Origin of the sequence: Agromyces chromiiresistens, assembly GCF_029167465.1 — a bacterium.
In the GTDB taxonomy this organism is placed as follows: domain Bacteria; phylum Actinomycetota; class Actinomycetes; order Actinomycetales; family Microbacteriaceae; genus Agromyces; species Agromyces chromiiresistens.
This window is the reverse complement of sequence record NZ_JARFNL010000003.1, coordinates 56,539-111,801: the sequence shown is the minus strand read 5'-3', so window position 1 is coordinate 111,801 and position 55,263 is coordinate 56,539. Positions and strand designations below refer to the sequence as shown.

Below are 55,263 nucleotides of genomic sequence, written 5' to 3'. Positions count from 1 at the left end.
CCTGGGCGACGGTGCCGGCGCTGAGCGCCGCGTACGCACCGCCGGTGAAGACGAGGCCCAGGGCGAGGAGCGCGACGGTGGCGAGCGGATGCCGGCGGCCGGCGCGTCGCTTCTGGCGGGTCATGTGGTTCTTCCTGTTCACGGGCTTGCTGGACTGACGCATCGGGCGGGCCTACTTCAGGACGTAGATCACGAGGAACAGGCCGATCCAGACCACGTCGACGAAGTGCCAGTAGTACGAGACGACGATCGCGCTGGTGGCCTCACGGTGACCGAAGTTCTTGACGGCGAACACCCGGCCGATGACGAGCAGGAACGCGAGGAGGCCGCCGGTGACGTGCAGGCCGTGGAAGCCGGTCGTCAGGTAGAAGGCCGAGCCGTACGAGTTCGAGTCGATCGAGATGCCCTCGGAGACCAGCGTCGCGTACTCCCAGATCTGACCCGAGACGAAGATCGCACCCATGGCGTAGGTGAGGAAGAACCACTCGACCATGCCCCACTTGGCCGGGTTCCACCACGGACCCGTGCGGTACGGCTGGAGGCGCTCGGCCGCGAACACGCCGAACTGGCAGGTGAACGACGAGAGCACGAGGATGATCGTGTTCGTCAGCGAGAACGGGAAGTTCAGCCGATCGGCCTCGAACGCCCAGAGGTCGGGTGAGGTCGACCGCAGCGTGAAGTAGATCGCGAAGAGTCCCGCGAAGAACATGACCTCGCTGCCCAGCCAGACGATCGTGCCCACCGCGACGGTGTTCGGTCGATTGATCACGGGCGCGCTCGCCTGATAAGTGATTGAGGTGCTCGTCACGCTCCCCATTATGGCCGAAATCGCGCCGGAGTTTTCGTCATCATCCGGGGCCGTGTCGTAGCGGCGGAGGTTAGGGAACCCTAAGTCGCACTGAGCAACGCCCGAGAATCCGCCGTGAATCGGGCGGATAGGATCGGCAGCATGCCTTCGCACCAGAATTGGCCAGAGATCCTGAACTCCCTCCTGCAGGGTGAAGACCTGAGCGTTTCCGACGCCGCCTGGTGCATGGAGCAGGTCATGACGGGGGAGGCCACCGAGGCGCAGCTCGCCGCGTTCCTCGTCGCGCTGCGCATCAAGGGCGAGACGGTCGACGAGATCGTCGGCTTCCGCGATGCCGTCCTCGATCACGCGGTCCCATTGCCCGCCGATCCGATGGCGCTCGACATCGTGGGCACCGGCGGCGACCGGTTCGGCACGGTGAACGTGTCCACGATGGCGTCGATCGTTGCGGCTGCGGCGGGTGTTCCCGTCATCAAGCACGGCAATCGCGCCGCGAGCAGCGCGTCCGGTTCGTCCGACGTGCTCGCGGCGCTCGGCCTCGATCTCGCGCTCGCCCCCGAGCGGGTCGCCTCCGTCCTCGAGGACGCCGGCATCACGTTCGCCTACGCGGCCGCCTTCCATCCCGGCTTCCGGCACGCCGGCGCGGTGCGGGCGCAGCTCGGAATCGCGACGGTGTTCAACTTCCTCGGCCCGCTGTGCAACCCCGCCCGGCCCGAGGCCTCGGCCGTCGGCGTCGCCCACCTCGATCGGGTGCCACTCATCGTCGGCGTCTTCCAGACGCGCGGCGCCACGGCGCTCGTGTTCCGGGGTGACGACGGACTCGACGAATTGACGACGACCGGCCACTCGCACGTCTGGGAGGTCTCGGGCGGCACCGTGAAGGAGCACGACCTCGACCCCCGCGACCTCGGCATCGCCCGGGCGACGATCGACCAGCTCATGGGCGGCGACGCCGCGCACAACGCCGCGCTCGTGCACGAGGTGCTCGCGGGCGCGCGCGGGCCGATCCGCGACATCGTGGTGCTGAACGCCGCCGCGGGCCTCGTCTCGTTCGACCTCGCGAAAGATCCGAATCAGTTCCAGCGGCCGATCCTCGATCGCTTCCGCGACAAGATGGCGGTCGCCGAAGAGGCGATCGACGGCGGTGCCGCGGCGGCGAAGCTCGAGGAATGGATCGCCGCGACCAGGCGGTGACCCCCGGCTCGACGCACGACGCGGGCCCCGTGGCATCCACGGGGCCCGCGATCGTCGTCGGTCACTCGACGTCGTCGTCGACCCAGTCGAAGGTCTTCGTCACCGCCTTCTTCCAGAGCCGCAGGCGGCGATCGCGCTCTTCGGCCCCCATGGTCGGCTCCCAACGCGAGTCCTCCTGCCAATTGGCGCGGAGCTCGTCGAGGCTCGACCAGAAGCCGACCGCGAGACCGGCCGCGTAGGCCGCGCCGAGGGCGGTCGTCTCGGCGACGACCGGACGCACCACGGGCACGCCCAGGATGTCGGCCTGGAACTGCATGAGCGTGTTGTTCGCGATCATGCCGCCGTCGACCTTGAGCTCGGTCAACTCGACGCCCGAGTCGGCGTTGACGGCGTCGAGGACCTCGCGCGTCTGGAATGCCGTGGCCTCGAGCGCCGCACGAGCGATGTGGCCCTTGTTGACGAACCTGGTGAGGCCGACGAGTGCACCGCGCGCGTCGGGTCGCCAGTACGGGGCGAACAGGCCCGAGAACGCGGGCACGAAGTAGGCGCCGCCGTTGTCCTCGACCGACTTCGCGAGTTCTTCGACCTCGGCGGCCGACGAGATGAGGCCGAGGTTGTCGCGCAGCCACTGGATCAGCGAACCGGTCACCGCGATGGAACCCTCGAGGGCGTAGTGCGGGGCGTCCGATCCGAGTTGGTACCCGAGGGTGGTGAGCAGTCCGTTCTTCGAGTGGACGATCTCGGTTCCGGTGTTGAAGATCAGGAAGTTGCCCGTGCCGTAGGTGTTCTTCGACTCTCCCGGGTCGAAGGCGGCCTGGCCGAAGGTCGCGGCCTGCTGGTCGCCGAGAATGCCGGCGACCGGCACCTCCCGAAGCAGGCTCGACGGCTCGACCGTTCCATAGACCTCGGACGAGCTCTTGATCTCGGGCAGCATCGAGCGCGGTACGTCGAAGGCGGCGAGGATCTCGTCGTCCCACTGCAGCGTCTCGAGGTCCATGAACATCGTGCGGCTCGCGTTCGTGACATCCGTCGCGTGCACGCCGCCCTCGTGGCCGCCGGTGAGGTTCCAGAGCACCCAGCAGTCGGTCGTTCCGAACAGCAGGTCGCCGGCTTCCGCGCGCTCCCGGGCGCCCGGGACGTTCTCGAGGATCCAGACGACCTTCGTGCCCGAGAAGTAGGTCGCGAGCGGCAGGCCGACCTTGTGCTTGAAGCGCTCGACGCCGCCGTCGGCGGCGAGCCGGTCGACGATGGGCTGCGTCCGGGTGTCCTGCCAGACGATCGCGTTGTAGACGGGTTCGCCGGTGTGGCGATCCCACACCACAGCGGTCTCGCGCTGATTGGTGATGCCGACCGCGGCGATGTCGTGCCGGGTCAGGTCGGCCTTGCCGAGCGCCTGACCGATCACCTCGCGCGTGTTGCGCCAGATCTCGGCCGGGTCGTGCTCGACCCAGCCGGCCTTCGGGAAGATCTGCTCGTGCTCGAGCTGCCCCGTGGCGACGATCGATCCGGCCTTGTCGAAGATGATCGCCCGCGAGCTCGTCGTGCCCTGGTCGATCGCGAGGACGTAGTCAGCCATGAGTTCCTCTCATTCGTGCACGCCGAGCGACGTCGTGCGCACATGATTCGGTTGGGGTCGGTGCGGATGGAGTTGCCCGGCGAGCCGTCACGAGAGCACCGGCAGCAGGACGAGTGCCGCCCACCCGGCGATGAGGCCGCCGATGACGGGGCCGACGACCGGCACCCACGAGTACGACCAGTCGGAGCTGCCCTTGCCCTTGATCGGCAGCACCGCGTGCGCGATGCGCGGACCGAGGTCGCGGGCCGGGTTGATCGCGTAGCCGGTCGGTCCACCGAGCGACGCGCCGATCGCGATCACGAGGAACGCGACGGGGATGGCGCCGAGTTCGGCCGGCGTGCGCCCGTAGCTGAACCCGAGGATGACGAACACCAGCACGAACGTGCCGATGATCTCGGTGATGAGGTTCCACCCGTAGGAACGGATCGCGGGGCCGGTGGAGAAGACCCCGAGCTTGTTCGCGGCCTCGGGCTCGGCGTCGAAGTGCTGCTTGTATGCGAGCCAGCAGAACACGGCGCCGATGAAGGCGCCGACCATCTGCGCGCCGATGTAGGTCGCGATGGATGCCGCGTCGATCGGGATGCCTGGAACGAAGTCGGGCTCACCCTTCGCGAGGCGGTTGACGGCGAGGCCGAGCGTGACCGCGGGATTGAGGTTGGCACCCGAGGCGTACGAGACGATGACGCCGGCGAAGACCGCGAGGCCCCAGCCGATGTTCACCATGAGGAACCCGCCGTTGTGGCCCTTGTTGCGGATGAGCGCGACGTTCGCGACGACGCCGCAACCGAGGAGCACCAGCATTGCGGTGCCGACGAGTTCCGACAGGAAGATGATGCCGAGATTCATGTGCAGCCCCCTTCGATGCGGCGCTTCATCGCGGCCGCTCTGGTGTCACGATAGCCCCGTGACCCCTTCGGGGGGAACGATTGCGTCCGAGTTCGCGACGTATCGGCCTTACGGTCGAGGCCTCACGGGGCGTAGGTTTGCGAGGGAGCGCCGCGCAGGGGGCGGCCGCGCCGCGACAGGCCCCGCACGGTCACGGAAGGGGTGCCGGATGAAGAAGATCATCAATGACCCGAAGCGCGTCGTCGACGAATCGGTCGCCGGGTTCGCGCTCGCGCACGCCGATCTGGTGCGCGTCGATGTCGATCCGATCCGCGTCGTGCGGGCGGATGCGCCGATCGCGGGCAAGGTCGGGCTCGTCAGCGGGGGCGGCAGCGGCCACGAGCCGTTGCACGCGGGCTTCGTCGGCTTCGGCATGCTCGACGCCGCGGTGCCGGGTGCGGTGTTCACCTCGCCGACCCCCGATCCGATCCTCGAGGCGACGAAGGCGGTCGACGGCGGCGCCGGCGTCCTGCATATCGTGAAGAACTACACGGGCGACGTGCTCAACTTCGAGACCGCCGCCGATCTCGCTGCCGCCGAGGGCATCGAGGTGCGGGCGGTCGTGACGAACGACGACGTCGCGGTGCGCGATTCCCTGTACACGGCGGGCCGTCGCGGCGTCGCGGGCACCGTGCTCGTCGAGAAGATCGCCGGCGCTGCCGCCGAGCGGGGCGACTCGCTCGAAGAGGTCGCCTCGGTCGCCGAGCGGGTGAACGCCGCCGCCAGGTCGATGGGGCTCGCGCTCACGCCGTGCGTCGTGCCGCACGCGGGCGAGCCGAGCTTCACGCTCGCGGAGGACGAGATCGAGATCGGCATCGGCATCCACGGCGAACCGGGACGAGAGCGAGTGGGCCTCGAGCCCGCCGACCGACTGGTCGACCGCCTCCTCGAACCGATCCTCGACGACCTCCCGTACGAGGCCGGCGAACGGGCCCTCCTGTTCGTGAACGGCATGGGGGGAACCCCGCAGATCGAGCTCTACATCGCGTATCGCCGAGCCGCCGAGGTGCTCACGGAACGTGGCATCCATGTCGCCCGCTCGCTGGTCGGCAGTTACATCACGTCGCTCGAGATGCAGGGGATGTCGATCACGCTGCTGAAGCTCGACGACGAGATGATCGAGCTCTGGGATGCCCCGGTGCAGACGGCTGCACTCCGCTGGGGCCGGTGACTGGCGAAGGAGGACCAGTGGGGCTCGACATCACGTGGGCGGTCGATTGGACCCGGCGGAGCGCTGAGTGCATCAGCGAGCACCGGGTGGACCTGATCACGCTCGATCGCGAGATCGGCGACGGCGATCACGGCGAGAACATGGACCGCGGGTTCGAGGCCGTCTCGGCGAAGCTCGACGACCTCGCGGCCGGATCCGTCCCGAGCGACGTGCTGAAGCTCGTCGCGACCACCCTGATCTCGACGGTCGGCGGGGCGGCGGGGCCGTTGTACGGCACGGCCTACCTGAAGGCGGCCTCGGCGGTCGCCGGTGAGGCGTCGCTCGACGGCCGCGCGATCGCCGCCCTGCTGACGGCGGGCCGCGACGGCATCGTGCTACGGGGAAAGGCCGAGGCCGGCGACAAGACGATGGTCGACGCGTGGACGCCTGCGGCCGATGCGGCCGCCGCCGCCGCGGAAGCCGGCGCAGACGCGGCGGCGGTGCTCGATGCCGCGGCATCGGCCGCGGAGGCTGGGGCCGAAGCGACGGAGCCGCTCATCGCACGCAAGGGACGGGCGAGCTACCTCGGCGAGCGCTCCGCCGGGCATCGCGATCCTGGGGCGGAGTCGAGTGCGCTGCTGCTCCGCGCCGCCGCCGATGCCGCCCGAGCGGCGACCGGGGCATGACGATGCCCGGAACGGTGGGCCTCGTCTTCGTCTCGCATTCGGCCGAGATCGCTTCGGGCCTCGTCGCGCTCGCCCGGCAGATGGCCCCGACGGTCGCGCTGATCCCGGCCGGCGGTACCGATGACGGCCGCATCGGCACCAGCTTCGATCTCGTGAACGCGGCGATCGCCGAAGCCGACTCCGGCTCGGGCGTCGTCGTGCTCTGCGACCTCGGGTCGGCGATCCTCACGGCGGAGACCGTGCTCGACTTCGTCGACGACGAGCTGCGGGAGCGCACGAGGATCGCCGACGCGCCGCTCATCGAGGGGGGCGTCGCTGCGGCCGTGGCCGCGGAGTCCGGCGACCCGCTCGAGGTGGTCCTGAATGCTGCGGAGTCCGCGGCGGGTGGCGGACCGAGGGCCCCGGGCCGCGCCGAGGCCGGATCCGACGACCGGCCGACGCGTGGCCACGGGGCATCCGGGTACTCGCGGACCGTGACCCTCGTGAACGCCGACGGCCTGCACGCCCGGCCGGCCGCCGAACTCGTGAAGCTCGCAGCCCGCTACCCGCAGCGGATCACGGTCAACGGGGCCGACGCGAAGAGCCTGCTCGGCATCATGTCGCTCGGGCTGACGAAAGGCGCGAGCCTCGAGATCGCGAGCGACGATCCGGGTGCGTCGGCCGCCGTCGACGCGCTCGCAGAACTGACGGCGACCGGGTTCGGCGAAGCCTGAACCGGGGTTCTGCGGGTTCGATCGACCCTCAGTTGCCGCCCGCCACGCGGATATCGGCGCCGGAGGTGTAGCTCGCGTCGTCGGAGAGCAGGTAGGCGACCGCGCCGGCGATCTCGTGCGGTTCGCCGGGGCGTCGCATCGGGATTCCGGGCGCGCGCTCGTCGGGCGCGTCGGGCCGGCCGGCTGCGGCGTGGATCTCGGTGCGGGTCGTGCCGGGAGAGACGGTGTTGACACGCACGCCGACCGGTCCGAACTCCTTCGAGGCGCCCGTCGTGAGCGCGTTGAGCGCCGCCTTGCTCATCGCATAGGGGATGTACGTGTTCGGGGCACCGGACTTCGCCGCGCCAGAGGAGATGTTGACGATCGAGCCTCCGACGCCGCCACGGTCGGTCGCCATGTGCTCGATCGCAGCCCGGGTGATGATGAGCGGGGCGAGCACGTTGATGCGGAACACCGCTTCGGCTTCTTCGAGCGGCACGTCGAGGAACGGGCCGATCCGGCCGGTGATGCCGGCGTTGTTGACGAGCCCGGTGACGCGGCCGAACGCGTCGACGGCCGACGGCACCACGGTCGCGGCGGCGTCGAGGTCGGCGAGGTCGACCTGCAGCACGAGCACCCGCGCACCGGAATCGGTGCAGCGGCGGGCGACGGCGTCGGCGTCGGCGGCACGGTCGCGGTAGGTGATCACGAGGTCGTGCCCGTCGGCGGCGAGGCGTTCGGCGATCGCTGCGCCGATGCCGCGGCTGGCGCCGGTGATGATCGTGACCGGGCGGGGGAGCGAGGCATCCGTCATCTTCCCAGCCTAAGCAGGGCCGCGAGCCTGTGGCGCGCCTCTGGTGATGAGGATGCCTCGGGGCGTACGATCTCGGTTATGGCACGCGACGCAGCGAGCCGCCCAGACGACGGCAACGCTTTCACGAGGTTCTTCGATCGAGTCGACAACGCACTCGAGCCGATCTTCGGCGCACCGCCCATCACCGAGGGCACCGACCAGGCCGATCCGCGGGAACTGCAGGAGCGACCCTGCCCTGTCTGCGGACACGCGATTTTCGAACATACGTTCGATGATGCGAACGGCAACATCGTCATGACCTGCCCGACCGACGAACGGCTGCCAGAGCGATCCATGAACGGACCGCTCAACGAGCTCGGAATGCCGGCGACGGGTCGGCGTCTCGAGCGCTACGAGGAGCGAGAAGCGACGAACTGAGCCGGGGGAACCGGGGAAACGGGGGAGTGCGCCGCTCGGGGGAGCGGCGCACGACACTGACGGTCCACCCCGCGCATCGTCGCCGCGCCGTGCCAGCATGGCTGGATGACGACAGTGACGGTGCGTCCGATGACCCGGACCGAGTTCGACGAATGGCAGCTCGCGATCGCGGGGGAGTACGCCGAGGAGCAGGTCGAGGCGGGCCGCTGGCCCCGCGAAGGTGCGGTGCAGCGGGCCATCGAGGAGAATGCCCGGCTGCTTCCCGACGGTCTCGAGACCGCGCGCATGCTCATCCTTCGCGGCATCGACGACCATGACGAACCCGTCGGTCGCGCCTGGGTCGGCCTCGACCACCCGCGAGGCGCGCCGGGCGTCGCATTCCTCTACGACATCGAGATCCTGGAAACCCGCCGGGGGACCGGACTCGGGCGAGCCCTCCTCGAAGCCGTCGAACACGCAACGAGAGCCGCCGGCGCGGAGGCCCTGGAGTTGAACGTGTTCGGGCGCAACACGGCGGCGATCTCGCTGTACGCCTCGGCCGGCTACGACGTGGTGACGCAGCAGATGCGCAAGACGTGGTGAGTGGCGGTCGGCCGCCCGTCGTCCCCGTCGGGTGCTAGCTCGACGGGTCGTACTGGAACGCACGCACCTCCTGGGCGCATCGGCATGCCGTCGCGATCTTCGCAGCCCATTCCAGCGCCGACTCGTAGGAGGGGAGCTCGAGCACCGAGTACCCGCCCTCGAGCTGCGTCGTCTGCGGATAGGTGCCCTCGGTCACCGTTCCGTCGGCCGCGACCATCACCGGCGGCAGACTCTCGTCGATGCCGCCCCCGAAGACCCAGACTCCGGCGTCCTTCGCCTCCTGCACGACCGCGTGCGCGGCATCCCCGACGGCTTGCAGCTCGCCCTCCTCGAGCACCATTGCGGCGCTGGGGAATGAGATCAGGTACTTCGTCATCGGTTCGACTCCTCTCATCGCCTGACGGAGCTCGAGACACTCCGGATCGACGAATGCTCTTCGAACGAGGCGGTCTGCAGGCCGCCGAGCAGCCCGAGCGTGGATGCGGTCTCCACCGCCTCAGCCCTGCTCGATGCATCGAGCTTGCGGAAGATCGCGGACACGTGGCTGCTGACGGTGTTCCTCGAGACATAGAGGCGCTTCGCGATCTCCGCCTGGGTGAGGTAGGTCTGGAGATAGGGGAGGACGCGCTGCTCGGCGACCGTGAGTGCGGTCGACGGAGCATGTCGGCCGAGACGCTCCCGCTCGTCGACGGCGCGCGCGGCCGCCGCCACGCGCGCATCCAGGGCCTCGCGGCCATCACGCGGCGGCAGGATCTCATCGATCTCACGCGACAGCATCCGCGCGGCCTCGATGTCGCCCACCTGCAGGTTCGCGTGAATCAGGAAGAGCCTCGTGGGGATGCTGATCAGGGGGACCGCGCCCATGCAACGGCCGCGCTCGGACATCGCCAGCGAGAGGAACTTCTCACCGGCGCTCCGGCGACCAGCGTGCAGTGCGGTGTAGGCCGCAGCGGCATGCGCGTATGCGCACATGATGTACCCGTCGATGTTGCCCGTCTGGATCGCGTCGAGCGCCCGCTGCACGTGCGCGTCGGCCGCCGCCCAGTCGCCGCCGTCGATGGCGAGCTGAGCGAGTTCGACCTCGCACATCACGATCGTCGCGGGGTTGCCATGGGCCTCGGCCGTGTGGATGGCCTCCATCAGCACCTCGCGGGCACGGCCCTCGTGCCCGGTGTGGAGCAGGGTGCTCCCCAGGATCTGGAGCGCGGGATCGCGCCACGGGCTCTCGACGGGTTCGGCCCGGACTGCGAACTCCGCGTCCTCGAGGGCCGCGCGCATTCCGTGCTTCATCGTGATGGCCCGGACCATGGCTTTCGCCGACACGAGATCGATGCCATCGACCCGCGGGGCATCGTCGGGCATGCTGCCGAGCAGCGACGCCCACTTCTGGGCGGCGGCGTCGGTGCCGGAGAGCAGCGAGTACCACGTGACGACCACCACGGCGAAGGGGTTCGCGAGGAGGTTGGCATCGCCGATCTGGCTGATCCACCGGCCGAGGGTCGTGGTTTCGCCTGCGGTGTAGGTGTTCAGGGCTGCGAGCGCCACGAGCGAGGACGCCGTCGCGAAGTCGCCTCCCGCGATCGCGTGGTTGATCGCTTCCGGAAGCAGGCCCTGCTCGTGGCACCAGGCAGCCGCCCTCATGTGCAGGCCGCGAACGGTCGGCCCGGCGTCGAGATGGAGCTCAGCCTGCAGGTACTCGGCGAACAGCGGATGCAACCGATAGGAGCGACGCTGGGGATCCGCAGTGATGAACAGCTGACGCGCTTCGAGATCTCGGAGAATGCTCGCGGAGTCGGAGCGCTCGAGCACCGCGTCGCACATCGCGGGAACGAGCGGTCGCAGGATCGAGACGGAGACGAGGAACCGGCGGATGTCGTCGGGCAGTTCCCGCATGCATTCGCGGTAGAGGTAGTCGGCGAGCAGATCCTGGCCGCCGATCGAGTCCAGCGGCCGGCTCCGCGACAGGAGCGCGCACATGTGCAGGCCCGCCGCCCACCCGCCGCTCTGCTCGACCCAGCTCGTGAGCGTCTCGGGGGAGACCTCTGCACCGGCGACCTCGGCGATCCTGGCTGCTCCCGAGAGGTCGATCCGGAGGTCCTCGGCGGTGACGTGAGCCGCGGACGACGCCACACGTCCGCGCGCGAATGCGGCGGGGCGGTGGCGGCTCGCCAGCACGACCTGCGACCCCGCCGGTACGCCCGTCAGCACGACGTTGAGCGCGTCGATCGCGTCGAGGGAGGTGAGTGCGTGGGTGTCGTCGAGGAACAGCACGAACGGCTGATCGCATCGGGAGAGGGCGCGCGCGAGCACCGGTGCGATCCGGCCCAGCACGCCACGATCGGCCGTCGAGACCTGCTCCTCGAGCGATGCCGCGACCGGGGTGAAGGACGAGCAGGCATAGGTCAGGAGCCGGATGAGCGCGGCGGGATCGTCGTCGCCGTCGCTCAACGTGAGCCAACCGGTGGCTCGGTCCTCGAGCTGGAGCCATTCGGCGAGGAACGAGGTCTTCCCGTAGCCTGCGGGCGCCGTGACGGTGACCAGCCTGGCGGGCCCGGAGCGCACGTTGCCGATGAGGTTCTCGCGGCGCACGAAGCTCGGGTCGAAGTCAGGACCAGTGGTCTTGACCTCGAGGATCAGTTCCTTGAGTTCGCGCTCAGCGGCCGCCATCTCTCGTCTCCCCATCGACCAACGTCAGCAGTGAACTCGCGCCCGAGGCGCTGCGTCGGATTCAGATACTACCGATCCACGGGGCGGTGCCGCGCCACGCGTGCGCCACACGGACGGGGTCGTCGTGGGGCATTCGGCTGCCTGCTACAGAGCGGACCCGATGGGCGACCAGTATCGGAGGGAGACGAGCAGGCGTGAATTCGTCCAGTCCGACGCGGGCCCCAATTCGGACGCAACGCACACCGAAAGCAGGTTGAGGGTCGGCGAGAGCGTGCACCGTTCGGACTCGATCCCCATGTCCTCCGCGAGCTGTCGTGCCGACTGGCCCTCGGGTGGATCGATGTTGAGTTCCGTCCAGCACCCTCCGGACGCGCAGTTCTTCTCACTGGTGAGAAGCGTCGCGCCCTCTGGGATCGCCGGGCCGAACGATGCGGGTGGCGCACTTCCCTCCGTGACGAACAGATGGCTCACCGCGACATGCATCAACCAGAACGCGATGAGGACGGCAGCGGCGACGCCGAGCACGACCGAGATGGTGATACGTCGCGCGGTGACCGCCGGTTCCGATGTCTTCATCTGACTCCCAGTGCTCATCGACGGTGTCCAGGGCTCCAAGCGGAGCGGATTCGGCAATCCTGTCATCGAAGCGCCCCAGCGTGCTCGAACCCGTCGAGCTATCCGGCAGTGAGCGCGGTGCTGATGATCGCTCGAACCTCGGCGTCGTCCTGCATGCCGTCGGTCGCGTACGGTTCCCACCGGTCCAACTGGGACAGCACCCATTCCCAATGCGCGAGTCGCAGTGTGATGACCAGCAGATGCTCGCGAGGCGGCCATCCGTACGAGTCACGCTGAGCCTCAGAGGCGGCCGACGCGCGCCATCCCGCGTCGCGGATGCAGGAACCAGCGATCACGGTCTCCGTGATCCCGTCGACCGCGTCGACGGCCATCGAGTTGTCGACGCACCCGTCAACGCGTTGCCACAACCGCACCGGAATCTCGATCGTCAGATAGCGCACGCGGTAATCCTCGCAGACGTGCCAATCGCGGCTTCCGGATTGTCGGACACGCCTGGCTGGTGTCGAGCGGATGTCACGGTGACCGCCGGCGGTCGTGTCGGTGCGCTGGTTCAGCGTGATCTCATGCCCACCCTCACGGTCCGCGACTTCGTCACGGTTGACGGACAGTACGACGACGATGAGCACGGGCGCATGAGCGAACTCGACGGGGGAGTCGTGCGCCCGGCAGGCCATGGGGGAGTAGATGGGGAGGACCGACCGCGCGAGGGAAGAAGGCCTCAGCGGATCGCGTTGGATCTCGATGACGTCGCGCGGAACCGATGCTCATGAGAATGCCTCACTCAGCGAGAGGTCCAAAGGCGACAGTTCGCTAGGAACACAAACCACCCAGGTGGGGAAGTGGCGCAGCATCCGAATCGTGCATCTGCTGCACTGGGGCTTCCTCTGATGGTGAAGTCACTCAACCGCTTTCCACAAAGCTCGCACCAGAAGCGTTTGGTGCCCGACATCGCGTCGGTAGCGCGGGCGTGTCAGACGGGAATCGTGATCGCCTGGAACCCTCTGATTTGCGCCGCTCGGCTTGCAGAGTTGGCCCGGACGATAGATTCGCCGAATGATGAAGACCCCGACTGGCCGCGTCGCCCTCACCGCGCTGCTGACCCTTCTCCTGCTCACCGGCTGTACCGCTGTGGACGCCTCGTCGCTGCCCGACACCGACACGACCCCGAACGCAGCCCCAGCAGCGATCGAAGGCGACATGGATGAGGATGGCGAGCTCTCCGAGTTCGAGAAGCAGGTACTCGCGAGGAACGCACCCCGCGACATCACCCTTCACGATGGCAGCGTCATTGTTGTGACACCCGGAGAGCCCCTCCCGCAGCCCGTCATTGACCAGATCGTCGCCGACGCGGCGCCCGGCGCGGCTCAGGCGCAGACCGACGACGAGTTTGCGCCCATGGCGGGCCTGAGAAGCATCCGTGAGGTGGCAACCTCATATGCGAACCAGTTTGATCGCACCGTCGTCATCGTCTATTGGGGCTTCGGTGCCTGGGGCACGGTCTCCTCCGTCGACGAATCCGGCGGGACCGGGCTGGCAGGCAGCAGCGACCTCGACGCGATGGTCGCGGCGGCTACTGACTGGGCGGGATCCCACGACGCCTACGTCGTAGTGGTCGAGTAGCCGTCCGTCTTCATCGACGTTGCTGCGCGATGCTCATGCCCGCGCAGGAGCAAACCGACCATGAGTTGTCGCGGCTGAGCGCACAGGATGCGCCACGGGTAGGTGGTCTGCTTCACCAGATTTCTCTCATTCCGACATAATGTGCATTATCGGCGCAATACGGAGCAGCATGGCCGTCGGGCTTCAGTCCCGCGGCGCCAAGCCGGTCAGCATGCGTGACAGCACCGACCTCAGCGATTCGAGCTCGGCCGTATCGACGGCCGTGAACAGCTCCCCGGCCACGGTGCTCGTCTGTTGCTGCACGGCCTTCAGGGCTCGATCGCCGTCGTCCGTCAGGTTGAGAATCGTCACGCGCCGATCTGTCGACGACGGCACCCTGGTGACATAGCCGAGCCGCTCGAGATCGTCGACGGTTCGCACCATGCCCGTCTTGTCGGTGCTGAGCCGCGCCACGAGGTCGCGCTGCGTCTTCACGCCGTCTCGGATCATGAACATGACCGACGCGTGCCGCGTCGTGAGATCCAGCGGTTGCAGGGCGGAGTTCAGGCGTTGCGTCGCGGCCGTGTACACCCGGTGGAACAGCAGTCCGACCTCGATGGCGGCGCGCGCCCCCGCTTCGCTCATGGTTCGAGTCTCCCCCAAAGAAGATCCAAATGCAATAGATCCAAATGGATCCAGTTGATAGGCTGCGGAGCATGTCCCGACTCGATGACGGCTCCGGCCACGACCGTCTGTGGCCCCTGACGCTGCTCCGCTTCTCGCTCGCCCTCACCTCGGTCTTGCTGTTCGGGCAGGCCGTGTCGGCGGGCCTGTTCATGGGCGGCGTGCCTGTCGCATTCGGATTGCACCGCGAGCTGGCGACGGTGTCGGGCGTCGCACTGATGGTCGCGATCCTCGCGACGATCCTCGCCCGCGCACTGAGTCGTGCGCCGCGGTGGCCGATCGCCGCGACGATCGGGCTCCTCGCGCTCATGTCGCTGCAGGCGTTCGCGGGGTTCCGGTCCCTCGTGGCGCTGCACGTGCCGCTCGGTGTGGTCGTGATCCTGCTCAGCGTCGCCTTGACGGTCTGGGTCTGGCGGCGGATGCCTCGGCAGCAACCGAATCGCGAGGACGATCGCGAAGGTCCCGAGAAGGCAGCGGCGCGCGCCTCCGTGCGTATGGCACGCTCGAACAATGGATGACTCCGACGACTTCCCGCAACTCGCCCATGTCGGAGTCCATCCCGATGTGCTCGCGAAGCAGGGTGAGCGTTTCGACGCGCTCCTCTCCTCGCTCGGATGGAGCGAACCCGTCGACCTTCCTGCCGCGGCGCCGCACGAGGGTTGGCGCGTGCTTCGGCGAGACGGCGGCGCGGTGCTCCTCGGTGCTCCGGCCGACTCCGCAGCAGCGACGTGGTCGATTGCGAACCTTCCCGCCGAGCCGATGCGGGGCGGACAGGCATCGGTCCACCCCGACGTCTTCCCGCTCCGGCCGAGCCGACGCGAGCGGCGCGGCGGCCTCGTGCTGCGCTGGCCCGAGACGATGCTTACCGATCCCGACATCGACGAGCTCGTGATCGACATCGTCAACGAAGGCGACGCACGATGGCACCCGACCGGCGACGACTTCCACGTCGCCGGCACGGTCTCCCGACAGGGTGTCACCGCCGGCGGCGTTTCCTTCGGCTACGTCGGGCGCCCGGATGCAGCGTTCGCGCTCGACCCGGGCGAGTACGCGCGAGTGCGGGTGAACATCGGGTCCGCCGACTGGAACGACTTCCAGGCCGGTCGGTACGAGGTGCATGCCTGGCTCGTCAGCCTCGGCCTTCGCACGGCGGCGCCGTTGCCGATCGATCTCGACGCCGCGCTGATCGAGCGCCAGCGAGCCCGACATGCGCCCCGCCGCCCGCCGCCCGTGCCACGTGACCACCTGGACGAGCGACGTCAGATGCTTCGCGCCATGATCGCCACCCAAACCGACGCCGAGACGATCCTCCGCATCGTCGCCGATGCGGCCTCCGACGAAGCGGCGCGCCGCAGCATCGGCGAAGCACTCGGCTGCTCCGAGACCGCGGCCGACGCCGTGCTCGCGATGCAGCTGCGACGGTTCCGCCGCGGCAGCGCGGAATCGATCGCCCGCGAACTCGACGAGCTCGAGCAGCACATCGAGGGTCTCGGCGTCTGAGCCGGGGCTCGCAGCCGGAACCGGAGTGGCTGAGTGTCGCCCGCTCCCCCGCGTGCCGATCCGTCAGTCGTCCACTCGGATGCCCAGGTGTCGTGCCAGGTGGGGCGCGAGCAGGGCCGCCTGCATCGAGTCGATCGTCGCACCGCTGAGGCCGCCGATGCCGTCGATCACGGCGAGCTCGAGGCCGCGCAGGTCGACATCGCGCAGCCTCGCCCCGGTGACGTCGAGCGAGCGCAGGTCGCAGCCCTCGAAGGCCACCCGCTCGGCCTGCGCGTTGACGAGGTCGAGCTCATCGATCGTGCAGTCGGTGAACAGGACATCACGGATCTCGGCACCGCGAAGGTTCACGTAGCCGAGCTTGCAGCCCACGAACCGCACCGCCCGCCATCGGTCGTCGTGGAACTCGACCGATCCGAGTCGCGATGACATGAACGAGACGTCGCGCAATTCGGCCAGCGGGGCCCTGAGCACCGGTGCCTCGAGCCGCTCGATCACGACCTCCGAGAAGGCGGCCGCGCGAAGGCGCGTCTCATGGGCGGCGACGCCGGTCAGCTCGCACTCGGTCAGACGCAGGCCGCCGAGATCCCGTTCGGCGAGGTCGAGCCCGCTGAACCGTCGCGCCTCGACGACCGCGCCGGCGACCAGCTCGCTCTCGTGACCGTCGTCGAGCTCACCGAGCAGGACCGGGTCGACGCGCGGCGCGACGGGATGCCTGGCCTTCGACGCCACGGCCGCTCCTCTCCGAACGAAGACGAATCAGGATGCCTCGGCGCCGACGTAGTCCGCGAGGTGTTCGCCGGTCAGGGTCGAACGGGCGGCGACGAGATCGGCGGGAACGCCCTCGAACACGATCCGCCCGCCGTCGTGACCGGCGCCGGGACCGAGATCGATGATCCAGTCGGCGTGCGCCATCACGGCCTGGTGGTGCTCGATCACGATCACCGACTTGCCCGAGTCGACCAGGCGGTCGAGGAGGCCCAGCAAGTTCTCGACGTCGGCGAGGTGGAGACCGGTGGTCGGTTCGTCGAGCACGTAGACGTCGCCCTCCTCCCCCATCGCGATCGCGAGCTTGACCCGCTGGCGCTCGCCGCCCGAGAGCGTGGAGAGCGGTTGGCCGAGCGTGAGGTAGCCGAGGCCCACGTCCTCGAGGCGACCGAGGATCTTCGCCGCCGCCGGGATCTTCGCCTCGCCGTCGGAGAAGAACTCCCGTGCCTGCGCCACCGGCAGGTCGAGCACCTCGGTGATGTCGAGCCCTCCGAGCTTGTACTCGAGCACCCCGGCCTGGAACCGCTTGCCGCCGCAGTCCTCGCAGGGCGTCTCGATCGTGTCCATGAAGCCGAGCTCGGTGACGATGACGCCCGATCCCTTGCAGCTCGGACACGCGCCCTCGGAGTTCGCGCTGAAGAGCGCGGGCTTCACGCCGTTCGCCTTCGCGAAGGCCTTGCGGATGGGCTCGAGCAGGCCCGTGTACGTCGCCGGGTTGCTTCGTCGTGAGCCCTTGATCGCGCCCTGGTCGATCGACACGACGCCGTCCCGTCGCGACACCGAGCCGTGGATGAGCGAGCTCTTGCCCGAGCCCGCCACGCCGGTGACGACGGTCAGAACGCCGAGCGGGATGTCGACGTCGACATCGTCGAGGTTGTTCGCATCGGCGCCGCGCACCTCGATCGCGCCGCGCGCCGAGCGAACCTCCGCCTTGAGCGACGCGCGGTCGTCGAGATGCCGGCCGGTGAGGGTGCCGCTCGCCTTGAGCCCGTCGACCGATCCCTCGAAGCAGATCTCTCCCCCGCCGCTGCCCGCGCCGGGGCCGAGGTCGACGACGTGATCGCCGATGGCGATCGTCTCGGGCTTGTGCTCGACGACGAGCACGGTGTTGCCCTTGTCACGCAGCCGCAGCAGCAGCGTGTTCATGCGCTGGATGTCGTGCGGGTGCAGCCCGATCGTGGGTTCGTCGAACACGTAGGTGACGTCGGTGAGCGACGACCCGAGGTGACGCAGCATCTTGATGCGCTGCGCCTCGCCGCCCGACAGCGTGCCCGACGGGCGCTCGAGGCTGAGGTAGCCGAGCCCGAGGGTCACGAACGCGTCGAGGTTCGCGCTCAGCGCCTCGAGCAGCGGGCCCGCGCCCGGCTTGTCGAGGCCGCGCACCCACTCGGCGAGGTCGGTCACCTGCATACGGCACGCGTCGGCGATGCTGACGCCGTCGATCTTCGACGAGCGCGCGCCCTCGGTGAGCCGGGTGCCGTCGCACTCCGGGCACCTCGCGAACGTCGCCACCCGCTCGACGAAGGCGCGGATGTGCGGCTGCAGGGCGTCGAGGTCCTTCGACAGCATCGACTTGGTGATCTTCGGGATGAGGCCTTCGTAGGTCATGTTGATGCCGCTGATCTTGACCTTCGTGACCTCGCCGTAGAGGAAGAGGTGCCGCTGCTTCTCGGTGAACTGCGCGATCGGCTTGTCGGCCGGGTAGAAGCCGGACTGCGAGAAACCCTTCACCATCCAGCCGTCGGCGGTGTAGCCGGGCACCATGATCGCGCCCTCGTCGAGCGACTTCGACTCGTCGACGATCTGCGCGAGGTCGAGATCCGACACGGCGCCCCGGCCCTCGCATCGCGGGCACATGCCGCCGAGGTAGATCACGTCCTTGACGATCTTCTTCTCGCCGTGCGGGCCGGTCATCACCCCGCTCGCCTTCTGCGTGGGGATGTTGAACGAGAACGCCGTCGGCCCGCCGATGTACGGTTCGCCCAGCTTGGAGAAGAGGATCCGCAGCATGGCGTTCGCATCCGTCACCGTGCCGACGGTCGAACGGGGGTTGGCGCCGAGCCGCTCCTGGTCGACGAGGATCGCCGTCGTCAGACCCTCGAGCACGTCGACGTCGGGTCGCGGAACCGACGGCATGAAGCCCTGCACGAAGGCGCTGTAGGTCTCGTCGATCAGTCGTCGGGACTCCGCGGCGATGGTGTCGAAGACGAGCGAGCTCTTGCCCGACCCCGACACGCCCGTGAAGACCGTCAGCCGTCGTTTCGGCAGGTCGATGTCGACGTTCTTGAGGTTGTTCTCCCGGGCGCCGCGCACGCTGATGAGCTCATGGCGGTCGGCGGGATTCGGAACGGTCGTCTCGGTGGCCATGTGGTCTAGATTCTCACGGGCGCGAACGATGAGGCACATACCGGTCACGCTAGCTGCGGCATCCACCCCGGTGCTTCTCGATTCCTGACCGGTGCGCCTACGACACGGTCGTAGTTCGTCGCATCGCGACGCGCGCGTTCACATCCGATACTCAGGCGGGGTTCGGCAATAGCCTTGGCGGGCACGGTTCACCCTCAGAAAGGACATGCCATGTCTTCCACACAGCCGACCGGCTTCTTCGCCACGTTCTCGCTCGATGCCGCCGAGCTGTCGAAGTCGGCCATCAACACCGTCCGCACGACGCTCGGCATCAGCGGCGCCGTCGCGCTCATCGTCGGGCTCATGATCACGTTCTGGCCGAAGGACTCGGCCGTGGTGCTCACCATCATCCTCGGCATCTACCTGCTCATCGCGGGCATCGCCTACCTCGGGCTCGGCATCTTCTCGAAGGGCATCTCGGGTGGTGCGAGGGCGCTCGACATCATCCTCGGCATCCTGTTCATCATCGGCGGCATCTTCGCCGTGGCGAACCCCACCGAGAGCGCGGTCGTGCTCGGCATCTTCCTCGGCATCCTGATCGGTGTCCTCTGGATCGTCGAGGGCATCGTCGCGCTCGCGCAGCTCGGAGACGCGCCGTCGAAGGGCTGGGCGATCTTCTTCGGCATCCTGAGCATCCTCGCGGGCATCGTGCTGCTGTTCTCGCCGCTCTACGTCGTCGTGCTGTGGTGGATCATCGGCATCAGCCTCATCGTGCTCGGCATCATCCAGATCGTGCGCGCGTTCACCTTCGGGCGCGGCGTCACGGCCGCCTGAACCGAACGGGCGGCTCTGCCGCGCAGAAGAAGGCCGGCCCCGGGATGACTCGGGGCCGGCCTTCTTCGTCTCCGCCGTGGCGGTCGAGCTGGGCTCAGGCCTCTTTGGCGAAGCCCGAGATGTCGCCGACGTAGCGCGTGTTCTCGGCGGGGACGGGCTCGACGACGGCCGACGCGACCTCTGCGGCGAACTCGGCGACGTTGTAGAGACGGCCGGCGTCCTGCTTGCGGGCGTCGATCGCGCCGGGGTTCGCGCGCTCGAGGAGCGTCGCCGTGATGGTTCCCTCGATCATGTCGCCCGACACGACGACGAACTCGACGCCCGCCGCCTCGAACTCGGGCAGCTTGGCGCGGAGCGCGTCTTCGCCGGCGCGCTTCGAGAGGGCGACGGGCTCGTACTCGGGCATCGTCGGCGTCGTGCGGATGAAGTGCGCCTGGTGGCTCGTGACGAAGACGATGCGGGCCCCGTCGGCCAGGTGCGACAGCGCGCCCTCCACGACGTTGACCTGCGCGTCGCGATTGAGGCGCATCGCATAGTCCTCGCCGAGGCCGGTCTCCATGCCGCCCGACGCGTTGAGCACGAGCACGTCGATCGGCCCGAGCTCTGCGACGGTGCGCTCGAACATCGCCGCGACCGACTCGGGGTCGGTCAGATCGGCGCCGATCGCGATCGCGGTGCCGCCGCCTGCCACGATCTCGGCGACCACCTTCTCGGCGCGAGGCGCCTTGCTGCGGTAGTTGACGACGACCGATGCGCCGGCCGCTGCGAGGTAGCGGGCGGTGTCGGCGCCGATGCCGCGCGACGAGCCCGTCACGAGGGCGACGCGGCCGGCCAGCGAGCCGGGGGCGAGTGGATTGGTCACGGGGAGGCTCCTCGAGGTCTTGGCACCGCGAAGACGACGCGGCGCGGCCGAACCGAGACTATCAACTCCCCCATGCCGAGCCCGGCACTGCTAGTTTCGGAATGAGCCGACCGCGTGCGAAGGAGACCCGATTTGGATGTGCTGACCCAGTACGCGTGGATCGTCTGGCTGGTGCTGATCCTGGCATTCGCCACGATCGAGGTGTTCACCCTCGAGATGACTTTCCTGATGCTGGCCCTCGGCAGCGTCGCGGGCCTGCTGTCGGGTCTGTTCGGCATTCCGTGGTGGGCGCAGTTCATCATCGCCGCGGTGGTGGCGGTGGCGCTCATGCTCGTGCTGCGCCCGCCGCTGCTGCGGGCGCTCCGACGTGGCGGCGACCCGGCACGCAGCAACGTCGACGCCCTCATCGGGGCCGAAGGGACCGTGGTGCAGACCGTCGGCGACGCGGGCGGTCAGGTTCGGCTGCAGAACGGCGAGACCTGGACGGCGCGGCTCTCGCCCGCGACCGAGCAGGTCGACGTGCCGGTGGGCGGGCGGGTGCTCGTGACCGGCATCGATGGCGCGACGGCGGTCGTCGTGCCGGTTGAGAGGAGCACCCCCGAGTGATCGACCTGCCCACGATCATCGTGACGATCGTCGTCATCGCGATCGTCATCTTCGTCATCGTCGTCATCGCGCGATCGATCAGGATCATCCCCCAGGCCTACGCGGGCATCGTCGAGCGCCTCGGGCGCTATCACAAGACGCTCACGCCCGGCCTGAACCTGCTCGTGCCGTTCATCGACCGGCTGCGGCCGCTCGTCGACATGCGCGAGACGGTCGTGTCGTTCCCACCGCAGCCGGTCATCACCGAAGACAACCTCGTCGTCTCGATCGACACGGTCGTGTACTTCCAGGTGACCGACGCCCGTGCCGCGACGTACGAGATCGCCAACTACCTGGGTGCGGTCGAGCAGCTCACGACGACGACGCTGCGCAACGTCGTCGGCGGCCTCAACCTCGAAGAGGCGCTCACCTCGCGCGACAACATCAACGGCCAGCTGCGCGTCGTGCTCGACGAAGCCACCGGCAAGTGGGGCATCCGCGTCTCGCGGGTCGAGCTCAAGGCGATCGACCCGCCCGTCTCCATCCAGGACTCGATGGAGAAGCAGATGCGCGCGGAGCGCGACCGCCGTGCGCTCATCCTCACCGCGGAGGGCACGAAGCAGTCTGCGATCCTCACCGCCGAGGGCGCGCGGCAGGCTGCGATCCTCGAGGCCGAGGGCGATGCCAAGGCCGCCGTCCTGCGCGCGCAGGGCGAGGCGGAGGCGATCCTCACGGTCTTCGATGCGATCCACAAGGGCGACCCCGACCCGAAGCTGCTCGGCTACCAGTACCTGCAGATGCTGCCGCAGCTCGCACAGGGCGACGCAAACAAGCTGTGGGTCATTCCGAGCGAGCTCACCGAGGCGCTGAAGGGCATCGGCCGCGCCTTCACTCCCCCGGCCGCCGGCGCCCAGCAGGTGCCCGGTGCGGCTCCGCAACCGCCTGCCGCCCCGTCGACCGGCGAGCCCCGCCCGCCGTCGGGATCGTTCCCGCAGGCGTGAGGCCGGGCGTGGCCTCCGACTACTTCGACGGGGCCGTGCCCCGCGTGCTCGCGCACCGCGGACTGGCGCTGGATGCCCCCGAGAACACCCTCCTCGCGTTCGCCGCGGCGATCTCCGCCGGCGCGGGGTACCTCGAGACCGATGTCCGGGCGACGCACGACGGTGCGGCGGTCATCGCCCACGACGCGTCCCTCTCGCGTGTCGCGGGTCGCGACGTGGCGGTGGGGCAGCTCACGATGGCCGAGTTGCGACGGATCGACCTCGGCCACGGGCAGGGTTTCCCTTCGCTGGAGGACGCGCTCGATGCGTTTCCCGACGGTCGCTTCAACATCGACGTGAAGGACGAGCGCTCCGTCGACGGCACCGTCTCGGCCATCGCCCGCACGGGCGCGGCGTCGCGTGTGCTCGTGACGAGCTTCTCCGAGCGTCGACGCCGCAGGCTCGCCCGGCTCGTTCCCGGCGCCGTCACCTCCGTCGGCGCCGCGGGCGTCCTCGCATTCCGCGCTGCGGCGTCGCTGCGCTCCTCCTCCCTCGCCGCGCGGGCGCTCCACGGCGCACGGGCGCTGCAGATCCCCGAACGCACCGGACCGATCCGCCTCGTCACCCGGCGGCTCGTCGATGCCGCGCACGCGCTCGGCGCCGAGGTCCACGTGTGGACGGTGAACGAGGCCGACGACATGGTGCGCCTCCTCGACCTCGGCGTCGACGGGATCGTGACCGACCGCGCCGACATCGCACTCCGCGTCATCGCCGGCCGAAGCTGAGAATTCCCCGCGAAACCTCAGGCTTCGGAAAGGGAACGCCCAGCTTGATCGTTGAGACTGTCAGACGATCGAGAGGAGAACGCCATGGCGGATCGGAGCCTTCGGGGCATGCGAATCGGTGCGCAGAGCCTGCAGAGCGAAGACGGCGTGGTGTTCGCCGACCGCGCCGAGTACACCTACCAGTGCGAGACCTGCGGCCGTGACACGACGATGGTCTTCTCGACCGAGGCCGAGATCCCCGAGACGTGGGAGTGCCGCCACTGCGGTGCCTCGGCCGTGCTGCTCGTCGACTCGAAGCCGGTCGAGATCGACCGATCGGGTGAGAAGATCGCCCGCACGCATTGGGACATGCTGCTCGAGCGTCGCACCATCCCCGAACTCGAAGAGCTGCTCGAGGAGCGCCTCCAGTACCTGCGCGCGCGTCGCGGCGGCCAGAAGGTCGGCGCCTAGTCCTGCTCGACGGGTTCGGGTCGCGCGGTGCGCTGTCGCGCCATGACGCCGGCTGCGATGAGCCCGATGATCGCCCCGGCGACGATCACGATCGCCACCCATGAGCCGAGCACGACCGACGGCGTCAAGCCGCGACGCAGTTCGACGTCGGTGACCATCGCCCCGGCCTCGTAGGCCGGGAGTGCGTCGATCGTGCGCCCCGACGGATCGATCACCTGGCTGGTGCCGACCGTCGAGATGTTCACGACGGACCGACCCGTCTCGATCGCACGGAGTCGCGCGATCGCGAGCTGCTGCTGATTCTCGTCGGTTCCCCTGAAGTCGGCATTGTTCGTCTGGAACATGTAGAGCTCGGCGCCGTCGCGGGCTCCCTGCCAGATCACCTCGTCGTAGATCACGTCGAAGCAGATCGCGAGACCCGCGACGGCGTCGCCGAGGTCGAAGACGGGGGCGTTCACGCCGGCCGAGTATCCCCGCTGCACGAGCCCCGTGAGGTCGGGCACGATCGCGTCGTAGAACCAGCGATCGGGGATGTACTCGCCGAAGGGCACGGGGTGGCGCTTGTCGTAGCTGTCGACCGCGCCTTCGCCGCTGCGCCAGAGGATCGACGTGTTGAAGAACTCGTCGCCCCGCGTCGTCACCGTGTTCAACACGATCGGCGCGTCGAGGCGACGCCCGAGCGTGTCGAAGATCCCCGCGGTCGCCGGGCTCCGCGTGGGGTCGAGGTCGGACCCGCCCTCCGGCCAGAGCAGGACATCGATGCCCTCCTCGTCGAGGATCGGCTCCGTCGCCTCGAGCTGTGCGGCGAGCACGTCGCCGGGCTGACGTTCGTCGAAGTACCCGGACGGTCCGTTGCCCTGCACGCTCGCGACCCGGAGCTCTCCCGAGGCGGTCGTCGGAAAGGCGGGAGCCATCACCGCGACGATCAGCAGCGCGACGACGGGGATGGCCGTACGCAGGTCGCGCCAGCCCCGCAGGCGCACCCACTCGATGACACCGGCCACCAGCGCGACCATCACGAATCCGAGTCCGGTCGAGCCGATCCAGGCGACGACCTCGGCGAACGGACTCTGCGACTGGCTCAGCGCGGCGCGACCCCAGGGGAAGCCGCCGTACGGCATCGTGCCCGCGGCGGTCTCGCGCACGATCCAGAGCCCCGACACGAGCAGCGGCAGCCAGACGAGCCTCGTCCATCGCGAGTCGCTCGCCCGCGGCACCCAGCGGTACGCGAGCGCGATGAGCACGGCGCCGCCGGCCATGAAGAACGATTCGAAGATCGAGAGCGCGAGCCACGGGATCGGCCCGAGGTAGAGCGAGGTCCACGAGACGTGCGGCAGGTAGAAGGCGAGTCCGAAGACGAAGCCGACGAGCGCGGCGCTCCACGCGCTTCGGCCGATGAGCGGCAGGAGGGCGAGCGCGATGCCCGCGAACGCGAGGGGCCAGGCCGACACGTCGGGGAACCCGAGGTCGTAGACGAATCCGCCGACCGCGGCGACGATGACGGCTGCCCACAGCGGCAGCGGAAGCAGGCGTCGTGCAGGGGTGGATGGCACCAGATCAGCCTAGGCGACTCGGATCAGGCGACCGTGCCGTAGGCGACGACACCGCGTCGTACCGCATCGATGGCGGAGCGTGCCGTGGCGGCGAGCTCGGCTTCGGCGACGATCGAGATCTGGTCGAGCAGGTCGATCACCTGCTTCGTGAGCCGCACGAAGTCGCCGGCCGCGAGCTCGGTGTCTTCGAGCACGCCCGCGAGCGCACCGCCCCGGGCCCAGCCGTGCATCGCCGAGGCGAGCGCGGGTGACGGCTGCTCGCTCGACGGCAGGCGATGATCGCGTTCGAGGTCGTCGAGCGCGCTCCACACGTCGAGCGTCTTGTCGAACGCCTCGCGGAAGCCGCGTCGCGGCAGCCGGTACTCGACCCCGCGGTCGTCTCGTCGGGGCTCGTAGACGAGGGAGGCGGCCATCGCGGCGATGCCCGCGACGTCGAGGCCGTCCCAGAGCCCGAGGCGCAGGCACTCGGCGACGAGCAGGTCGCGTTCGCCGTAGATCCGCTTGAGGACGCGTCCGGCCGACGTCGAGACGAGGCGGCCGTCGCCGTCGACCTCGAGATAGCCGAGCGCGGTCAGCACCTCGGACACCCGATCGAACCGCTTGGCGACCTGCCCCGTCCGGCTGCGGATCTGCCGGGAGAGATCGTCGTGCTCCTGCTTGAGGCGCCACCACCGCTCCGCCCAGCGCGCGTGCGACTCGCGCTCGGCGCAGCCGTGACAGGGGTGGGCGCGCAGGCGCTTGCGCGCGTCGGCGAGCTCTCGCTGCAACCGCTCGCGCTCGGCGTGCGTCGGGTTGCCCTTCGAGGACTGGCGCTCGAGCCGGCCGATCTCACGGCGGATGCCCGCGTACTCGGCGAAGTCGCCGAGATGGCAGCGCATCGCCTCGTCGTAGCCCGACATCGACTCCTCCTGCTTCCGCAGGGTGCGGGCGAGGTCGACGACCGCGCGGTCGGCCTGGAACTGCGCGAACGAGAGCTCGAGGATCTGCCGGGTGCGCTCACGACCGAATTGGTCGATCAGGTTCACCGCCATGTTGTACGTCGGACGGAAGCTCGAGTTGAGCGGATAGCTGCGTCGGGAGGCGAGCGCCGCGACCGACTCGGGGTCGAGGCCGTCGACCCACTGGATGACGGAGTGGCCTTCGATGTCGATACCGCGCCGGCCGGCACGGCCCGTGAGCTGGGTGTACTCCCCCGGAGTGATCGGCACTCGGGCCTCGCCGTTGAACTTGTCGAGCTTCTCGAGCACCACCGAACGAGCCGGCATGTTGACGCCGAGAGCGAGCGTCTCGGTCGCGAACACGACCTTCAGCAGCTTCTTCTGGAAGAGCTCCTCGACGATCTCCTTGAACGCCGGCAGCATGCCCGCGTGGTGCGCGGCGACGCCGCGCTCGAGCCCTTCGAGCCAGTCCCAGTACCCCAGCACCGCGAGGTCCTCGTCGCGAAGCATCCTCGCCCGTTCTTCGACGATGGCGCGGATCTCGGCGCGCTCGTGTCCCGCGGTGAGCCGGATGCCGGAGCGGAGCACCTGGCGTACTGCCTGATCGCAGCCCGCACGGGAGAAGATGAACACGATCGCGGGGAGCAGGTTCTTGCCCTGCAGCAACGCGACGACCTCGGGCCGATCGAGCCGACCGCCCTGCTGGGCCTGGTGGAACCGGCCGCGATCGCCGCCCCGGCGCCCGCGGGCCGAACGCTGCCCGAGCGACCGGCCGCCGGCCCGCGCCAGTTGCTTCAGTTCGGGATTCACCCGGTGGGTGGCGGCCTGGCCCGACGAATCGAACAGCTCGACGAGCTTCGAACGCACGAGCACGTGCTGTTCGAGCGGCACCGGGCGGTCTTCGGAGACGATCACCTCGGTGTCGCCGCGCACCGCCTGGAGCCAGTCGCCGAACTCCTCCGCGTTCGACACGGTCGCGCTCAGCGAGACGAGGCGCACCTCCTCGGGGAGGTGGATGATGACCTCCTCCCAGACGGCGCCGCGGAACCGGTCGGCGAGGTAGTGCACCTCGTCCATCACGACGTACGCGAGGCGGTCGAGCAGCGGCGAGTCGGCGTAGAGCATGTTGCGCAGCACCTCGGTCGTCATGACGACGATGCGCGCGCCCGAGTTCACGTTGGTGTCGCCCGTCAGGAGCCCGACCTGGTCGGCCCCCCAGGTGTCGCAGAACTCCTGGTACTTCTGGTTCGAGAGCGCCTTGATCGGGGTCGTGTAGAAGACCTTCTCGCCGCGCTCCTGCATGGCGAGGTGCACGGCGAACTCGGCGACCACGGTCTTGCCCGCACCCGTCGGAGCGGCGACGAGCACGCTGCGCCCCTCGTCGAGCGCCGCGCAGGCCGCCGCCTGGAACGGGTCGAGGTCGAATCGCATCGAAGCGGCGAAGTCGGCGAGCCGCGGCTGCCGTCGTTGTTGGCGCGACCGCGCGTAGCGCTCGGCCGGCGAGAGGCTCATCACCCCTCCAGCCTAGACAGCGACGAACCTCAGACCGCTTCGCCGAACTCGGCGATGTTGCGACGTGCGACGCGCTTGTCGTGCAGGTTCGCGATGAACCAGGCGGCGAAGTACAGCACGATCATCGGGATGGCGAGCATGAACATCGAGACCACGTCGGCCGACGGCGTCGCGATGGCGGTGAACAGCACGATCACGAGGATCGCGACGCGCCACGACTTGATGATCGCCGCCGCGCTGATGACGCCGGCGAAGTTCAGCAGCACGATGAAGACCGGTACCACGAAGGCGACGCCGATCGCGATCACGAGCTTCAGGACGAAGTCGATGTACTCCTTCGCCGTCAGCAGCGACATCGCCCCTTCGGGCACGAAGCTCGTCATGAGCTTGACGATGTTCGGCAGCACGAACCAGCCGGCCGCGCAGCCCGCGAAGAAGAGCGGGATCGCCGTCGCGAAGAACGCGAGCGTGAAGCGGCGCTCCTTCTGATTGAGCCCCGGTACGAGGAAGGCGAAGATCTGGTACAGCCACACCGGGCTCGAGATCACGAGGCCGAGGGTGAACGCGATCTGCAGGCGCAGGTCGAACGCGCTCGAGATCGTCGGGAAGACGATCGCGGTCTCTGCGCTGTGCCCCTGCGCCTCTGCGACGCGCACGACCGGCTGCTGGATCGCGTCCCAGACGTAGAGATCGGTCAGCACCCAGCCGGCGACCATGCCGACGACGATCGCGATCGCCGAGATGAAGAGGCGCTTGCGCAACTCGACGAGGTGCGCGGCCAGAGACATCCGCTTCTCGCGGTTCTTCTCCCCGCGATCTTTCACCGCGGTCATCTGTGTCAGGCGCTCTTGCCGGAATCCGACTCCTCGGACTTCGGCGTGTCGTCACCGGCGGCGGCAGCGTCGCCGTCGCCCTTGTCGGAGCGCACCTCGGTCTTGAGAATCTTCATCGACTGCCCGAGGCTGCGGGCGAGCGCCGGAAGCTTGGGGGCGCCGAACAGCAGCAGGATGACCACGAGGATGATCAGCGCGTGCCAACCGGTGAAGCCTTGCCACATAGGTTTTCGTCCGTTTCTCGGGGGATGTTGGCGACAGTCTACCTGCCGGAGGTTTCTGCGAGGTCACGGCTGTGGACGGATGCCTCGGTCGGACCGTCGGGTCCGACGCGGCGATCCGTACTCAGTGACCGGATGCCTCGTCGTCAGCGTATCCGGCGAGCCCGGCGGTCGCCCAGCCGGCGACCGCCGCCCGCGCCTCCGCGGGCGAGACGACGGTGACGAGCCCGGGAAGTCCGGCGACGAGCCGCTTGAGCCCGTGCACGTGGGCCAGTCGCAGGGTGACCCTGAGTCGCCCGTCGACCTCCTCGGACTTCGAATCGGCCAGATAGTCCGCGAGGAGCGGCAGCGCTTCGGGGAGCGCATCGACCACGACGTCGAAGTCGCTGTCGGATCCCTGGAAGAGGGTGTCGGGCACGACGGTCTCGGCATGCTCGCCGATCGGAAGGTCGGAGACCACGAGGTCGCTCATGCGGTCGACGCGGAAGTTGCGGACGTCTTCGCGCGTATGGCAGTAGGCCTGCAGGTACCAGTCGGCGTCCTGCGAGAGGATGCGAAGGGGGTCGACCCGGCGACGCCCCGCGACCCCGACCGCGTTGCGGTAGTCGAACTCGAGCTGCCGTCCGTCGGCGACGGCCGCGCGGATCGCGGCGAGCGACGCGTCGCTCTCCGACTCGGCGACGGCGAGCCTCGTCGGTGCCGCCGAGGCGCCGGCGGTGAGCTTCTGCATGAGGGCGCCGAGCGAGGCGCTCCCCGCGTTCTCGGGCAGTGCGGAGAGGTACTGCAGTCCGGCGATGAGCGCGGCCGCCTCGCGCGCCGAGAGGCGCGGGGCGTCGTCGATCGCGACGTGGTGCACGATGACGATGACGTCGTCGTCCTCGAACGCGTCCCAGTCGATGTCGAACAGGTCGTTCGGCTGGTAGGTGCCGGTGGCGCCCGGCAGCCCCGATGTCGCGATGAGTCGGACGGCGTCGCGGATCTCGTCGTCGGTCACGCCGAAGTGGGCCGCGGCGTCGGGCACGTCCACGACCTGCTGCTCGAGCAGGTACGGCACGAGCGAGAGCAGGAACACCAGCTTGTCGGAGGCCTTCAACGGCTTGCGTCGCGACTCGTTCATCGTTCGCTCCTCCCGCGGTGCGCGTCGGCGACGAGGCGCAGGCGATCGCGCACCGCCTGCCGCAGCGACGCCGGGCCGAGCACGCGCACCTCGGGCCCGTACGCGGCGAGCTCGTCGGCGAGCACCGCCTCGTCGGTGTAGTGGAGACGGATGACCCCCGCGTCCTCGTCGCCGTCGACGGCGCGCTTGCCGAGACGGACCTCGGCGTCGCTGCCGGCGGTGACCGCCAGGTCGGCGACGTTCGAGAGGCGCAGCGCGTCGAGTTCGGCGATCACGCGGTCCTGGATGCCGGGCGGCGGCGCATCGAAGGTCGAACCGGCGACGGGCTGGACCTCGCCGACGATGCGGGAGAGCAGGAACGTGCGGGGCTCGTCGACATCGCGGTCGCGGGCGTGCAGGTGCCAGCGGCCCTCGTGCAGCACGACGGCGAGCGGGTCGACGGTGCGCACACGCGGCTCGCGCTCGCCAGGCTTGAAGTACCGGAAGCGCACGGTCTGCCGGCGATCGAGCGCCTGACGCAGCGGCTCGAAGGCGGCGTCGCGCACGCGCAGGCGCGGTGCGTAGCCGATGACGGGGTCGCGCGGCTCGATGCCCAGCGAGCGCAGCTTCGTGAGCGCGCGCTGCGAATCGGCCGACACGGATGCCTCGCGCCAGACCTCGGCGGCGAGGCCGAGCAGCGCCAGCTCGTCGGGGCTGAACCGCACGGCCTCGGGGAGCTCGTACTGCCCCTTCGGGATGCGGTAGCGCAGCGACTGGTTGTCTCCTGGGCGATCGGGCGACTCGACCGTCTCGAGCGGGATGCCGAGATCGCGGATCTCGTCCTTGTCGCGCTCGAACTGGCGCTCGAGGTTCGCGTTCGAACCCGAGGCGTCGTAGCGTTCGGCGTAGCCCCGGACGGTCGAGAGGATCTCGGACTTCAGCAGTCCGGTCTCGGTCGCGACGAGCGCCAGGACGAGGCTGAACAGCCGGTCCTCGACCGGAACCTTCGCTGCACCACTGGGTTCTGTTCCGGCCACACGAGCGATCATACTGAACCGCCGGCGCCGCTCGGGCGCCGGCGATCGGTCACAGGACTCCGAGGATGTCGACGACGTAGAACTGGGCCGAGCCGCTCGCATCGTCACCTTCGGGGGCCACGATCACGCCGATCTGCGATCCGGCCTTCTGGCCGACGAGCTCCTTCGTGACCGCGGGGGGAAGCTGACCCCCTTGGCCGCCCTCGCCGGCGACGACGCCGGTCGGCGAACCGTCTTCCCACGTCGACGCAGAAACCTCGTTCGTGTCCCAGTCGACCGCGGTGAACTGCACCACGACCTGGTCGCCGTCCTCGACGACCGTGCCCGAACCGCTCTTCAAGAGCTCGACCTCGGATTGCTTGGGCGGATCCGCCTTCGGTACCGTGATTCCGGGGCGGCCGTCCGGCGCGAGCACCACCGCGGGGAAGGCATCGCGGGTCAGCTGGGGCGCACCGTCGGCGCGCGAGGGGAACGCCTCGTGCACGTCGACGATGAGCACGAGGCTGTCTCCCGGGTTGAGCCCGAGCTGCAATGCGTCGGGGCTCTCGCCGAAGCCGTCCTTCTGGGGCATTACGATGGCGACGCGCGAGCCCTCTCTGGCGCATGTGAGGCCCTTCGCCAGGCCGGGAAAGACGACCTTCTCCGAAGCGACCACCGGCGTCGTCGGTTGGTCGCCGAACCCGTTCGACTGCAGGAGTTCTCCGGTCGCACCGTTGTACATCGCGAAGCCGATCGCGACGGGCTGGCCTGACTGAATCAGCGGTCCCTCCCCTTCGATGACTTCGGTGCATTCGGTCTCCTCCGGCGCCAGCGGCGTCGGGAACTCAACCTCAGGGGTCTCGCCGAAGTCGCCGGTCACGTCGATCGTCGACGACGAGTTGCCCGGCGCGGCCTCGGGCGCGGGTGCCTGGGCGGCGCAGCCGGAGAGCGCGACGGCGACGAGCGCGGCCGTGGCGATGAGCGCGAGAGACGAGCGCACAGATCCTCGATTCTTCATGGGTCGCTGAGGGGCGATGAAAGCCTACCCGTCCGAGACGGGCGACTCCTGCTCGGGGGCTTCGAGGTCGCCGGCCGACTCGGAACCGGCCTCATCCGAACCGGCGGACTTCCGTGCCGCGGCGTCGGCCGCGCGAACCCGCTTGCGCAGCGCCTTGGCGCTGACCTGGCGTTCGCCGAGGGCGCCCGGCGTCCACGCCTCGACGTCCTCGTCGCTGAACTCGGTCTTCGACGGACGTCGCTTGAGCTCGGGCAGGACGGTGCCGGGCGCGAGCCGGCGCGCCGTGATGAGGAACCCGGTGTGGGCGATCATCCGGTGGTCGGGTCGCACGGCGAGACCCTGCACGTGCCAGCCGCGCACCATCGTCTCCGAGGACTGCGGTTCGGTGTACTCGCCCGTGGCGCGGATGGCCTCCGCGACCCGCGACAGCTGGGTGACGGTGGCGATGTAGCAGAGCACCACTCCGCCGGGCTTGAGCGCACGGGAGACCTCGTCGATGCACTCCCACGGCGCGAGCATGTCGAGCACGACCCGGTCGACGGAGCCCTCGTCGACGGTCTCGGGCAGCGCCTCGGCGAGGTCGCCGAGCGTGATCGACCAGTTGTCGGGCACCGCACCGTGGAAGGTCGCGACGTTGCCGCGGGCGACGTCGGCGAACTCCTCGCGACGTTCGAACGAGTGCAGGCGGCCGCGTTCCCCGATCGCGCGGAGCAGCCAGAGCGAGAGGGCGCCGGAGCCGACGCCCGCCTCGACGACGGTCGCGCCGGGGAAGATGTCGGCCTGCGCGAGGATCTGCGCGGCGTCCTTCGGGTAGACGATCGCGGCGCCACGGGGCATCGACATCACGAAGTCGCTGAGCAGCGGGCGAAGGGCGAGGTACTCGATCCCGACCTGGTTCGCGACGACCGAGCCGTCGGGGAGGCCGATCAGGTCGTCGTGCGCGATCGGCCCCTTGTGGGAATGGAAGAGCTTGCCCGGCTCGAGCGTGATGGTGTGCATCCGGCCCTTGGGGCCGGTCAGCTGAACGCGGTCGCCGACCCGGAACGGCCCGCTCTGCTCGCCTCGACTCGTGGTCATCTGGTCGCCTCCCGTTCGCCGACGAGCGCCGCGACATCGGCCACCGTCATGCCCTCGAGCGTCGGCCAGAGCACCGTCGACGACACGTCGTCGAGCGCGAGGATGTTGGGCACGCCGACGGCGATGGTGCCGGCGTCGTAGGCCGAGGTGAGGCCGGCAGGCGAATCCTCGAACGCGACGCAGTCGGCGATGTCGACGCCGAGCTCGGCCGCGGCCTGCAGGTACGGCTGGGGATGCGGCTTGGCATGCTCGACCGAGTCGCCCGTCACGATCGCGTCGAACGCCGTGAACGGGATCGCGGAGATGATCTCGTCGGCCATCGAGCGCAGCGACATGGTCACGAGCGCGGTCGGCACGGATGCCTCGCGCAACGCGAGGAGCAGCTCCCGGGCGCCGGGCCGCCAGGGCACGCCGTGCTCGGCGAGCATCTCGGCCACTCGATTCGTGAGGCGCAGGACGATGGTGTCGGCGTCGAGGTCGACGCCCTTCGCCTGGAAGACGCGGGCGGATTCCCACAGGCCGCTGCCGACGAGGGCCAGCGCCTCGTCGTGGGTCCAGGTGCCGCCGAAGGCTTCGACCAGCTCCTCCTCGGCGGCCATCCAATAGCGTTCGGTGTCGACGAGGGTTCCGTCCATGTCCCAGAGGACGGCGGCAGGCAGGCGTGAGGTCACAACGCCCAAGTCTACGGGCACGGCCTATTGTGGAGGGGAACCCGGACGACCGGGGTGGGAAGCGGGGCACACGGAGTGATTCAGCCGGCCGGATTCGAGGGCCGAAGGCTGCTCGTCGTCGCCTTCGAGGGCTGGAACGACGCGGGCGAGGCCGCGAGCGGCGCCGCCAAGCTGCTCGCCGAGCGGCTCGGCCTCGTCGAGGTCGCCGCCGTCGACCCAGAGCTCTACTTCGACTACCAGTTCACCCGCCCGACCGTGGTCGTCGGCGACGACGGCGTCCGCAGGCTCGAGTGGCCGGGCGCCGCGATCCTCGGTCCGAGCGGACCGGCCGATGTCGACGAGCCGGTGACCGGCCCCGGGGCATCCGGCCTGCACGTGCTCATCGGAGCCGAGCCGGCCCGCAGCTGGAAGGGCTTCGCCGCCGAGCTCATCGACGCCGCGCTCGCCGCCGACATCGACGGCGTCGTGCTGCTCGGGGCGATGCTCGCAGACGCCCCGCACACGCGCCCGCTCACCGTGTTCGCGTCGAGCGAGAACCCCGAGGTGCGCGAGGCGCTCGGCGTCGAGCGCTCGACCTACGAGGGGCCGGTCGGCATCCTGAGCGTGCTGGCCGACCGGGCCGAGCGCCTCGGCATCCCGACCGTGTCGCTGTGGGCGTCGGTGCCCCACTACGTGCACAACGCGCCGTCGCCCAAGGCCGTGCTCGCCCTGCTCGGCAAGCTCGAGGAGCTGACCGGCCTGTCGATCCCCCGCGGCACCCTCGAGACCGAGGCGCAGGCGTGGGAGGCCGGGGTCGACGCCCTCGCCGCCGACGACGAGGAGATGGCCGGGTACATCGCCCAGCTCGAGCAGGCGCGCGACGCGGTCGACGCCCCCGAGGCGAGCGGCGAGGCGATCGCGCAGGAGTTCGAGCGCTACCTCCGTCGCCGCGGCGACGGACCCGAGGGCCGTGCCGACGGGCGCGGTCCCGCGACGCCCTGACGGCTGCTTCCCCGCTGCCGGAATCACGCCGTCGTGGACGCCTCGGTCGAGGCATCCACGACCGGCGTCGACCTAGACCGGCTGCAGCGTGCCGTTCGCGAGCAGGAAGAAGAGCAGCCCGCCGACCACGATGCGGTAGATCACGAACGGCAGGAAGCTGTGCTTCGAGATCCAGCTCATGAAGAACGCGATCACGAGGATGGCCACGACGAACGCGACGACCGTCGCCGCCGCGGTCTCGAGCGGACTGTAGACCGACGGCTCGTCGAGGCTCTTGACGAGCTGGAACAGCCCGCTGCCGAACACGGCCGGGATCGCGAGCAGGAAGGCGTAGCGGGCCGCTGCGGCGCGTTCGTAGCCGAGCAGCAGGCCCATCGTGATCGTGCCGCCCGAGCGCGAGACGCCGGGGATGAGCGACAACGACTGGGCGAGTCCGAAGAGCACGCCGTGCGGGTACGTCAACTGGTCGAGCTTGCGGCGCTTGGCTCCGGCCCAGTCGGCCAGGCCGAGGATGATGCCGAACACGACGAGCATCGTCGCCGTGATCCAGAGCGATCGGAGCACCGTCTCGATCTCGTCCTGGAAGAGCAGGCCGAACACCACGATGGGGATCGAGCCGATGATGATGAGCCAGCCCATGCGGGCGTCGGGGTCGTTGCGGGGCACGCGCCCGGTGAACGAGCCGAACCAGTGCGACACGATGCGCACGATGTCGCGCCAGAAGAACACGACGACCGCGGTCTCGGTGCCGAGCTGGGTGATCGCGGTGAAGGCCGCCCCCGGGTCCTGCGCGCCCGGCAGGAACTCCCCGAGGATGCGCAGGTGGGCGCTCGAGGAGATCGGGAGGAACTCGGTGAGGCCCTGGACGAATCCCAGGATGAGCGCTTCGATCACGTGGTGCATCCGCCTTCCGCCTCCGCGGAAGTCGGAGGTCTCAGCTGGCCTGACGTGGGTGGCCCGATGGGCCGCCGCGCCGTCGACTCGCCGGTCAGTACTCGAGGAGCAGGTCGCGAAGGACCCGCCTACCGAAGACTAGTGCGTCGAGCGGCACCCGCTCGTCAACGCCGTGGAACATCGCAGGGAAGTCCAAGCCTTCGGGCAGGCGCAGCGGGGCGAAGCCGTAGCCGGCGATGCCGAGGCGACTGAGCGCCTTGTTGTCGGTGCCGCCCGACAGCAGGTAGGGGAAGACCGGCGCGCCGGGATCGTGGGTCTCGAGCGAGCGCTTGACGGCATCCACGAGCGATCCGGACGTCGCGGACTCGAGTCCGACGTCGCGGTGCACCACCTCGATCTCGATGCCGTCGCCGACGAGCGCCTGCACCTCCGCGAGCACCGCCTCCTCTTCGCCGGGGAGGGTGCGGATGTCGATGAGCGCCTCGGCGCGGTCGGGGATCACGTTGTGCTTGTAGCCGGCCTCGAGGAGGGTCGGGTTCGACGTCGTGCGCAGCGTCGCCGTGATGAATCCCGACGCGGATCCGGTCGCGAGGGCGAGCTCGTCGGGCGACACCTGTTCGGGGTCGACGCCGAGCACCGCGGCGATCTCGGCCAGGAGCTCGCGGGTCGTGTCGGTGAGGCGCATCGGCCACTCGGTGCGCCCGAGCGTCGCGACCGCCTCGGCGAGCTTCGTGATCGCGTTGTCCCGGATGAGCCGCGAGCCGTGCGCCGCGACGCCGCGGGCGACGAGCTTGATCCAGAGCAGCGACTTCTCGCCCGTCTGCAGCAGGTAGGCCCGGCGGCCGCCGACGGTGATCGAATAGCCGCCGACCTCGCTGATCGCCTCGGCGGCCCCGGCGAAGAGCTCGGGGTGGTGGTCGACGAGCCAGCCCGAGCCCGCTCCCCCGCCCGCCTCCTCGTCGGCGAAGAAGGCGATGACGAGGTCGCGCTCGGGCTGCGCCCCGCTGCCGAGGATGTCGCCGAGCGCGGCGAGCATCATGGCGTCCATGTCCTTCATGTCGACGGCGCCGCGACCCCAGAGCATTCCGTCGCGGATCTCGCCCGCGAAGGGGTCGACGCTCCAGTTGCGGGCGTCGGCGGGCACGACGTCGAGGTGGCCGTGCACGACGAGGGCGGGCTTGTCGGGATTGCGCCCGGGAACGCGGGCCACGACGCTCGTGCGCCGGGGCTCGGGTTCGAACATCCTGGGCGCGAGTCCGAGGCCGGCGAGCCGGGCCTCGACGTACTCCGCGGCCTCGCGTTCGCCGTTGGCCCGCCCGCTCCCGTAGTTGGAGGTGTCGAACCGGATCAGGTCGCGCGCGATCACCGCGGTCTCGTCGAGCACTGGGTCTGGGGTCGCGGATGCCTCGGCCATGCGCTCCACGCTAGTCGGTACGGCCACCGGTGCTCGCAGCGATCCGGGAATCGCGAGTTTTCCTGCCGCTCACCCGGGGTTTCGAGGCGTCGACGACCTCGTCGTGGCGGTTTGGTCAATCGGGCTCCGCAAACCGTGCTAATGTCTTCTACGGCCGCTGAGCGATCAGCGGAAACCACGCGCGGGTGGCGGAATTGGCAGACGCGCTAGCTTGAGGTGCTAGTGCCCGTATAGGGCGTGGGGGTTCAAGTCCCCCCTCGCGCACGTGGGTCGAAAGGGCCGGATCGGAAGATCCGGCCCTTTCGCGTTTCTCCAGAACGGTTTCGGACGTTCGGCCGAGGCGACTTGCCAGTTTCGAACATGTGTTCGAAACTTGAAGGGTGACCCAGGCCGCTCCCCTCCCCTCGTCGACGGCCCGCCTCGAGCGGGTCGACGAGTTGCAGGCGCGCATCCACGGCATGCAGTCGACCCGGCTCGAGACCCGGGCGGTGCCGACCCATCCGGCCTTCACGGGGCTGCTGCCGGGCGGAACCCTGCGTGAGGGCACCGTCGTCGAGGCGCACGGGTCGACCACCCTCGTGATGGCGCTGCTGGCCGGCCCCTCGGCGAGCGGGCGCTGGGCGGCCGTCGTCGGCATGCCCGAGTTCGGGGTCGAGGCCGCGGCCCGGTTCGGCATCGATCTCGAGCGGCTCGTGCTCGTGCCGGAGCCCGGGCGGCAGTGGTTCGCGGTGGTCGCGGCGCTCGCCGACGTCATTCCCATCGTCGCAGTGCGACCGGCCGAGCGCGTCGCCCCTGCCGAGGCATCCCGGCTCGCCGCCCGCCTGCGCGAGCGCGGTGCCGTGCTGATCGCCGCCGGCCCCTGGCCGGGCAGTGACGCGAGCCTCGACGTCGAGGCGAGCGAATGGCACGGCCTCGAGTCCGGCCACGGCCTGCTCGACGAGCGAGAGGTCGTCGTGAGCGCTGCAGGCCGCGGCGGCTTCGTGAAGCGGCGTCGTTCGAAGCTGCGGCTGCCCGACCGCGCGCTCGGGTTCGAGGCGCTGGACGAGGGGCCGGGTGCAGCAGATGCGGCCGGGTCTCCCCCGTCCGGCACCGAGGCGGGGCTGGCCCCCGTGCTCCACGGCGAGTTCCGGAGGCCGGCATGAACCCGGCCTCCCCCACGAGGGCGATCGTGCTCTGGTGCCCCGACTGGCCCGTGTTCGCCGCGGCTCGCGAGGCGGGGCTCGACCTCGACGCGCCCATCGCCCTCACCGAGGGCGGTGCGGTGCACTCCTGCTCGGCGGCTGCACGACGCGACGGCGTGGCGCGCGGGCTGCGCCTCCGCGAGGCGCAGTACCGCTCCCCCGCGCTCACCGTGCTGCCGTACGATCCCGCCCTCGACGTGCGCGCCTTCGAACCCGTCGTCCGACGGGTCGAAGACGCGGTGCCGGGGGTGCAGGTCGTGCGCCCCGGCACGCTCGCGATGCGGGCGCGGGGGCCGGCCCGCTACTACGGCGGCGAGGACGCCGCGGCACGGGCACTGCTCGACACGGCACGGCAGCTCGGCCCCGAGGTGCGGGTGGGCGTCGCCGACGGGCCGTTCGCCGCCGAGCAGGCGGCACGCGCGGTGCGCTCCTCGCCGCACGTCGGCATCGTGGCGCCGGGCGGCTCGGCCGAGTTCCTCGCGCCGCTGCCCGTCGGCCTCGTCGTCGACGAACGCACCCGGGTGCTGCTCAATCGGCTCGGGGTTCGCACGCTCGGCGACTTCGCGGCGCTGCCGGCCGACGATGTGCGCCGCCGGTTCGGGGCCGCCGGTGCGTTCGCCCACGACCGGGCCGCCGGCCGCGAGTCCAACGGGGTGGCGGCCCGAACCCCGCCGCCCGAGTTCGAGGTGCTCGCCGAGTTCGAACCGCCGCTCGATCGCATCGACCAGCTCGCATTCGCGTTCCGAGTGCGAGCCGACGAGTTCATCGACCGCATGCGGGCGGTCAGGCTCGTGTGCACGGCGATCCGCGTCGAACTCGACGACGAGCGGGGCGGCCGATCGAGTCGCAGCTGGCTGCATCCGCGCTGGTTCACGCCCGCCGACGTCGTCGACCGGGTGCGCTGGCAGCTGCAGGGAGCCGGCACCGCCGACAGCGGGCTCGCCTCGCCGATCACCGCGCTGCGGGTGATCCCCGAGCGGGTCGACTCCACCGCGAACCACGAGGCGGGGCTCTGGGGTCAGGGGCCCGACGAGCGGGTGCACCACGCGCTCACCCGGGTGCAGAGCATGCTCGGGCACGAGGGGGTCGTCACGGCGGCCGTCGGCGGCGGGCGCATGCTCGCCGATCGGCAGGTGCTCGTACCGTGGGGCGACCGGGCTCCCGAACGGCGCGAGGCCCCGTGGCCCGGCAGCCTGCCCGCGCTCGCGCCGGCGAGCGTGTTCCGCGAACGGCACCCGGTCGCCCTGCTCGACGCCGCCGGCGCCACGGTCGCGATCGATGAGCGCGGCGCGATCTCGTCGCCGCCCGAGACCTTCGCGGTCGGCCGCACCGCACCGGCGCGGGTACGCGCGTGGGCCGGCCCGTGGCCGGTCGTCGAACGCTGGTGGGACGACGCGCGTGCGCGGCGCGTGCACCGGTTCCAGCTCGTCGACCACGACGGCTGCGCGTGGCTCCTCGTGCGCGACGCCGAGGGCTGGTGGGCCGAGGCGAGGTACGACTGATGGGCAGAGGCTGATGGGCTGGAACAATCCCGAGATCCCCTGGTCGGAGCTCGAGCGCAAGCTCTCCGACCGCCGCAGGCCGAGCCCGTCGAAGCTCATCGCCGACGGCGGCGACGGCCCGGCGTTCAGCCGCAAACGGCAGCCCTACCGGCCGAGCGAGGGGCTCACTGCGCCCGAGGGGCCGGTCGTGCCCTACGCCGAACTCCACGCGCACACGAACTACAGCTTCCTCGACGGGGCCTCTTCGCCCGAGCAACTGGTGGAGGAGGCCCACCGGCTGGGCCTCTCCGGGCTCGCGGTGACCGACCACGACGGCTTCTACGGCATCGTGCGCTTCGCCGAGGCGGCCGAGAGCTTCTCCGACCTCACGACCGTCTTCGGGGCCGAGCTCTCGCTCGGGCTGGGCCGTCCGCAGATGGGCGAGGCCGACCCCGAGGGCGACCACCTGCTCGTGCTCGCCCGCCGCGAGGCGGGCTACCACCGGCTCGCCGCGGCGATCACGGCGGGCCAGCTCGCGGGCGGCGAGAAGGGGCGCCCGGTCTACGACCTCGACGACCTCGCCGCGCGGGCGGGAGATGACTGGACAGTGCTCACGGGGTGCCGCAAGGGCGCGGTGCGGCGGGCGCTCGCCGCGGAGGGACCGGATGCCGCGCGGCGTGAACTCGATCGACTGATCGCGCTCTTCGGGCGCGATCAGGTGGTCGTCGAGCTGTTCGACCACGGGCATCCGGCCGACCAGCGGGCGAACGACGTGCTCGCGGGGCTCGCCGAAGGCGCTCGGCTGCGGATCGTCGCGACGAATGCCGTGCACTACGCGACGCCGCCCGAACACCGGCTCGCGAATGCGCTCGCGGCGGTTCGCGCGCGGCGCAGCCTCGACGAGCTCGACGGGTGGCTGCCCGCCTCCGACGGGCTGCACCTGCGCAGCGGCGCGGAGATGCAGGCGCGGTTCGCGAGGTATCCGGGCGCGGTCGAGCACTCGGTCTCGCTCGCAGGAGAACTCGGCTTCACGCTGCGCAGCGCCAGGCCCAGGCTTCCCCGCCAGGAGGTGCCCGAGGGGCACACCCCGATGAGCTGGCTGCGGGAGCTCGTGCGGCAGGGCGCCGCCGAGCTCTACCCCGGGGCGGGCGACGCCGTGCACGCCCGGCTCGAGCACGAACTCGCGATCATCGAGCAGAAGGACTTCCCCGGCTACTTCCTGATCGTGCACGATCTCGTCCGCGAGGCGCGGAGCCGAGGCATCCTCTGCCAGGGCCGGGGATCTGCCGCGAACTCGGCCGTCTGCTACGCGCTGCGCATCACCGCGGTCGACTCCATCAAGTTCGACCTTCCGTTCGAGCGGTTCCTCTCCGCACTGCGCGACGAGGAGCCCGACATCGACGTCGACTTCGACTCCGACCGGCGGGAGGAGATCATCCAGTACGTCTACGAGAAATACGGCCGGCAGAACGCCGCACAGGTCGCGAACGTGATCAGCTACCGGCCGAAGGTCGCGGTGCGCGACATGGCGAAGGCCCTCGGCTACTCGACCGGGCAGCAGGACGCGTGGTCGCGACAGGTGGAACGCTGGGGCGCGGTGGTCGAGACCGACGACCACGACATCCCCGGCCCGGTCGTCGAGCTGGCCGAGCAGGTGCTCGGATTCCCGCGGCACCTCGGCATCCACTCGGGCGGCATGGTGCTCACCGACCGGCCGGTGGGCGAGGTCTGCCCGATCGAGCACGCCCGCATGGAGCACCGCACGGTGCTGCAATGGGACAAGGACGACTGCGCCTGGATGGGCCTCGTGAAGTTCGACCTGCTCGGGCTCGGCATGCTCGCCGCCCTGCAGTACACGTTCGACCTCGTGCGCGAGCACACGGGCGAGACGTGGGAGCTGCAGTCCGTCCCGAAAGAGGAGCCGGCGGTGTACGACATGCTCTGCCGAGCCGACTCGATCGGCGTGTTCCAGGTCGAGAGCCGGGCGCAGATCGGCACGCTCCCCCGCCTGAAGCCGCGAAAGTACTACGACCTCGTCGTCGAGATCGCGCTCATCCGGCCCGGCCCGGTGCAGGGCGGGGCGGTGCACCCGTACATCCGGCGGCGCACCGGTGAAGAGCCGGTCAGCTACCTGCACCCGAACCTCGAGCCCGTGCTCGAGCGCACGCTCGGGGTGCCGCTCTTCCAGGAGCAGCTCATGCAGATGGCCGTCGCGGTCGGCGGCTGCACCGCGGCCGACGCCGACCTGCTGCGCCGGGCGATGGGCTCCAAGCGCGGCGTCGAGAAGATCTCGAAGCTCAGGGCGAAGCTCTTCGAGGGCATGGCGGCGAACGGGCTCAGCGACGACGACGCGCAGGCGATCTACGACAAGATCGAGGCCTTCGCGAACTTCGGCTTCGCCGAGAGCCACGCACTCTCCTTCGCCCTGCTCGTCTACGCGAGCTCGTGGCTGAAGCTGCACTACCCGGCGGCCTTCCTCGCGGCGCTCCTGCGCGCCCAGCCGATGGGCTTCTACTCGCCGCAGACCCTCACCGCCGACGCGCGACGGCACGGGGTGCGAGTGCTGCGACCCGACGTGCTGCGGTCGGGCGTGCACGCGGGGCTCGAGGCGTGCGACGGGCCCCGCGTCCCCGGCGAGCAGGCGGATGTCGCGGGGCGGACGCCAGCGCAGCGGCGACCGCCGACCGGCATGGCGGCGTGCACGCACGTCGCCCAGCCCGACATCGGCGACTTCGACCTCGAGGCGCCCGATCGGTCGGCCGAGCATCGCCGCGACGGGGCCTTCGCGGTGCGGCTCGGGCTCGCCGACGTCTCGTCCATCGGGGCGAAGGTCGCGCAGCGCATCGTCGACGAGCGCGACGCGCGCGGCCCGTACCGAGACATGAGCGACCTCTCCCGCCGGGCGGCGCTCGACACCGAGCAGCTCGAGGCGCTCGCCGCAGCGGGCGCCTTCGAGGGCTTCGGGCTCGCCCGTCGCGAGGCGCTCTGGCTCGCCGGCGAGGCCTCGCAGGACCGCGCCGAGTTCCTGCCCGGGTCGGTGGTCGTGGTGCAGCCGCCGCTCCTGCCCGTGCTCTCACCGGCCGAGCAGGTCGTGTACGACCTGTGGGCGACCGGCATCTCCCCCGACGACCACCCGATCCGGCACATCCGCGATCGGCTCGACGAGCGCGGGGCGATCCGCATCGATCGCCTGCGCGAGGTCGAGTCGGGCCGACGGGTCGAGGTCGGCGGCGTCGTGACGCACCGGCAGCGGCCGGCGACGGCGTCGGGCATCACCTTCATCAACCTCGAGGACGAGTCGGGCACCCTCAACGTGATCGCCGGAGTCGGTGTCTGGAACCGCTACCGGCGCATCGCCCGGGAGGCGCCCGCGATGGTCGTCCGAGGCATCCTCGAACGGTCGAACGAGGGGGTCACGAACCTCATCGTCGACCGCTTCGAGTCGCTCACCGTGCAGGCGCAGACGCGGTCGCGCGACTTCCGGTGAACCGCCGGCGGGGTCGAGCCGTGCGCCTCGCGCTCGAGGGGGCCGCACTCCGATAGCCTCGACCGGTGCCTGCGACACCGCCCTACGACGCCGACCCCTTCGACCGATACGGCAGCGACGTGCTCGCCGGTGACTGGAAGGCCCGCGGCCGCACCGTGATCCCCGCCGTCGAGGCGGAGCGCGACCTCGTGGTCGAGCTCGCCGACTCGGGCTACTGCGGCGCCGTGGTGCGCGTCGAGAAGGGCGTCGTCGTGCTCGAGGACCGATACGGCAAACAGCGGATGTTCCCGCTCGGCCACGGGTTCCTCGTCGAAGGGCGCGCGGTGCAGCTCACGGCACCCAGGCCGAAGGCCCCGACCGGGCGGCTGCGCACCGCGTCGGGATCGTTCGCGGTCGAGCAAGGACCTGCGAAGGTCGCCCTGCCGAGCCGCATCTTCGTCGAGGGCCGGCACGACGCCGAGCTCGTCGAGAAGGTCTGGGGCGCCGACCTGCGCGTCGAGGGCGTCGTCGTCGAGTACCTCGAGGGGGTGGACGTGCTCGATGAGGTGCTCGCCGAGTTCCGCCCCGGCCCCGGGCGCAGGGCGGGAGTCCTCGTCGACCACCTGGTGCCCGGTTCGAAGGAGCAGCGCATCGCCGACGCGGTGGCGCGCGGACCCTACCGGTCGGACGTGCTCGTGGTCGGCCACCCGTACATCGACGTCTGGCAGTCGGTGAAGCCAGCCCGCCTCGGCCGGGAGGCCTGGCCCGTCGTCCCCCGCGGAACCGAGTGGAAGCACGGCGTGTGCGAGGCCTTCGGCTGGCCGCACGCCGACCAGGCCGACATCGCCCGCGCGTGGCAGCACATCCTCGGCCGGGTGCGCGGCTACGGCGATCTCGAACCAGCGCTGCTCGGACGGGTCGAGGAGCTCATCGACTTCGTGACCGCACCGGCCTGACGAGACCGGTCGCGTCGCTCGCCGCGCCGCGGGCACGCGGTCAGATCGACGACCCGCCGTCGCTGTGCACGAGCTGGCCGGTGACCCACCGCGCATCGTCGGACACGAGGAATCGCACGAGCCGCGCCGTGTCGTCGGGCGTGCCGAGCCGACCGGTCGGCTGCTGCGCCGTGAGCGCGGCGCGCGTCGCGGCATCCATCCACCCGGTGTCGATCGGGCCCGGGTTGACCAGGTTCGCCGTGATGCCGAGCGGCGCGAGCTCTCGTGCGGCGGCGACGACGATGCGATCGAGCGCCCCCTTCGACGCCCCGTACGGCACGTTGCCGACGATGTGATCGCTCGTCAGCGCGACGATGCTGCCGCCGCCTGCGGGAACCTGCCCGGCGAACGCCTGCACCAGCAGCAGCGCGGCGCGCGTGTTCACGGCGAAGTGGCGGTCGAAGCTCTCGACCGAGGTGTCGAGCACGCCCGAGTCGACACTCTGGGCGTGCGACAGCACGAGCGCCCGGATCGGGCCGAGGGCGGCGGATGCCTCGGCGAAGAGCCGTGCGGGAACGGCGGGGTCGGCCAGGTCGGCGTCGAGGCCGATCGCACCGGCGCCGATCGCGCGGAGCTCGGCCTCGAGGCTCGCCGGATCGCGATCGGGATCGCCGCCGAGCCCCATGCGCCGGTCGTAGTCGGCGAGATGGCTGAACGCGATGTCCCAGCCGTCGGCCGCGAGCCGCGTCGCGATCGCCCACGCGATCGTGTTGCGCCGGCCTGCTCCGGTGATGAGCGCGACGGGGCGGTGCATGTGACTCCTCGGGACGTGCGGTCGGGGGCTCGGCGGATCAGCCTACCGTCGTGCCGAACGCGAGGCCGAGCAGATAGGTGACCGCGGCGGCGCCGAGCCCGATCGAGAGCTGACGCAGTGCGCGCTTCAGCGGCGAGGCGCCGGACAGGAGGCCGACGGTCGCGCCCGTCGCGAGCAGCGCGATTCCGACGAGCACGGTCGCCGTCACGACCGCGGCGAGGCCGGTCATTCCGAACAGGTACGGCAGGACTGGGATGAGCGCGCCCGACGCGAAGAAGCAGAAGCTCGAGATCGCCGCGGAGAGTCCAGTGCCGATCGCCTCGTCGTCGTCGGCCTCGATCGCGAGCGCATCGGTGGGCGCCTGCGCCAGCTCGGCCGCCTGCACGCGGGCCACGACGAGTGCCGCGTGCTCGATGGCGTCGTCGGGCTCCATGCCGCGGGCGCGGTACACGAGGGCGAGCTCGTTCGCGTCGACGTCGAGGTGCGGCAGCGCGTCTCTCGTCGTGGGGTCGGGCGCGGATGCCTCGAGCAGCTCCCGCTGGGATCGCACCGACACGTACTCCCCCGCCCCCATCGACAGTGCACCGGCGAGCAGGCCGGCGATCCCCGTGAACAGCACGACGCTCGCCGGCACGCCCGTCGCGCCGATGCCGAGCACGAGCGCGAGGTTCGAGACGAGCCCGTCGTTCGCGCCGAAGACGGCGGCGCGGAAGGTTCCGGCGAGGCGCCGTCGGCCCCGTGCCGCGAGCCCTCGCACGACCTCGCCGTGGATGCGTTCGTCCGCGGCCATCGCCGCCGTCGCGTCGGGGTCGGTCGCGTACGGCGATCGCGCCTCGGCCCGCTGCGCGAGTGCGAGCACGAAGATCGAGCCGAAGCGGCGCGCGAGCGAGGCGAGCATGCGGGTGCGGACGTCGGCACGCGGAACGCCCGCCTCGTCGCCGCCGAGCAGGCCGAGCCAGTGCGCCTCGTGGCGACCCTCAGCTGCGGCGAGGGCGAGCAGGATCTCGCGCTCCTCGCCGTCGCGACGGGCGGCGAGCTCTCGGTAGACGGCCGCCTCCGCACGTTCCGCGGCGAGATACCGTCGCCAGCGATCACGGTCGGCCGGGGTGCCCTGCGGCGCCACGTCGGTCATCGTGCCTCCTCGTCGTGGTGCGGGCGCGGTCCGACGCCGGCATGCGCCCGCGACATCGCGCGGCCGTGTCACGGCCGACGACCACGCTATCGGGCGCCCCGGCCGCGGCGGCCCGGTTGTGCGGGATTGGCAGCTTTTCGGACGGCCGAACACCCGCACGGATGCCTCCGGCCGGTGCCGAGGCATCCACGCCGCCACGGGCGGGAACCGAGGGGCGCGGACGGGAGCAGCCGGCCCGTCAGCCGACGAGCTTGTTCCAGCCGTCGCCGTCGACGTGCTCGAAGATGAGGTTGGTCTCGGTATGCGCGACCGCAGGGTGGCCGGTGAGGTGGGCCAGGACGAACTCGCGCAGCTCTTCGGCGTCGCGGGCCGCGACGTGCAGCAGGTAGTCCTCTGCTCCCGCCATGTGGAACACGCCGAGCACACCCGGCAGATGCGGCACCTGGGCGCGGAAGGCGTCGATCTCGCCGCGGTCGTGCTTGACGAGCCGAACGGCGATGAGCGCCTGGAGCGAGACGCCGAGCGAGGCGAGGTCGACGTCGACGCGATAGCCGCGCACCGTGCCGAGCGACTGCAGGCGGCGCAGGCGCAACGAGACCGTCGACTCGGCCACGCCCACCTCGGCGGCGAGTGCGGCTCCGGAGGCACGCGCGTTCGTCGACAGCGCCTGGAGGAGCGCGCGGTCGACGCGGTCGAGTTCGGGCTTCTGCGCCATGCGTGCGCTCCCATCGATCGAGTATGCAGATGCTTCGAGATTTCCAGACTATCCCACTGATCGTTCGAGCCGAGTTGTTTCTGGTGACAGGATCTGCTTTCGTTCCTGCCATGCAGACATCGTCGTCGCATCTCGAGACCCGCGCCGTCCACGGCGGAATGCGCGGTGTCCGGGAGAGCGGATCCCATGTGCCCGTCATCGACTTTTCGACCACCAACCCGCTCGGCTCGGTCGAGACCGGCGGGCTCTCGTACGAGGAGCTCGCCACCGGTCACGACCTCGGCGATGGCCGCTCGGCCGTCTACCAGCGTCTCTGGCAGCCCGGCGTCGCCCGGTTCGAGGAGTCGCTCGCCGGGCTCGAGGGCACCGACGGGGCCGTCGCCTTCGGCAGCGGCATGGCGGCCCTCGCCGCCGTGCTCATCGCGACCGCCTCGGCGGGCCGGCCGCACATCGTGGCGGTGCGCCCGCTCTACGGCGGCACCGATCATGTGCTCGAGAGCGGCCTGCTCGGCACCGACGTCACCTGGGCGACGGTCGACGAGGTCGCGGCGGCGATCCGCCCGGACACGGGTCTCGTGGTCGTCGAGACGCCGGCGAACCCGACCCTCGAACTCGTCGACCTGCGCCGGCTCGCGGCCGTCGCGGGCGAGTTGCCGGTGCTCGTCGACAACACGTTCGCGACCCCCGTGCTGCAGCGTCCCGCCGAGCACGGCGCGCGGCTCGTGCTGCACAGCGCGACGAAGTACCTCGGGGGCCACGGCGACGTGATGGGCGGGGTCGTGGCAGCTGACCGCGAGTGGGTCGAACGGCTGCGGCGCGTGCGCGCGCTCACCGGCGGGCTGCTGCATCCGATGGCGGCCTATCTGCTGCACCGCGGTCTGCGCACGCTCCCCCTGCGCGTGCGCGCGCAGCAGACGTCCGCGGCGGTGCTCGCGGATCGCCTGGCCTCCCACCCCGCGGTCGGCCGGGTGCACTATCCGGGGCTGCCCGGCCAGGACCCGCAGGGCCTGCTCGGCCGCCAGCTCGAGGGTGCCGGCTCGATCATCGCGATCGAGCTCGCCGGAGGATTCGACGCCGCGGTCGCGTTCACCGAGGCGTGCGAGCTCGTCACGCATGCCGTGTCGCTCGGCGGTGTCGACTCGCTCGTGCAGCATCCCGCTTCACTCACTCACCGGCCCGTCGCCGGCGAGGCGAAGCCGGGCGACGGCGTCGTCCGGCTGTCGATCGGCCTCGAGCACGTCGACGACCTCACGGACGACCTGATGAGCGCGCTCGACGCGGCGGCCGTCATCGCGGGCATCGAGGCCGTGGCGCGGGTCTCGGCTGGCTGACCTGGATCGGATCGCCCGGGACCGCCGGTTCGACGCCGAGCGTCGGGGTCCCGGGCGAACCCGCCACGATCAGCGTCCGCCGAGTCTCCGCCGGAGCAGCTCGATGCGGGACTGCAGCTGCGTGACCGTCGCCTGTGCGACCTCGGGACCGCCGCAGGCGCGACGGAGCTCGGCGTGCACCATCGAGTGCGCCTGGCCGTTCTGTCGCGCGTAGAGGCCGACGAGGCTGTTGAGCAGCGAGCGCTGCTCCTTCAGGGTCCGGTACAGCGCGACCGGCTCGACCGAGTCGCCGTCGCCCGACACGCCCTCGGTGGATGCCGCGTGCTTGCGTCGTTCGCTCTGACGGCGCGCCTGGCGCGCCTGGCGGTGGCGCAGGAGCTCGGACACCTGTTCGGGTTCGAGCAGCCCCGGGATGCCGATGAAGTCGTACTCCTCGTCGCTGCCGGGCTCGGCGAGCGTGCCGAACTCGGTGCCGTCGAAGACGACCCGGTCGAAGCTCGCGTCGGACGCGATCGCCTGCCACGTGAACTCGTCGGCGAGCTCGTCGGACGCCTTGTCTTCGCGGTTCGCGGATTCGAGCAGACCGTCGTCGAGCCCCGGGTCGTCATCGCCGTCGCCGTCGCGACGGTCGAGCGCATGGTCGCGGGCCCGCTCGAGCTCGGAGGCCAGCGCCATGAGCACGGGCACGTTCGGCAGGAAGACCGACGCCGTCTCGCCGCGCCGGCGTGCGCGCACGAATCGGCCGATCGCCTGCGCGAAGAACAGCGGGGTCGACGAGCTCGTCGCGTACACGCCGACCGCGAGCCGCGGCACGTCGACGCCCTCGGACACCATGCGCACCGCGACCATCCACCGACGGTCGTTGCCCGAGAACTCCTCGATCCGGTTCGAGGCGGCCTTGTCGTCGGAGAGCACGACGGTGACCGGTTCGCCGCAGATCCGCTCGAGGATCTCGGCGTAGGCGCGGGCCACGGTCTGGTCGGTGGCGAGCACGAGTCCGCCGGCGTCGGGGATCGAGTGCCGCACCTCGGTCAGGCGCCGGTCGGCCGCCTGCAGCACCGCCGGGATCCACTCGCCGGTCGGCTCGAGCGCGGTGCGCCAAGCCGACGAGGTGATGTCCTTCGTGTTGTCCTCGCCGAGCTTCGCCTCCATCTCGTCGCCCGCCTTCGTGCGCCAGCGCATGTGGCCCGCGTAGACCATGAACATGACAGGACGGACGACGCCGTCGGCGAGGGCGCGGCCGTAGCCGTACGAGTAGTCGGTCTGCGAGAGGCGGACCCCCGCGGCGTCGGGTGCGTAGTTCACGAACGGGATCGGAGCGGTGTCGCTGCGGAACGGCGTGCCGGTGAGCGACAGGCGCTTCGTCGCAGGCTCGAAGGCCTCGCGGATCGCGTCGCCCCAGGAGAGCGTGTCGCCGCCGTGGTGCACCTCGTCGAGGATGACGAGGGTGCGGCCGGAGAGGGTGAGTTCGCGGTGCAGGGCGGGACGCATCGCGACCTGGGCGTAGGTGACGGCGACGCCGTGGTAGTGCCGCGCCGAACGGCCGTGGGCGTTGCGGAATCCGGGGTCGAGGCGGATGCCGACCCTGGCCGCCGCGTCGGCCCACTGGCGCTTGAGGTGGTCGGTCGGCGCGACGACCGTGAACCGGTCGATGATGCGGCGCGAACGCAGCTCGGCGGCGAGGCGCAGGGCGAAGGTCGTCTTGCCTGCGCCCGGGGTCGCAGCGGCGAGGAAGTCGCGCGGCAGCTCGGCGAGGTACTGCTCGAGGGCCTCGGCCTGCCAGGCCCGCAGCTTCGACGCGGTGCCCCATGCGGCGCGCTCGGGGAACGACGGTGAGAGGTGCTCGGCCGCCGAGGTGCCCGGCTGGGCTCCTGAAGGCGTCGCGGTACTCACTGGTTCGAGGGTAGTGGAGCCCTGCGACATCCTCGAACCGGCACCCGCCCGTACCCCGTTCTGTGCAGAATGGAGGGATGGTCACCCAGCAGCATCCCTGGTCCCGCTACGTCGCGATCGGCGACTCGTTCACCGAGGGCATCGGCGACGCCGAGCCCACCGTGCCGGGCGGCCACCGCGGATGGGCCGACCGCGTCGCGGAGGTCCTGTCGCAGGGCACCGAGGACTTCGCCTACGCCAACCTCGCGGTGCGGGGCAAGCTCATCCAGCAGATCGTCGACGAGCAGCTCGAGCCCGCGCTCTCGCTGCGGCCCGACCTCATCACGATCTCGGCGGGCGGCAACGACGTCATCCGGCCCGGCACCGATCCCGACGAGATCTCGGCGCGCTTCGAGTACGCGATCGACCGGCTCAGCCGCGACCACGCCACGATCGTGATCTTCACCGGCGTCGACGTCGGTTTCTCGCCCGTGTTCCGCGGCATCCGCGGCAAGGTCGCGATCTACAACGAGAATCTCCGTGCGATCGCGGCGAGGTACGACTGCATCGTCGCCGACCAGTGGGCGCTCTCAGAGATCCAGGACCCGCGGATGTGGGCTCCCGACCGGCTGCACCTCAACGCGCTCGGACACCACACGGTCGCGCGGATGGTGCTCGCAGCCCTGAACGTCGAGAACGACCTCGATGCGCTGACGCCCGAGCCGCTGCCCCTGACCACGTGGCGGCAGGCGCGGGTCGAAGACCTCGCGTGGGCGCGCGAGTACCTCGTGCCGTGGGTGGTCCGGCGCATCCGCCACCAGTCGTCGGGCGACTTCATCACGGCGAAGCGCCCCGAGGCGGGCCCCTACTCGCTGCCCGACTGAGCGGTGCTCTGAGCGAGGCCGTCGGGGTTCGCCAGCCGCCACCAGGTGCCGGGATCGTCGATCTCGGCGTCGAGCACGAGCGGCACCGTGATCTCGCGGTCGCCGGAGCGCACGACCGCGGTGCCGACGTCCGCCCCCTCGGCCGCGACGGTCACGGGCTTCGCGTGCACCTCGACCTCGACGGGCGTGTCGCTCCACACCACGAGCGAGGCGCCGTCGGCGGCACGCGCCTTCGCGGTGTCGCCCCACGGCGTCTCGTAGCTCGCGAGCTCCTGCCCCGCCTCGAGCGGGGCGACCTCGTGGAACCCCGGGGCGACGCTGTCGAGCAGCGTCGCGACGGCCTCTCGCAGGACCGCGTGGTTCTCGGCGCCGAGGAGCACCCCGACGACCGTGACGGTCTGCTCGCCGACCGCGTAGTCGGCCGAGAAGAGCAGGTTCGCCGCGTCGTCGGTCGTGCCGGTCTTGATGCCGTCGACGCCGTGCGTGCCGAGCAGCTTGTTCGAGTTGTCGAGCTCTCCGAGCTCGGGGATGTCGACCGACTTCGTGGAGACGATCTCGGCGAGCGTCGGCTCCGCGAGGGCGAGCTCGCCGAGCTGCACGAGGTCGGCCGGCGTCGAGATGTTGTCCATCGAGAGCCCGCTCGAATCGGCGATGCGCGTGTTCGCGAGCCCGTGGTCGGCGAGCCAGGTCGTCGCGGCGGTCACGAGACCCGCCTCCGAGCCGTACGCCCAGTTCGCGAGCGAGATCGCGTAGTTGTTGCCCGAGGGAAGCAGCATCGCCTCGAGGCTCTCCTTGAGGCTGAGCGTCGAGCCCGCCTCGACGGGCGCGACCGATCCGTTCTGGGCGATCATGTCCCAGTAGATGTCGACGTCGGCCTCGGTGTACTCGATGTCGGGGCCGCCCTCGCCCGCCGGGATCGGGTGGTCCTGCAGGATCGTGAGCGCCGTGATGACCTTCGTGATGCTCGCGGTCGCCATCGGCCGGTCGGGCTCGCCCGCGGCGAGCAGGCCGTCGAAGCCCACCGCGCCGACCGCGTAGCCCCCGAAGCCGGGGAGGTCGAGCACCTGCGCCGGCGCGACCAGGGGTTCGGGCTGCTCGACGACGGGCGATGCCGCCGGCACGGCGGCCCCGAGCGCGTTCGCCGTGTACACCCCGCCGCCGACGACCAGCGCGAGGACGACGCCGAGCGTGCCGAAGACGGCGATGCGACGGCGCCGGTACACGCGCTTCCGCTCGGCGGGATCGGGGGTCGTCGTCATCGGGCCTCCTCGGGTTCGACGGCGACGGCGTACAGCACGACGGCCGCGGCGGCGGCGACGTTGAGCGAGTCGACGCCGTGGCGCATGGGGATGGTCACGACCCGGTCGGCGGCCGCGAGCGCGCGTCGGCTGAGGCCGTCGCCCTCCGCCCCGAACACGAGGGCGAGGCGCTCGGGCGCCGCCGCGGCGAGGTCGGGCAGCGCGACGGCGTCGTCGGCCAGGGCGAGCGCGGCGATCTCGAACCCCGCCCCGTGCAGCAGCTCGGCCGCCTCGTCCCACTCCGGCAGCCGGGTCCACGGCACCTGGAAGACGGTGCCCATGCTGACGCGTACGCTGCGCCGGTAGAGCGGATCGGCGCATCGGGGCGACACGAGCACGGCGTCGGCGCCGAGCGCCGCGACCGAACGGAAGATGGCGCCGACGTTGGTGTGATCGACGATGTCCTCGAGCACGACGACCCGGCGGGCGCCCGCGACGAGCGACGCGACTTCGGGCAGTTCGGGGCGCTCGAACGCGGCGAGCGCGCCCCGATGCACGCGGTAGCCCGTGATCTCCTCGAGCTGGTCGGGGTCGCCGAGGTGGACCGGGATGTCGAACGACTCCAGCACGGGTGCGAGCCCGTCGAGCCACTTCTCCTCCATGAGCACCGAGCGAGGTCGATGGCCGGCCGCGATGGCGCGCCGGATCACCTTCGCCGATTCGGCGATGTAGAGGCCCTCCTCGGGCTCGCGCACGCTGCGCAGCGCGACGTCGGTGAGCCTCGCGTAATCGGCGACGGCATCGGATGCCGCGTCGCGGACTCGTTCGATGTGCATGGATCTCCTCCCCTCAAGAGTGCCAGCCCGTGAAACAATCCGGAAAACGACGGCGTTTACTCTCAGGGGTGTCGAAGGGAGACGACGTGGAGCAGGCGATCGGCCGGGCGCAGGCCACCGGCATCGACGAGGCGATCGAGCTCATGCGAGGCGCGCGCGTGGCCGTGCTCACGGGCGCCGGCGTCAGCACCGACTCGGGCATCCCCGACTATCGGGGCGAGGGGGCGCCCGTTCGCACGCCGATGACGGTGCAGACGTTCCTCTCCTCCGAGTCGGCGCGCAAGCGGTACTGGGCCGGCAGCCACCTCGGATGGCGTGACTTCGCGGCGGCCGCGCCGAACACCGGCCACCGGGCGCTCGCCCGGCTCGAGGCATCCGGGGCGGTGTCGGGCATCGTGACGCAGAACGTCGACGGCCTGCACCGGCGCGCCGGGAGCCGCCACGTCGTCGAGCTGCACGGCGGTATGGACCGGGTCGTCTGCCTCGAGTGCGGGCAGCACTACGCGAGGCAGGCGATCGCCCAGGAGCTCACCGTGCGGAACCCGTGGCTCGACGCCGATCGCGCGGTGCGGCTCAACCCCGACGGAGACGTCGAGATCGACGACGTCGAGGCGATGCGCGTGCCCGTCTGCACGGTGTGCGGCGGCGTGCTCAAGCCCGATGTCGTGTTCTTCGGCGAGTTCGTCCCGGTGCCGACGTTCCGCGCCGGCGCCGCGCTCGTCGCCGGCTCCGACGTGCTGCTCGTGGCGGGCTCCTCGCTCGTCGTGAACTCCGGGATGCGGCTCCTCGAGCAGGCCCGCCGCAGCAGGCGCCCGGTCGTCATCGTCAACCGCGGCGCCACGAAGGGCGACGCCCGGGCCGCGGTGAAGATCGACGCCGGCACGAGCGAGACGCTCGCCGCCTTCGCGACCGCGCTCGATTCGTGAACCCGCCGCCCGACGTGCGAGAGTCGTCGACATGACGGATGCCTCGACGAGTGCCGCACCGGTGACGATCGCGCTCGTGCGCCACGGTGAGACGGACTGGAACGTGCAGCGCCGCATCCAGGGGCGCACCGACATCCCGCTGAACGACACCGGACGCCGCCAGGCCGTCGACACCGGCGTCGCGCTCGCCGCATCGGACAGCGACTGGGACGCGGTCTACGCGAGCCCGCTCTCGCGGGCGTCGGAGACCGCCGAGCTGATCGCCGCCGAGCTCGGCGCGCCGGTGCTCGGACATCTCGAGGCGCTCGCCGAACGGGGCTACGGCGTGCTCGAGGGGCTCGACCATGCGGGCCGTGCGGCCGTCGAGGCGCAGGCGGCCACGATCGAGGGGCTCGAGACGCGCTCCTCGGTGATCGAGCGCTCGAGCGCCGCCCTCGCGGAGATCGCGGCGGCGCACCCCGGCGGCCGTGTCGTCGTGGTGTCGCACGGCGGCGTGATCCACTCCCTCATCCTCCACCTGAGCGGCTGGACGCTGCCCTCCGCCGGCTACACCGTCACGAACGGGTCGGTGCACCTCGTGACCGCGGCGGCCGGTGAGTTCGAGCTCGCGGAGCCCGATCTGCTCACCGGCACCGGGGGCTGACCCGCCGCGCCGACTTCCGGCCGCCGCCGTCAGCGCCGCCGACGGCCGCCCGGTTCGGCGACGACCCGCTGCATGAGTGCGTAGAGCGCGGCCGCCGACTTCGCCCACGTGTACCGTGCCGCGACCTCGACCGATGCGGCCGAGCGTCGCTCCCACTCGTCGCCGTCGTCGAGCGTGCGCAGCGCGGCGACGAGCGTCTCGGGGCGGTCGGAGTCGAAGAACAGCGCGGCGTCACCGCCGATCTCGCGGAAGATCGGGATGTCGCTCACGACGACGGGCGTGCCGAGTCGCATCGCCTCGACGAGAGGGATGCCGAAGCCCTCGGCCTTCGAGGCGTGCACGAGCGCGGTGGCGCCGGAGAGCAGCTCGGCGTACGCGGCGTCCGTCACCCCGTCGTGGAAGACGAGACGGGCCTCCGGTGCGAGCCTCGTGAGTCGCTCGCGCTCCTCGTCGCTGATGCGGCTGAGCAGGTGCAGCTCGTGGTCGGGGAGCGCGGCCGTCGCACGCACGAGCGTGTCGACGTTCTTGTACGGCATGTACGAGCCCATGTAGACGAGCCGGTGGCCGACGGGGCGGGTACGCGGCAGGTCGGGCACGGCGAGGTCGTCGGCGGCGTTCGGCACGACCGTCACGGGCCGGCGCGTCAGCCGGTGCTCGCGGATGAGACCCGCGGTCGTCTCGGACACGGTCACGACCGCGTCGGCCCGGTCGAGGAGCGCACGCTGCGGCCACCACGCGAGGTGGTAGAGCCGCCAGAGGAGCCGGATCGCGGCGGGCAGGTCGCGCGGCGGCGTGCGGTTCTCGTAGTAGATGAGGTCGTGGAGGGTCAAGAGGAGCCGGTAGTCGCGACCCCACGAGCCCATCGTCTGCATCGGCGAGAACACGATGTCTGGGCGGAGGCGACGTACCTGGCGGGCGACGAAGGGCTCACGGGCGCTCGTCGGCGCGCTCACGAGTTGCCACGGGAGCGGCGGCAGCATCTCGAGCTGGCGGTGGTCGCTCACGAGCATCGTCACGGGATGCAGCTTCGCGAGCTCGCCCACGATGCCCGCAGTGAAGCGGCTGATGCCGTCGTGGTGCCCGATCCGGGTGTAACGGCAGTCGACGACGATCTTCATGCCCGCTCCCCCGCCTCGAGGAAGCGGGCG

The 55,263-nt window shown here is 70.5% G+C and carries 55 protein-coding genes and 1 tRNA gene (2 of these 56 cut by a window edge); 24 read left to right on the top strand and 32 right to left on the bottom strand.

Features of this window, described 5'->3' with window-relative positions:
- Together qcrC and ctaE are read right to left on the bottom strand one after the other, a co-directional pair.
- Positions 1-124 carry the start of a cytochrome bc1 complex diheme cytochrome c subunit gene (qcrC, locus tag PX701_RS06445; protein ID WP_231431062.1) on the bottom strand. 671 nt of this gene lie to the left of the window's left edge, so 124 of the gene's 795 nt are visible here — the first part of the coding sequence; it begins with the start codon at positions 122-124; its stop codon lies beyond the left edge, outside the window.
- A gap of 48 nt (positions 125-172) precedes the next feature.
- Entirely contained in the window at positions 173-817 is a 645-nt protein-coding gene (ctaE, locus tag PX701_RS06440; RefSeq protein WP_231431061.1) for an aa3-type cytochrome oxidase subunit III, read from the bottom strand.
- 132 nt (positions 818-949) lie between these two features.
- Between ctaE and trpD the strand changes: the two genes are divergently transcribed.
- On the top strand, positions 950-2,002 hold the full coding sequence (gene trpD / locus PX701_RS06435; protein ID WP_275505825.1) for an anthranilate phosphoribosyltransferase: 1,053 nt from the start codon (positions 950-952) through the stop codon (positions 2,000-2,002).
- A gap of 61 nt (positions 2,003-2,063) precedes the next feature.
- Here the strand turns inward: trpD and glpK are convergent, their stop codons facing one another.
- Together glpK and PX701_RS06425 are read right to left on the bottom strand one after the other, a co-directional pair.
- Positions 2,064-3,578, bottom strand: coding sequence for a glycerol kinase GlpK (gene glpK, locus PX701_RS06430; RefSeq protein WP_275505824.1), 1,515 nt, complete (start codon positions 3,576-3,578; stop codon positions 2,064-2,066).
- A gap of 87 nt (positions 3,579-3,665) precedes the next feature.
- A complete protein-coding gene (locus tag PX701_RS06425; RefSeq protein ID WP_231431058.1) occupies positions 3,666-4,424 on the bottom strand; it encodes an MIP/aquaporin family protein in 759 nt (252 codons plus the stop codon).
- A 208-nt stretch (positions 4,425-4,632) separates the two neighbouring features.
- Between PX701_RS06425 and dhaK the strand changes: the two genes are divergently transcribed.
- Genes dhaK through dhaM form a run of 3 tightly spaced genes read left to right on the top strand, consistent with a single transcriptional unit; the run spans position 4,633 to position 7,012 of the window.
- Positions 4,633-5,634: a dihydroxyacetone kinase subunit DhaK gene (dhaK, locus tag PX701_RS06420; RefSeq protein WP_231431057.1), complete on the top strand. Its 1,002-nt coding sequence runs from the start codon at positions 4,633-4,635 to the stop codon at positions 5,632-5,634.
- A gap of 17 nt (positions 5,635-5,651) precedes the next feature.
- The gene (gene dhaL / locus PX701_RS06415; protein ID WP_275505823.1) at positions 5,652-6,299 is read left to right on the top strand and encodes a dihydroxyacetone kinase subunit DhaL; all 648 of its coding nucleotides are present in this window, start codon (positions 5,652-5,654) and stop codon (positions 6,297-6,299) included.
- Positions 6,296-7,012: a dihydroxyacetone kinase phosphoryl donor subunit DhaM gene (gene dhaM / locus PX701_RS06410; protein WP_275505822.1), complete on the top strand. Its 717-nt coding sequence runs from the start codon at positions 6,296-6,298 to the stop codon at positions 7,010-7,012. The genes dhaL and dhaM overlap by 4 nt, the downstream gene beginning before the upstream one ends.
- 28 nt (positions 7,013-7,040) lie before the next feature.
- Here the strand turns inward: dhaM and PX701_RS06405 are convergent, their stop codons facing one another.
- On the bottom strand, positions 7,041-7,805 hold the full coding sequence (locus PX701_RS06405) for an SDR family NAD(P)-dependent oxidoreductase (protein ID WP_231431055.1): 765 nt from the start codon (positions 7,803-7,805) through the stop codon (positions 7,041-7,043).
- Positions 7,806-7,883: 78 nt separating this feature from the next.
- Between PX701_RS06405 and PX701_RS06400 the strand changes: the two genes are divergently transcribed.
- Both PX701_RS06400 and PX701_RS06395 read left to right on the top strand, forming a co-directional pair.
- On the top strand, positions 7,884-8,222 hold the full coding sequence (locus PX701_RS06400) for a hypothetical protein (protein ID WP_275505821.1): 339 nt from the start codon (positions 7,884-7,886) through the stop codon (positions 8,220-8,222).
- 105 nt (positions 8,223-8,327) lie between these two features.
- Positions 8,328-8,804, top strand: a complete 477-nt coding sequence (locus PX701_RS06395) for a GNAT family N-acetyltransferase (RefSeq protein WP_231431053.1) — start codon at positions 8,328-8,330, stop codon at positions 8,802-8,804.
- Between the two features lie 34 nt (positions 8,805-8,838).
- Here the strand turns inward: PX701_RS06395 and PX701_RS06390 are convergent, their stop codons facing one another.
- The 4 genes from PX701_RS06390 to PX701_RS06375 all read right to left on the bottom strand — a co-directional run bounded on the left by PX701_RS06390 (position 8,839) and on the right by PX701_RS06375 (position 12,673).
- Positions 8,839-9,180, bottom strand: coding sequence for a YciI family protein (locus PX701_RS06390; protein WP_231431052.1), 342 nt, complete (start codon positions 9,178-9,180; stop codon positions 8,839-8,841).
- Between the two features lie 14 nt (positions 9,181-9,194).
- Positions 9,195-11,471 (bottom strand): helix-turn-helix transcriptional regulator, encoded by a 2,277-nt coding sequence (locus tag PX701_RS06385; RefSeq protein WP_275505820.1) that lies wholly within the window; start codon positions 11,469-11,471, stop codon positions 9,195-9,197.
- Between the two features lie 144 nt (positions 11,472-11,615).
- Complete coding sequence (locus PX701_RS06380; protein ID WP_231431050.1) at positions 11,616-12,047, bottom strand: hypothetical protein; 432 nt, start codon at positions 12,045-12,047, stop codon at positions 11,616-11,618.
- 98 nt (positions 12,048-12,145) lie between these two features.
- Positions 12,146-12,673 (bottom strand): hypothetical protein, encoded by a 528-nt coding sequence (locus PX701_RS06375; protein WP_231431049.1) that lies wholly within the window; start codon positions 12,671-12,673, stop codon positions 12,146-12,148.
- 427 nt (positions 12,674-13,100) lie between these two features.
- On the opposite strand from PX701_RS06375, the gene PX701_RS06370 reads away from it, so the two are divergent.
- Positions 13,101-13,667 carry a hypothetical protein gene (locus tag PX701_RS06370; RefSeq protein WP_275505819.1) on the top strand — a complete coding sequence of 189 codons (567 nt, stop codon included), beginning with the start codon at positions 13,101-13,103 and terminating at the stop codon, positions 13,665-13,667.
- 183 nt (positions 13,668-13,850) lie between these two features.
- Here the strand turns inward: PX701_RS06370 and PX701_RS06365 are convergent, their stop codons facing one another.
- Positions 13,851-14,291, bottom strand: coding sequence for a MarR family winged helix-turn-helix transcriptional regulator (locus PX701_RS06365; RefSeq protein ID WP_275505818.1), 441 nt, complete (start codon positions 14,289-14,291; stop codon positions 13,851-13,853).
- 71 nt (positions 14,292-14,362) lie between these two features.
- On the opposite strand from PX701_RS06365, the gene PX701_RS06360 reads away from it, so the two are divergent.
- Together PX701_RS06360 and PX701_RS06355 are read left to right on the top strand one after the other, a co-directional pair.
- Positions 14,363-14,848 (top strand): hypothetical protein, encoded by a 486-nt coding sequence (locus PX701_RS06360; protein WP_275505817.1) that lies wholly within the window; start codon positions 14,363-14,365, stop codon positions 14,846-14,848.
- The gene (locus tag PX701_RS06355; protein WP_275505816.1) at positions 14,841-15,830 is read left to right on the top strand and encodes a hypothetical protein; all 990 of its coding nucleotides are present in this window, start codon (positions 14,841-14,843) and stop codon (positions 15,828-15,830) included. Before PX701_RS06360 ends, PX701_RS06355 begins: the two co-directional genes overlap by 8 nt.
- 63 nt (positions 15,831-15,893) lie before the next feature.
- On the opposite strand, the gene PX701_RS06350 is transcribed toward PX701_RS06355, so the two are convergent.
- Together PX701_RS06350 and PX701_RS06345 are read right to left on the bottom strand one after the other, a co-directional pair.
- A complete protein-coding gene (locus tag PX701_RS06350; RefSeq protein WP_231431044.1) occupies positions 15,894-16,559 on the bottom strand; it encodes a pentapeptide repeat-containing protein in 666 nt (221 codons plus the stop codon).
- A 27-nt stretch (positions 16,560-16,586) separates the two neighbouring features.
- Positions 16,587-18,962 carry an excinuclease ABC subunit UvrA gene (locus tag PX701_RS06345; protein ID WP_275505815.1) on the bottom strand — a complete coding sequence of 792 codons (2,376 nt, stop codon included), beginning with the start codon at positions 18,960-18,962 and terminating at the stop codon, positions 16,587-16,589.
- 210 nt (positions 18,963-19,172) lie between these two features.
- Between PX701_RS06345 and PX701_RS06340 the strand changes: the two genes are divergently transcribed.
- Positions 19,173-19,775, top strand: a complete 603-nt coding sequence (locus PX701_RS06340; RefSeq protein ID WP_231431042.1) for an HdeD family acid-resistance protein — start codon at positions 19,173-19,175, stop codon at positions 19,773-19,775.
- Positions 19,776-19,869: 94 nt separating this feature from the next.
- Here PX701_RS06340 and PX701_RS06335 read toward each other — a convergent pair whose 3' ends face one another.
- The gene (locus PX701_RS06335; RefSeq protein WP_275505814.1) at positions 19,870-20,637 is read right to left on the bottom strand and encodes an SDR family oxidoreductase; all 768 of its coding nucleotides are present in this window, start codon (positions 20,635-20,637) and stop codon (positions 19,870-19,872) included.
- Between the two features lie 138 nt (positions 20,638-20,775).
- On the opposite strand from PX701_RS06335, the gene PX701_RS06330 reads away from it, so the two are divergent.
- The 4 genes from PX701_RS06330 to PX701_RS06315 all read left to right on the top strand — a co-directional run bounded on the left by PX701_RS06330 (position 20,776) and on the right by PX701_RS06315 (position 23,437).
- Complete coding sequence (locus tag PX701_RS06330) at positions 20,776-21,243, top strand: NfeD family protein (protein ID WP_308191675.1); 468 nt, start codon at positions 20,776-20,778, stop codon at positions 21,241-21,243.
- Positions 21,240-22,223: an SPFH domain-containing protein gene (locus PX701_RS06325; RefSeq protein ID WP_275505813.1), complete on the top strand. Its 984-nt coding sequence runs from the start codon at positions 21,240-21,242 to the stop codon at positions 22,221-22,223. Before PX701_RS06330 ends, PX701_RS06325 begins: the two co-directional genes overlap by 4 nt.
- Before the next feature lie 8 nt (positions 22,224-22,231).
- On the top strand, positions 22,232-22,987 hold the full coding sequence (locus tag PX701_RS06320; RefSeq protein ID WP_275505812.1) for a glycerophosphodiester phosphodiesterase family protein: 756 nt from the start codon (positions 22,232-22,234) through the stop codon (positions 22,985-22,987).
- Positions 22,988-23,071: 84 nt separating this feature from the next.
- Complete coding sequence (locus tag PX701_RS06315; RefSeq protein WP_231431037.1) at positions 23,072-23,437, top strand: RNA polymerase-binding protein RbpA; 366 nt, start codon at positions 23,072-23,074, stop codon at positions 23,435-23,437.
- On the opposite strand, the gene lnt is transcribed toward PX701_RS06315, so the two are convergent.
- From lnt to PX701_RS06270, 9 genes are all read right to left on the bottom strand, one after another.
- The gene (lnt, locus tag PX701_RS06310) at positions 23,434-24,990 is read right to left on the bottom strand and encodes an apolipoprotein N-acyltransferase (protein WP_275505811.1); all 1,557 of its coding nucleotides are present in this window, start codon (positions 24,988-24,990) and stop codon (positions 23,434-23,436) included. The two genes, PX701_RS06315 and lnt, sit on opposite strands and share 4 nt — an antisense overlap.
- A 23-nt stretch (positions 24,991-25,013) precedes the next feature.
- Positions 25,014-27,440: a DEAD/DEAH box helicase gene (locus PX701_RS06305; RefSeq protein WP_275505810.1), complete on the bottom strand. Its 2,427-nt coding sequence runs from the start codon at positions 27,438-27,440 to the stop codon at positions 25,014-25,016.
- 29 nt (positions 27,441-27,469) lie between these two features.
- On the bottom strand, positions 27,470-28,228 hold the full coding sequence (gene tatC, locus PX701_RS06300; protein ID WP_231432333.1) for a twin-arginine translocase subunit TatC: 759 nt from the start codon (positions 28,226-28,228) through the stop codon (positions 27,470-27,472).
- A gap of 50 nt (positions 28,229-28,278) precedes the next feature.
- Positions 28,279-28,497, bottom strand: a complete 219-nt coding sequence (gene tatA / locus PX701_RS06295) for a twin-arginine translocase TatA/TatE family subunit (protein WP_231431034.1) — start codon at positions 28,495-28,497, stop codon at positions 28,279-28,281.
- A 121-nt stretch (positions 28,498-28,618) separates the two neighbouring features.
- Positions 28,619-29,611: a helix-turn-helix transcriptional regulator gene (locus PX701_RS06290; protein ID WP_231431033.1), complete on the bottom strand. Its 993-nt coding sequence runs from the start codon at positions 29,609-29,611 to the stop codon at positions 28,619-28,621.
- The gene (locus PX701_RS06285) at positions 29,608-30,627 is read right to left on the bottom strand and encodes a helix-turn-helix transcriptional regulator (RefSeq protein WP_231431032.1); all 1,020 of its coding nucleotides are present in this window, start codon (positions 30,625-30,627) and stop codon (positions 29,608-29,610) included. The genes PX701_RS06290 and PX701_RS06285 overlap by 4 nt, the downstream gene beginning before the upstream one ends.
- 49 nt (positions 30,628-30,676) lie before the next feature.
- A complete protein-coding gene (locus tag PX701_RS06280) occupies positions 30,677-31,606 on the bottom strand; it encodes an FKBP-type peptidyl-prolyl cis-trans isomerase (protein ID WP_275505809.1) in 930 nt (309 codons plus the stop codon).
- A 42-nt stretch (positions 31,607-31,648) separates the two neighbouring features.
- Positions 31,649-32,701: a tRNA (adenine-N1)-methyltransferase gene (locus tag PX701_RS06275; protein ID WP_231431030.1), complete on the bottom strand. Its 1,053-nt coding sequence runs from the start codon at positions 32,699-32,701 to the stop codon at positions 31,649-31,651.
- Positions 32,698-33,372 (bottom strand): HAD family hydrolase, encoded by a 675-nt coding sequence (locus PX701_RS06270; protein ID WP_231431029.1) that lies wholly within the window; start codon positions 33,370-33,372, stop codon positions 32,698-32,700. Before PX701_RS06270 ends, PX701_RS06275 begins: the two co-directional genes overlap by 4 nt.
- A 75-nt stretch (positions 33,373-33,447) precedes the next feature.
- Between PX701_RS06270 and PX701_RS06265 the strand changes: the two genes are divergently transcribed.
- Positions 33,448-34,353 (top strand): PAC2 family protein, encoded by a 906-nt coding sequence (locus PX701_RS06265; protein ID WP_231431028.1) that lies wholly within the window; start codon positions 33,448-33,450, stop codon positions 34,351-34,353.
- Positions 34,354-34,425: 72 nt separating this feature from the next.
- On the opposite strand, the gene PX701_RS06260 is transcribed toward PX701_RS06265, so the two are convergent.
- Both PX701_RS06260 and PX701_RS06255 read right to left on the bottom strand, forming a co-directional pair.
- The gene (locus PX701_RS06260; protein ID WP_275505808.1) at positions 34,426-35,256 is read right to left on the bottom strand and encodes an undecaprenyl-diphosphate phosphatase; all 831 of its coding nucleotides are present in this window, start codon (positions 35,254-35,256) and stop codon (positions 34,426-34,428) included.
- A gap of 85 nt (positions 35,257-35,341) precedes the next feature.
- The gene (locus PX701_RS06255; RefSeq protein ID WP_275505807.1) at positions 35,342-36,661 is read right to left on the bottom strand and encodes a M20/M25/M40 family metallo-hydrolase; all 1,320 of its coding nucleotides are present in this window, start codon (positions 36,659-36,661) and stop codon (positions 35,342-35,344) included.
- Positions 36,662-36,840: 179 nt separating this feature from the next.
- Here PX701_RS06255 and PX701_RS06250 point away from each other — a divergent pair.
- The 5 genes from PX701_RS06250 (at position 36,841) to PX701_RS06230 (ending at position 43,745) form a co-directional block, all read left to right on the top strand.
- Positions 36,841-36,925: transfer RNA gene (locus PX701_RS06250), tRNA-Leu, on the top strand.
- Positions 36,926-37,041: 116 nt separating this feature from the next.
- Positions 37,042-37,803: a hypothetical protein gene (locus PX701_RS06245; protein WP_275505805.1), complete on the top strand. Its 762-nt coding sequence runs from the start codon at positions 37,042-37,044 to the stop codon at positions 37,801-37,803.
- Positions 37,800-39,344 carry a DNA polymerase Y family protein gene (locus PX701_RS06240; RefSeq protein WP_275505804.1) on the top strand — a complete coding sequence of 515 codons (1,545 nt, stop codon included), beginning with the start codon at positions 37,800-37,802 and terminating at the stop codon, positions 39,342-39,344. The genes PX701_RS06245 and PX701_RS06240 overlap by 4 nt, the downstream gene beginning before the upstream one ends.
- A gap of 13 nt (positions 39,345-39,357) precedes the next feature.
- On the top strand, positions 39,358-42,810 hold the full coding sequence (locus PX701_RS06235; protein ID WP_231431023.1) for an error-prone DNA polymerase: 3,453 nt from the start codon (positions 39,358-39,360) through the stop codon (positions 42,808-42,810).
- 65 nt (positions 42,811-42,875) lie between these two features.
- Entirely contained in the window at positions 42,876-43,745 is an 870-nt protein-coding gene (locus PX701_RS06230) for a DUF3097 domain-containing protein (RefSeq protein WP_231431022.1), read from the top strand.
- Between the two features lie 40 nt (positions 43,746-43,785).
- On the opposite strand, the gene PX701_RS06225 is transcribed toward PX701_RS06230, so the two are convergent.
- From PX701_RS06225 to PX701_RS06215, 3 genes are all read right to left on the bottom strand, one after another.
- Positions 43,786-44,538, bottom strand: coding sequence for an SDR family oxidoreductase (locus PX701_RS06225; RefSeq protein WP_231431021.1), 753 nt, complete (start codon positions 44,536-44,538; stop codon positions 43,786-43,788).
- 37 nt (positions 44,539-44,575) lie between these two features.
- Entirely contained in the window at positions 44,576-45,670 is a 1,095-nt protein-coding gene (locus PX701_RS06220; protein ID WP_231431020.1) for a VIT1/CCC1 transporter family protein, read from the bottom strand.
- 238 nt (positions 45,671-45,908) lie between these two features.
- Positions 45,909-46,385, bottom strand: a complete 477-nt coding sequence (locus PX701_RS06215; protein WP_231431019.1) for an Lrp/AsnC family transcriptional regulator — start codon at positions 46,383-46,385, stop codon at positions 45,909-45,911.
- 110 nt (positions 46,386-46,495) lie between these two features.
- Here PX701_RS06215 and PX701_RS06210 point away from each other — a divergent pair, with 110 nt between their 5' ends.
- Positions 46,496-47,716: a trans-sulfuration enzyme family protein gene (locus PX701_RS06210; protein WP_275505803.1), complete on the top strand. Its 1,221-nt coding sequence runs from the start codon at positions 46,496-46,498 to the stop codon at positions 47,714-47,716.
- Positions 47,717-47,785: 69 nt separating this feature from the next.
- On the opposite strand, the gene PX701_RS06205 is transcribed toward PX701_RS06210, so the two are convergent.
- The gene (locus PX701_RS06205; protein WP_420831063.1) at positions 47,786-49,639 is read right to left on the bottom strand and encodes a DEAD/DEAH box helicase; all 1,854 of its coding nucleotides are present in this window, start codon (positions 49,637-49,639) and stop codon (positions 47,786-47,788) included.
- Between the two features lie 47 nt (positions 49,640-49,686).
- Here PX701_RS06205 and PX701_RS06200 point away from each other — a divergent pair, with 47 nt between their 5' ends.
- Positions 49,687-50,472 carry an SGNH/GDSL hydrolase family protein gene (locus tag PX701_RS06200; protein WP_275505801.1) on the top strand — a complete coding sequence of 262 codons (786 nt, stop codon included), beginning with the start codon at positions 49,687-49,689 and terminating at the stop codon, positions 50,470-50,472.
- Here the strand turns inward: PX701_RS06200 and PX701_RS06195 are convergent.
- Both PX701_RS06195 and PX701_RS06190 read right to left on the bottom strand, forming a co-directional pair.
- A complete protein-coding gene (locus PX701_RS06195) occupies positions 50,454-51,731 on the bottom strand; it encodes a D-alanyl-D-alanine carboxypeptidase family protein (RefSeq protein ID WP_275505800.1) in 1,278 nt (425 codons plus the stop codon). The two genes, PX701_RS06200 and PX701_RS06195, sit on opposite strands and share 19 nt — an antisense overlap.
- Positions 51,728-52,546 (bottom strand): TrmH family RNA methyltransferase, encoded by an 819-nt coding sequence (locus PX701_RS06190; protein ID WP_231431015.1) that lies wholly within the window; start codon positions 52,544-52,546, stop codon positions 51,728-51,730. The genes PX701_RS06195 and PX701_RS06190 overlap by 4 nt, the downstream gene beginning before the upstream one ends.
- A gap of 143 nt (positions 52,547-52,689) precedes the next feature.
- Here PX701_RS06190 and PX701_RS06185 point away from each other — a divergent pair, with 143 nt between their 5' ends.
- A complete protein-coding gene (locus PX701_RS06185) occupies positions 52,690-53,472 on the top strand; it encodes a Sir2 family NAD-dependent protein deacetylase (RefSeq protein ID WP_231432331.1) in 783 nt (260 codons plus the stop codon).
- A gap of 31 nt (positions 53,473-53,503) precedes the next feature.
- Positions 53,504-54,115 carry a histidine phosphatase family protein gene (locus tag PX701_RS06180; RefSeq protein ID WP_275505799.1) on the top strand — a complete coding sequence of 204 codons (612 nt, stop codon included), beginning with the start codon at positions 53,504-53,506 and terminating at the stop codon, positions 54,113-54,115.
- A 29-nt stretch (positions 54,116-54,144) separates the two neighbouring features.
- Here PX701_RS06180 and PX701_RS06175 read toward each other — a convergent pair whose 3' ends face one another.
- Entirely contained in the window at positions 54,145-55,233 is a 1,089-nt protein-coding gene (locus tag PX701_RS06175; protein WP_231431013.1) for a glycosyltransferase family 4 protein, read from the bottom strand.
- A protein-coding gene (locus PX701_RS06170) for an alpha/beta fold hydrolase (protein ID WP_275505798.1) crosses the window boundary here: on the bottom strand, positions 55,230-55,263 show its end. 860 nt of this gene lie beyond the right edge of the window; the window shows 34 of its 894 coding nt (coding positions 861-894); its start codon lies off the right edge, out of view — the gene reads right to left on this strand; it ends in the stop codon at positions 55,230-55,232. The genes PX701_RS06175 and PX701_RS06170 overlap by 4 nt, the downstream gene beginning before the upstream one ends.

Excerpts from the sequence above, each read along its gene's own strand:
- ctaE (WP_231431061.1), bottom strand. The coding sequence starts at position 817 with ATGGGGAGCGTGACGAGCACCTCAATCACTTATCAGGCGAGCGCGCCC.
- trpD (WP_275505825.1), top strand. The coding sequence starts at position 950 with ATGCCTTCGCACCAGAATTGGCCAGAGATCCTGAACTCCCTCCTGCAG.
- glpK (WP_275505824.1), bottom strand. The coding sequence starts at position 3,578 with ATGGCTGACTACGTCCTCGCGATCGACCAGGGCACGACGAGCTCGCGG.
- PX701_RS06425 (WP_231431058.1), bottom strand. The coding sequence starts at position 4,424 with ATGAATCTCGGCATCATCTTCCTGTCGGAACTCGTCGGCACCGCAATG.
- dhaK (WP_231431057.1), top strand. The coding sequence starts at position 4,633 with ATGAAGAAGATCATCAATGACCCGAAGCGCGTCGTCGACGAATCGGTC.
- dhaM (WP_275505822.1), top strand. The coding sequence starts at position 6,296 with ATGACGATGCCCGGAACGGTGGGCCTCGTCTTCGTCTCGCATTCGGCC.
- PX701_RS06405 (WP_231431055.1), bottom strand. The coding sequence starts at position 7,805 with ATGACGGATGCCTCGCTCCCCCGCCCGGTCACGATCATCACCGGCGCC.
- PX701_RS06400 (WP_275505821.1), top strand. The coding sequence starts at position 7,884 with ATGGCACGCGACGCAGCGAGCCGCCCAGACGACGGCAACGCTTTCACG.
- PX701_RS06395 (WP_231431053.1), top strand. The coding sequence starts at position 8,328 with ATGACGACAGTGACGGTGCGTCCGATGACCCGGACCGAGTTCGACGAA.
- PX701_RS06390 (WP_231431052.1), bottom strand. The coding sequence starts at position 9,180 with ATGACGAAGTACCTGATCTCATTCCCCAGCGCCGCAATGGTGCTCGAG.
- PX701_RS06385 (WP_275505820.1), bottom strand. The coding sequence starts at position 11,471 with ATGGCGGCCGCTGAGCGCGAACTCAAGGAACTGATCCTCGAGGTCAAG.
- PX701_RS06380 (WP_231431050.1), bottom strand. The coding sequence starts at position 12,047 with ATGAAGACATCGGAACCGGCGGTCACCGCGCGACGTATCACCATCTCG.
- PX701_RS06370 (WP_275505819.1), top strand. The coding sequence starts at position 13,101 with ATGATGAAGACCCCGACTGGCCGCGTCGCCCTCACCGCGCTGCTGACC.
- PX701_RS06365 (WP_275505818.1), bottom strand. The coding sequence starts at position 14,291 with ATGAGCGAAGCGGGGGCGCGCGCCGCCATCGAGGTCGGACTGCTGTTC.
- PX701_RS06360 (WP_275505817.1), top strand. The coding sequence starts at position 14,363 with ATGTCCCGACTCGATGACGGCTCCGGCCACGACCGTCTGTGGCCCCTG.
- PX701_RS06355 (WP_275505816.1), top strand. The coding sequence starts at position 14,841 with ATGGATGACTCCGACGACTTCCCGCAACTCGCCCATGTCGGAGTCCAT.
- PX701_RS06345 (WP_275505815.1), bottom strand. The coding sequence starts at position 18,962 with ATGGCCACCGAGACGACCGTTCCGAATCCCGCCGACCGCCATGAGCTC.
- PX701_RS06340 (WP_231431042.1), top strand. The coding sequence starts at position 19,173 with ATGTCTTCCACACAGCCGACCGGCTTCTTCGCCACGTTCTCGCTCGAT.
- PX701_RS06315 (WP_231431037.1), top strand. The coding sequence starts at position 23,072 with ATGGCGGATCGGAGCCTTCGGGGCATGCGAATCGGTGCGCAGAGCCTG.
- PX701_RS06305 (WP_275505810.1), bottom strand. The coding sequence starts at position 27,440 with ATGAGCCTCTCGCCGGCCGAGCGCTACGCGCGGTCGCGCCAACAACGA.
- tatC (WP_231432333.1), bottom strand. The coding sequence starts at position 28,228 with ATGTCTCTGGCCGCGCACCTCGTCGAGTTGCGCAAGCGCCTCTTCATC.
- tatA (WP_231431034.1), bottom strand. The coding sequence starts at position 28,497 with ATGTGGCAAGGCTTCACCGGTTGGCACGCGCTGATCATCCTCGTGGTC.
- PX701_RS06290 (WP_231431033.1), bottom strand. The coding sequence starts at position 29,611 with ATGAACGAGTCGCGACGCAAGCCGTTGAAGGCCTCCGACAAGCTGGTG.
- PX701_RS06275 (WP_231431030.1), bottom strand. The coding sequence starts at position 32,701 with ATGACCACGAGTCGAGGCGAGCAGAGCGGGCCGTTCCGGGTCGGCGAC.
- PX701_RS06260 (WP_275505808.1), bottom strand. The coding sequence starts at position 35,256 with ATGCACCACGTGATCGAAGCGCTCATCCTGGGATTCGTCCAGGGCCTC.
- PX701_RS06255 (WP_275505807.1), bottom strand. The coding sequence starts at position 36,661 with ATGGCCGAGGCATCCGCGACCCCAGACCCAGTGCTCGACGAGACCGCG.
- PX701_RS06240 (WP_275505804.1), top strand. The coding sequence starts at position 37,800 with ATGAACCCGGCCTCCCCCACGAGGGCGATCGTGCTCTGGTGCCCCGAC.
- PX701_RS06235 (WP_231431023.1), top strand. The coding sequence starts at position 39,358 with ATGGGCTGGAACAATCCCGAGATCCCCTGGTCGGAGCTCGAGCGCAAG.
- PX701_RS06225 (WP_231431021.1), bottom strand. The coding sequence starts at position 44,538 with ATGCACCGCCCCGTCGCGCTCATCACCGGAGCAGGCCGGCGCAACACG.
- PX701_RS06220 (WP_231431020.1), bottom strand. The coding sequence starts at position 45,670 with ATGACCGACGTGGCGCCGCAGGGCACCCCGGCCGACCGTGATCGCTGG.
- PX701_RS06215 (WP_231431019.1), bottom strand. The coding sequence starts at position 46,385 with ATGGCGCAGAAGCCCGAACTCGACCGCGTCGACCGCGCGCTCCTCCAG.
- PX701_RS06210 (WP_275505803.1), top strand. The coding sequence starts at position 46,496 with ATGCAGACATCGTCGTCGCATCTCGAGACCCGCGCCGTCCACGGCGGA.
- PX701_RS06205 (WP_420831063.1), bottom strand. The coding sequence starts at position 49,639 with ATGTCGCAGGGCTCCACTACCCTCGAACCAGTGAGTACCGCGACGCCT.
- PX701_RS06200 (WP_275505801.1), top strand. The coding sequence starts at position 49,687 with ATGGTCACCCAGCAGCATCCCTGGTCCCGCTACGTCGCGATCGGCGAC.
- PX701_RS06195 (WP_275505800.1), bottom strand. The coding sequence starts at position 51,731 with ATGACGACGACCCCCGATCCCGCCGAGCGGAAGCGCGTGTACCGGCGC.
- PX701_RS06190 (WP_231431015.1), bottom strand. The coding sequence starts at position 52,546 with ATGCACATCGAACGAGTCCGCGACGCGGCATCCGATGCCGTCGCCGAT.
- PX701_RS06185 (WP_231432331.1), top strand. The coding sequence starts at position 52,690 with ATGCGAGGCGCGCGCGTGGCCGTGCTCACGGGCGCCGGCGTCAGCACC.
- PX701_RS06180 (WP_275505799.1), top strand. The coding sequence starts at position 53,504 with ATGACGGATGCCTCGACGAGTGCCGCACCGGTGACGATCGCGCTCGTG.
- PX701_RS06175 (WP_231431013.1), bottom strand. The coding sequence starts at position 55,233 with ATGAAGATCGTCGTCGACTGCCGTTACACCCGGATCGGGCACCACGAC.